Here is a 54,708-nt window from a genome sequence, read left to right on the forward strand (position 1 = left end):
CGCCGGTAGCGGCGTCGACGAACACGTGCAGCTTGCTCGGCGCCGTAGCGGTGCGCCCGGAGACGACGACCTCGTAGGCCAGCTTCGGGTTGGCTCCGGCCAGCACCACCTTTTCCGGCGTGCTCACGCTGTCCACAGTGGGCAGTTGGGCGCGCGCTGTCCCGACGGCTTTGGCGGCCTCGAGAACCGCTTGCGTCCCAACGGAAATCGGTGACGTCTCCGCCGCGCTCGTGTCGCGCACGTTCCCGGCCCCGTCCGCGACGACGACCGCGTCACCGCCGACGACCCGCAGGCCCTGGTAGGTGCGCTCGTAGGCACCGTAGTAGAGCCCGCCGCCGCCGGCGATCAGGCCGACGCGCCGGAACGCTTCGGCCGGACCGCGGTTGAGCGCGCCGAGCCCGGAGGCGACCGCCTGGTCGGCGGCGCGAGCGGCGGCCGCGTCCGGGGACGAGGGCTGCGCCTGCGAAGCCGCGCTCGCCGGAGCGGTCGGCAGCGTGAGGGTCATGGCGAGCCCGGCGGCAGCCGCCAGGCCGGTAGTGAATCCGCGATGGGGCATCGAGGTTTCCTTCCCTGAAGGCAGGACGATGGGGTGCGGAGAGAGCGGAACGTGCTCGGCCTGCTCACTGTGGGTATCCGTCCGAACGCGTCCGAGTAAACGATCACCGCATCCGGGCGTCAATGCGCCGAACGGCCTAACGGAACGTTTCGGATTGCCCGGACATCGGCCAGTTGTCCCGTTGTTGCAGGGGTTTTCGGTGGATTCCGGGCAGGAGCGACTTTCGTAGGGAATGTCCGGTAAGCAGTCCGAATGTCGGAAGAGTCCGATCGGGGATCGAGACGGCGCCTGGCGGGGACGGCGAGGCCGCCGATGCGGAGCGCGTCGAGCACCGCGGAGTCCGACGGCGGGTTTCGCAGTATGCGGCGGCGGTGACCGGGGGTGCCGCCGCGGGCTCGCCTGCTCGGTGCGCTGGGCCGCAGGTCGGTTTCGGCGCGGTCAGCCGGAAAGCGCGCTGGCGTGTCGGCGGCCGGGTGCGCTGACGTCGATCCGCGCGCGGTATTCCGGTGGAATCGCTCGGCCGGAACCGGCCGCTGCCAGGCTCGGCGCGAACCGTCCCGCCGGCTTACGACGCCAGTTCTACCTCCAGCCCCATGACGCTGATGGTGCGCCGGCGGCGAAACCAGCTGCGGACGGCCGTCGCGTCAGGGAGCTCGTCGCGGAATGCCTTGCGCTGAGCCGGGGTCGCGGAACGCCAGCGCAGTTGCAGCACGGGCCGGACCGGCGCGACGACCGCACGGAACTGTTCGTGGACGTCCGCGGCCCGGGCGCGGTAGTCCCGATCCGGCTCGTAAGCCAGTTCCAGGTCGATCAACGGCTCCGGGCCGCCGGCCCGGTACCGGCACCGCGACAGCATGCGCGCGATCTCGTCCACGGCGAGCTGCACCGTGGTCGCCATCCGGTCCTGCCACCGGCCCAGGTGCGGCGCGTTCACCGCGGCCGGGGTCAGGTCGCCCGGCTGCACGATCAGCGCGCCGACCGCGGTCCCGGTGAGCTCGACGCGGAGCCGGCGTCCGCCCGAGTCGACGGAAAAGCGCGGTACCCGGCCGGCCAGGCCGGCGACAGACCGCAGCCGGGCCCACTCCGAGCCGTCGCCGGCGAGCACGAACGTGAACTCCAGTTCGTTCCCGGCGAGGTTCATCCTCGCCGGGAACAGGGACCCGAGGTCGGTCATGAACGCCGAGCCGATGCCGAGCACGCCGCTGGAACCGCCTCCGGCCATCACCGCCTCCTCGCGTGTGGGGTCAGGGCTACAGCTGCAGGTCCGCTTCGATGCGCTTGAGGTAGTGCCGGGCCAGTGCCAGGTTCGCGCGTTCGCGGTCCAGCACCAGGTACAGGAACAGCGTGTTCCTCGAACCCGCCGAGTTCAGCAGGCGGATCAGGTGGTACTGGCGGTGCAGCGTGATCAGGATGTCCTCGATGTTGTCGTTGAGCGAGAGCGAGGACATCACCCTCAGCTTGGACCGCACGACCTCGGTGTTGCCGGCCGCGGCGACCTCCAGGTCCAGCCAGTCGCCGCCGCCGCTGGTGCCGAGCGACATCCCGCTGTCGTAGTCGACCAGCGCGACGCCGACGGCGCCGGCGATGGACATGGCTTCCTTCAACGCGGTGTCGATGCTCATCATTACGCAAACTCCTCCTGTGAAAAGGGTGGTGGGGCCGGCCGCCGTGATCGGCTAGACGGCCAGAATCGCGCCGATCCGCTCGATCACCGGCCGGGACTCGAACAGAAGGCGTCCGACGTTGAGTCCCTTGTCTCCCAGCACGACCAGCACAGCCACCCGGCCGATGGCATAGACGGCCATGTAGCCCTCGCTGCTGAAGACGACGGTCTGTTTCAGCGTGCCCTGGCCGCACACCTCGGACGCCTGGCGGGCGATGCCGAGGTCGGCGGCGGCGAGCGCGGAGAGCTTCAGGGGATCAAGACCTTCCGCCGCGTCGGCGACGATCGGTATCCCGTCGACCGCAGCGAGCACTGAGTCGGTGACCCCGGCGACGGTTTCCCGGAGTTTCCTCAGCTCAGCGGCCAGCGCGTCGAAATCCACGATTTTTTCTTTCTGCATCAAAAAGGGGTGAAAGGGTTCTGGTGGTATTTCCCGAACACCCGAAGTTATCCCCGCTCCGCGAGGTTGACGAGAGCTGCGCATGTCTAATTCGGAGACAGCGCGACGATCAGGTTCCAGCGGTGGCTCCGAGTTGACTCATAGGTAGGGACCCGGGCGGTGGAGTTGATCACCAGCCATTCGGGTTGCTCTCGCGCCGGAACGATACCTTCGCCGCCACTCAACGCATACCTGCGACACGAGATCATTGCGAGCATCACACGTTCGGACCAGTTGCCGTTGGCGGTCTTCGCAGTGGGGCAATGACCTGGTCCGCATCTTGTCAGTAGTTCACCCAACTAGTCCAAAAATAGTTTCAAGGCATCGATAAATGGGATGAACTGCGGTGATGCGGAATCCGGGTCCACCATTACTACTCCCGCGTAAAGTAATTGTACGACCATTTGGCCCAACACGGTTCCCGCTCGGCTTCGCGCGGCGCTCGGCTCACTGCTGGAGGGACTGCCGCGGTTACCGGCGATCCCCTGAACGCGACGACGTCGATGCGCTGTGCGGAAAGCTCAGTGCGACTGCCGGTGCGGGTCGGCCGAGGGCAGCCACACTGTCGCCGGGTCGAGCTTGGGCGCGGTGCCGTCCGCCAGCGCCTCCACCGCCGCGAGGACGCCCGGCCGGGTTTCGTCGGTGCGGCAGACGAGCGACCACGTCCAGTACGGCGCCGGCGAGTGCACCGGAAGCTGCGCCAGATCCGCTGGCACCGGCGAGGTCTGGCCCTTGGGCGAGTTCAGCACCGGACGACGAAGCCGCCGCACGTGGTCGAAGAAAGCGGCCCCGGTGATGCCGCCGTCTTCGATGGAGACGACGGTGGCGCCGGTATCGGCGGCGAACTCCTCGGCGAAGAGGTTCCAGGATTCCCAGCTCGCGGTGTCCGCGTCCACCAGCACGACGACGTCGCGGGCGCGTACCGGCCCGCTGCCGATCCCGACCGCGTACAACCGGTCCGCGCCGAGCAGTCGCGCGCGCAGGCCGTGTTCGGTCAGGTCTGTTTCGCGGACCCAGCAGATGGCCAGGTCGATGCTGTGGTCGGCGACCCGGCGCGCCTGGGCGTGCGAGGGCAGCACCCAGGTGTCCACGTGTACCTGTGCGACCGCGGAAACGCGGGGGACGAGGTCGGCCGGTCGCCAGTTCACGTAGCCCAGCCGCACGGGTTCGGCGGCGGTGAGGCCGGCCGCGGTGCGGCGCAGCTCGTCGGCTTGCGCGAGCAGCGCGCGGGCTTTCGGCAGGAGCGCGGTGCCGGGCTCGGTGAGCGCCACCGAGCGGCGGTCGCGGTCGAACAGCCGCACGCCGAGGTCCCGCTCCAGCGCCTTGATCTGCTGCGACAGAGACGGTCCGGCGATCCTCAGCCGAGTCGCGGCCCGGCCGAAGTTGAGTTCCTCGGCGACCGCCACGAAGTAGCTGAGCTGGCGCAACTCCATTCGCGGAGCTTAGTGCGGTGCGAGCCGCAGCCTCGCAGCAGAGAGGAAACCAGTCGTGGCGGGCGGGGCAGGCGCGGACGCAAGCTTCGAAGGCGCGGACCGTCCGGGTCCGCACCAGACACCAGGAGCAGCGTGATGAACAGCCGTCGAGTCGCGGTCGTCACCGGAGCGTCGCAGGGCATCGGCGCGGAACTCGTGACCGCGTACCGCAAGCTCGGCTACGCGGTCGTCGCGAATTCGCGTTCGATCGCCGCCTCGGCCGACGCGGAGATCCTGACCGTGGCGGGCGACCTCGCCGATCCCGCGGTCGGACCCCGGATCGTCGACCGGGCGCTCGCGGAGTTCGGCCGGGTCGACACGGTCGTCAACAACGCCGGCCTGTTCGTGGCCAAGCCGTTCACCGAGTACACCGCCGCCGACTACGCCGCGGTGATCGGCGTGAACCTGACCGGCTTCTTCACCCTCACCCAGCGTGCCGTCGCCGTGATGGCCGAGCAGGGCGGCGGCCACGTGGTCAACATTACGACCAGCCTGACCGACCACGCGCTCGCCGCGGTCCCGTCGGCGCTGGCCGCGTTGACCAAGGGCGGGCTGAACGCGGTCACGAAGTCGCTGGCCATCGAGTACGCGGGCCGGGGAGTCCGGGTCAACGCCGTGTCCCCGGGGGTGATCCGCACTCCGATGCACCCCGAGCCGACCCACGCCGCGCTCGCCGCGCTGCACCCGGTCGGGCGGATGGGGGAAGTCTCCGACGTCGTCGACGCGGTCGTCTACCTGGAGAACTCGGCCTTCGTCACCGGCGAGATCCTGCACGTCGACGGCGGCCAGAGCGCCGGGCACTGACCGCCGGCACCGGACAGCGGAGGAGAAAAGCCATGGAAGACAAAGAAATCCTCACCGGCGTGCTGGACCGGTGGAAGGACGCGGTGGACGCGCACGAGCCGGGCCGGGTCGCGACGTACTTCGCCGGGGACGCGGTGTTCCGCGGCCTGCACCCGTATTCGGTCGGCCGGGCGGGGGTGGCCGAGTACTACGCGGGGCAGCCGCTGGGACTCACCGCCGGCTACTCGCTGCTGGAAACCCGGCGGCTCGCCGACGATCTGCTGCTCGGCTACGCGCACGTCGACTTCGCGTTCCCCGACCGGCCGGGGATCCCGGTGTACCTCAGCGTTCTGCTGCGCCGGACTGGGGACGAATGGCTGATCACGCACTACCAAGTCACCCGGATCGAGGGCTGAACCATGGAGTACCTGGTGGACATGCGCACGACGGTGCCGGCCGGGACGCCGGACGAGACGGTGGCCGAGACGCGGCGGCGCGAGGCGATCCGGGCCGGAGAACTCGCCGGGCAAGGCGTGCTGCGGCGCCTCTGGAAACCTCCGGAGAAGCCCGGCGAATGGCGCACCTTCGGGTTGTTCGCCGCGGCCGGCGAGGCCGAACTGCGGCAGGCGCTCGAATCTCTGCCGCTGCACAAGTGGATGACCGTCGAGGTCACGCCGTTCGCCCCGCACCCGAGCGACCCGGGCCTCGGTCGATGACGACGAGCACCCTGGCCCGCCGCGACGCCTGGGCGCACACCGTCCAGGGCGCAGCGGCCCTCGCCGCCGCCATGGGGGCCGCCCGATTCGGGTTCACGCCGATTCTCCCGCTGATGACGGCGCACGCCGGGCTGAGCGTGTCGGCGGGCGCGACGCTGGCCACCGCGAACTATCTCGGCAACTTCGCCGGTGCCCTGCTCGGCACGGTCGCGCCCGCGTTGGGCCGCTCGGCCCGGCTGAACCGGTGGTTCCTCGTGATGATGACGGTCGCTTTGGCCGCGATGCCGCTGACCCATTCGGTTGCGGTCTGGTTCGTGCTGCGGCTGCTCGCCGGGATCGCCAGCGGCGCGGTTTTCGTGTTCGCGGTCGACTCGTTGCTCAGCCGGGTCGGCGCGCATCAGTCTGGCTGGGCCTTCAGCGGAATCGGGGCCGGAATCGCGTTGTCCGGTCTGACCGTGCTGCTCGTGCCGTCCGGCGACTGGCGGCTGGCCTGGTTGGCGACCGCCGCTCTCGCCGCCGTCCTCACCGCGGTGGCGTGGCAGTTGCCGCAGCCGGTAGCCGCGAGCGCCGAGACAGCCGCTGCGCGACCGCGGACCGGCCGGTGGTTCAGCGTGCTGTTCGCGAGCTACACGCTGGAAGGCGTCGGCTACATCATCGCGGGAACGTTCCTGGTGGCCGCGATCAGCCAGGCGTCGCCCGGCCGGCTGGGCAGCGTCGCCTGGCTGCTGGTCGGTCTCGCGGCCGCGCCGTCGGCGGTCGGGTGGGCATTGCTGAGCCGGCGATGGTCGCGGCCGAGCCTTCTGGGTGCGGCGCTGCTGACACAGGCCGTCGGCATCGCGTTGCCGGCATTGCTCGGCGGGGCCGGGATCGCCCTGATCGGCGCGGTCCTGTTCGGTGCCACCTTCCTGGGCATCGCGAACCTGGCGCTCTCGACCGGGGCGCATCTGGGTTTCCCGCGCGCGGTCGCGTTGCTGACCGCGGGGTATTCGCTGGGCCAGATCATCGGCCCGGTGGCGGCGGCGCCCTTGCTGCGCCACGGGTATCCGGCCGCGTTGCTGCTCAGTGCGGCGATCGTCGTGGGGGCAGCGGTCTTCGCCGCGGTGCTCCGGGCGGGGTTTCCGCATCGGGTCCACTGAGCGCCTCGCTCGGCCGGTCGCTCCTGATCCCGTTGCTTGGCGTGGTTGTCGACGAGTTCCTTGATGGTGGTCCGGACGAGTCGGACCTTGGCGAGGAACTCGTCGGGCGGCGGACCCCGCAAGAGGCGGAAAGACGACGAGGAAACCACGAGACGCTAGCCGAACAGGTTCTCGTACTGGGTCCGGAGTTTGTACTTGAGGATCTTGCCGCCGACTGTTTCGGGGAGTAAGTCGGTGAACACGATCGCCTTCGGGGTCTCGTAGCCGGCAAGGCGGTCGCGGCAGAACGCGATCAGCTCCTCCGGCGACCGTTCGGCGCCGGGGCGGGGAATGACCACCGCGGTCACCGCTTCGCCCCAGTGTTCGTGCGGCAGGCCGATCACGGCGGCGCGCAGGACGTCCGGGTGTTCGTGCAGCACCGCCTCGACCCGCATGCTCGAGACGTTCTCGCCGCCCGTTTTCACGATGTCTTTGTAACGGTCGACCATCGCGCGCAGGCCGTCCTCGTCGACGACGGCCGAGTCGCCGGAGTGGAACCAGCCGCCGCGGAAGGCTTCTCGTGTCGCCGCCGGGTCGCGGTAGTACCCGGCGGTCATCACCGGGGACCGGTAGATCGCCTCGCCGGGTGCGCCTCGGACCGGGGTGCCGAGTTCGTCGACGACGTCGGACGCGAGCAGCCCGCTGGGCACGCCGACGTAGTTCACCGCGGGAGCCGTGCGCGCGTGCACTTCCGGCCACGCCGTGGGCCAGAACCGGTGGCAGGCGATGGCTTCGGTCTGTCCGAAGATCCCGACGGTGACAAAGCCGGGCGCGGTCCGGGCTTCGAGGCGGCGCAGGAGTGCCGGGGAGAGGGCGCCCCAGCCGTAGACGAGGGTCGTCAACGTGGAGAGATCCAGGGCGGGGTCAGCGTCGATCTCGTCGGCGAGTGCGGCTACGAACTGGGGCGAGCCTGCCCACAGCGCGGTGGCCTTCGACTCGGCGATCGCGGCGGCGACCGGCCCCGGCGCCGGGCGGCGGCCGAGGGTGAGCGTGCCGCCGGCGAGGAAGGTCGAGTAGGTGAAGAGCGTGTCGCCGACGTGGTAGATCATCGGCAGGAACGTGCAGACCTTGAGGTCCGTCTCGTGGCGCAGGCCGCGGGACAACGACAGCGCGAAGTTCAGCCCGCCCAGATGCACGTAGCTGTGCGAGAGCAGCACGCCCTTCGGCATGGCCGTGGTGCCGGAGGTGAACAGCAGCTGGAAGATGTCGTCGCCGTGGATCTCGACGTCGGGTTCGGTGCCCGGTTGCCCGTCGAGCAGGTCCCCGAACGACGGTGAGTCCGCGATCGGTCCGCCGCCGACCGTGATCGTGGCGCCGACGTGCAGGTTCGTGGCCTTCGCGACGTCCGCCAGCCGCGGCCACAGCTCAGCGTCGACGATCGCGAAGCGTGGCTCGGTGAGCTCGACGAGATGGGTCAGGACGTCGGGGGCGAGGCCGGGGTTCACCGGGACGGCGACCATGCCCGCCTTGGCGATCCCGATCTTCGCGACGAACGCCTCGACGCTGTTCTCGCAGAACAGCAACACCCGGTCGCCGGGCCGGAGGCTCGCGTTCGCGAGCGCGTGCGCGAGCTGGTTGGCGGCCTCGTCGGCTTGCCGGTAGGTCACGGCGGCGAACCGCTCGTCACCGTACGCGCCGTCGACCCCGGCGATCGCGACCTGATCCGGGCGGCTCCAGGTGAGCCGTTCGAAAATATCGCCGACCGAGGTGCGCTCCCACCGCCGCACCGCCCGGCGGCCGCGCAGGGTTTCGACGTCGATCGTGGCCAGGTCGGGCAGGGCCGCGCCGTGGGGATGACGTGGGAGACCCGTCACGCTGGGATCCGTCGCGGTCATGCTGAGGCTCCTTCGCCGTCGCTGCCGCCGACCAGCATGCCGTGACCTGCGCCACTAAATCAAGGGGGAAGTTACTCCCCGTTCACTCGCGAGGTGGACGGTGCGGCGACGCCGAGGCAGCCGTGAGCCAGCTCCTCGAGCAGTTCGGCGAGTCGCTCTGACGCCAGGCCGCTGCGAAAGAACAGGGTGGACTGCACCGCGCCGATCGCCGCGTGCACGGCCAGCCTGAGCTCGCCGTCGGCGAGGTCGGGCCGCAGCGGGGCGAGCAGGTGGACCCAGTCCTCGACGTAGTGCCGCTGCAGCCGCCGCAGCCGCCGTCGCTCGTCTTCGGGGAGGTTGTGGATCTCGCGGTGATACACCGCCAGCACGGTGCGGTCCTCGATGGCGACCTGAACGTGATCCCTGATCAGGCCGGACAGTACGGTCCGGTCGTCCGGGCCGGCGGCGAGAATCGCCGCGGCCCCGTCCTGCAGGCGGGTCATCACGCGGTCGAGCAGCGCGACCAGGATGGCGTCCTTGTTCTCGAAGTGCCGGTAGACGCCGGAGCCCACGATGCCGGCCTCCGCGCCGATGTCGGCCATGCCGATCGCGTGGAAGCCGCGCCGCGCGGTGAGCTCGGCGGCGGCGGTCAGGATCCGCTCCCGGCGCTCCGGGTCGCGGCGGCGCCGGGTGGCCGGGGAAGTCGTCGTCATCTTGTCATCATCGCAGCAGCGCGCTACGGTTCGCCATTAGTGAATATGAAATCACTAAGGAGCGTCGGAGTGGACGTGCTCGAAAGCGATGAGACCCGTGATCTCCGGGCCGCGGTGGGTGCGATCGCCGCTCCGTTCGGCGGCCGCTACTACGTCGAGCACGCACGCGAAGGCCGGGAATGCACCGAGCTGTGGCACGCGCTGGGCGACGCGGGGTTCATCGGAGTCAACATCCCCGAGGAGTACGGCGGGGGCGGTCGCGGCCTGGCCGAGCTGACCGTCGTGATCGAGGAAACCGCGGCGAAGGGCGCGCCGATCCTGCTCCTGCTGGTCACCGAAGCGATTTCGGCCGAGGTGCTCACCGAGTTCGGCACCGCGGAGCAGCGCAAGGAGTGGCTGCCCGGTCTGGCGAGCGGCCGGCGGAAGGTCGTCTTCGCCATCACCGAGCCCGACGCCGGGTCCAACACCCACAAACTGACCACCACCGCCCGCCGCGACGGCGACGAATGGGTGGTCGACGGCGAGAAGTACTACATCTCCGGCGTCGACACCGCCGACGCGCTGCTGCTCGTCGCCCGCACTGGCCGCGCCCCCGACGGCACCGCCCAGCTCTCGCTGTTCCTGGTTCCGGTGGACGCGCCCGGTCTCACGGCTACGCCGCTGCCGGTCGACGTCATGCTCCCGGAGAAGCAGTTCACTCTGCGCTTCGACGGCGTGCGGCTGCCGGAGACCGCACTCGTCGGCGACGAAGGCGCGGGCTTCCGGCAGGTCTTTCACGGCCTCAACCCCGAACGCATCACCGGTGCCGCGCTCTGCGTCGGCATCGCGCGCTACGCCCTCGACGTCGCGAGCCGGTACGCGAGGGACCGCACGGTGTGGGACCGGCCGATCGGCGCACACCAGGGAGTCGCCCATGTCCTCGCCAAGGCCAAGATCGAAACCGAGCTGGCGGCGCTGATGACGCACCGCGCGGCCGCCCTGCACGACCGCGGGCTGCCCGCGGGCGAGGCGTCGAACATGGCCAAGTACGCCGCCGCCGAGGCCGCGCTGGCCGCCGTCGACGCCGCGATCCAGACCCACGGCGGCAACGGCGTCTCGGCGGACTTCGGGTTGCTGCCGTACTGGGGGCTCGCACGGCTGCTGCGGATCGCCCCGGTGAACCGCGAAATGATCCTCAACTTCGTCGCGCAGCACAGCCTCGGGCTGCCCCGGTCCTATTAGGAGGACTGATGACGGACCACAACCTCGTCCACCGGGTCAACGTCGGCGACGCGCTGACTCGCGTCGCGTTCGCCCGGCCCGAGACCCTCGCCGTCGTCGACGGCGATCGCCGCTGGACCTACGGCGAGTTCGACGCGTGGGTCAACCGGTTCGCCCACGGGCTCACCGCCCGCGGCTACACGACCGGTGACGTCCTCGCTCTCGCCTCGGCCAACAGCGCCGAGTTCCTCGCCGTCTACTACGCCTGCGCCAAGCTCGGTCTCGTCTGCGTCCCGATCAACCTCGGCTGGCGCGGCGACGAAGTCGCCTACGTGCTCGGGCATTCGCGGGCCCGCGGCATCGTCGTGGAGCGCCAGCTCGCCGGCGCCATCGCGCCCGCGGTGGCGCAGGCGCCCGGGGTGGCCGACGTGATCCTCGCGCCCGGCACCGGCGGCGACGCCGCGGGCGTGGAGTTCGACGACGTGCTCTCGGACGACACGACCGCACCCGAAGTCGTCGTCGAAGACCGCGCCCCACTGTCCTATCTGTACACGTCGGGCACCACGGCCGCGCCGAAAGGGGTGGTCGGCACGCACCTGGCGATCCACCTGGAGTCGATGTCGGCGGCGCTGGACTCCGGCTGGTCCGCCGGCGACCGGTTCATCGCGATGATGCCGATGTTCCATACCGCGCAGCTCAACGCTTTCTGCACGCCCGCGGTCGTCGTCGGCGCCACGATCTTCGTCCACCGCGGTTTCGACCCGGAACGGTTCCTCGCCACGATCGAACGCGAGCGGATCACCCAGGTCTTCGGCCTGCCGATGATGTACCGCGCGGCCCTCGAACACCCGTCGTTCGCCGGCCGCGATCTCTCCTCGTTGCGGCGTGCGGTCTACGCGATGGCACCGATGCCCGAAGCACAGATCAAGGCGTGCCTGGACGGCTTCCGCTGCGACTTCGCGCTCCTGTTCGGCCAGACCGAGATGAGCCCGATCACCACGCTGTTCCGGCCCGAGCACCAGCTCTCGCACGTCGGCGCGGTCGGCACCCCGCTCACCGGCGTCCAGGTCGGGATCATGGACCCGGACGGGAACCTGCTGCCGCGCGGCGAGCAGGGCGAGATCGTCTACCGCGCGCCGTCGACCATGCAGGAGTACCTGCGCAATCCCGGGGCCACGGCCGAGGCGTTCCGGCACGGCTGGTTCCACTCCGGCGACGTCGGGTGGTTCGGGCCGGACGGGGTGCTGTGGTTCGCCGACCGGTACAAGGACGTCATCAAGACCGGCGGCGAGAACGTCGCCTCGATCGAGGTCGAGCGCGCGGTCTACGACGCCGAGCCGAACGTCGCCGAGGTCGTGGTGGTCGGGCTCCCGCACGAGCGGTGGACCGAGGCCATCACGGCGGTGGTCGTGCCGAAGCCGGGGGAGCGGATCGACGCGGACGACCTGCGGCTGCGGCTCAAGGACCGGCTCGACGGCTACAAGGTCCCGAAGGCGGTGATCGTCGCCGACGAGCTGCCGCGCACCTCGACCGGGAAAATCCAGAAGAACGTGGTCCGGGAGCGGCACGCCGGGCACTACGGGGGAACCGCATGACCGTCCTCAAATCCCTGCTCGACGTCTCCGCCGAGAGCTACGCGACCAACCGCAAAGCGCAGCTGGAAGCCCTGGAACGGCTTCAGGAGCAGCTGGAGCTGGCCATCGGCGGCGGCGGTGAGCGCTACGTCCAGCGGCACCGCGACCGCGGGAAGCTCCCGGTCCGGGAACGGCTCGAACTGCTGCTCGACCCGGACAGCCCGTTCCTCGAACTCTCCGCGCTCGCCGCGTGGGGCACCGACTTCACGGTCGGCGCCTCGGTGCTCACCGGCATCGGCGTGGTGTCCGATGTGGAGTGTGTCGTGATCGGGCACGACCCGACCGTCCGCGGCGGGGCGATGAACCCGTACTCACTGCGGAAGACGTTGCGCGCACTGGAAATCGCCCGCGTCAACCGGCTCCCGGTGATCAACCTCGTCGAGTCCGGCGGGGCCGACCTGCCCACGCAGGCCGACCTGTTCGTGCCCGCCGGGCGGATCTTCCACGAGCTGACCGAGCTGTCCTCGATGGGCGTCCCGACCCTCGCGATCGTGTTCGGCAACTCGACGGCGGGCGGCGCTTACGTGCCCGGCATGTGCGACTACGCGGTGCTCGTCGACCGCCAGGCCAAGGTGTTCCTCGGCGGTCCGCCGCTGGTCAAGATGGCCACCGGGGAGGAAGCCGACGACGAGTCCCTCGGCGGCGCGGACATGCATTCCCGCGTCTCGGGCCTCTCGGACTATTTCGCGGTGGACGAGCTCGACGCGATCCGGCTGGGCCGGCGCGTCATCTCCCGGATCAACTGGCGCAAGCTCGGTCCAGCGCCCCGCCGGAATCCGGAACCGCCGCGCTACGACCCCGAGGAGATCCTCGGCATCGTGCCGCCGGACACCAAGGTGCCCTTCGACCCGCGCGAGATCCTCGCCCGCACCGTCGACGGCTCCGACTTCGACGAGTACAAGCCTCTCTACGGCACCTCGCTGGTCACCGGCTGGGCGAGCATCCACGGGTATCCGGTCGGCGTGCTCGCCAACCACCGGGGCGTGCTCTTCAGCGAGGAGGCGAAGAAGGCCAGCGAGTTCATCCTGCTCGCCAACCAGACCGACGTGCCGCTGGTGTTCTTGCAGAACACCACCGGCTACATGGTCGGCACGCAGTACGAGCAGGGCGGGATCATCAAGGACGGCGCCAAGATGATCAACGCCGTCACCAACAGCACGGTGCCGCATCTGACGGTCAACATGGCTTCTTCGTTCGGCGCCGGCAACTACGGCATGTCCGGCCGGGCCTACGACCCGCGGCTGATGTTCGCCTGGCCGGGCGCGAAGCTCGCGGTGATGGGCGCGACCCAGCTCGCCGGGGTGATGTCGATCGTCGGGCGCGCTTCCGCGGCCTCGCAGGGCCGCGAGTTCGACGAAGCGGCTGACCGGAAGCGCACGGCGGCGATCGAGAGCCAGATCGAAAGCGAGTCGCACGCGTTCGCCGTCACCGCGCGGCTCTACGACGACGGCATCGTCGACCCCCGCGACACCCGCGACGTGCTGGGGATGTCGTTGTCCGCTGTGCACTCCAACCGCGTCGAGGGCCGGCGTGGCTTCGGCGTCTTCCGGATGTGAGGCCGATGATCACGAAACTGCTGGTCGCCAACCGCGGGGAGATCGCCGCGCGGGTCATGCGCACCGCGCACGACCTCGGCATCGCCACCGTCGCCGTGTACTCCGACCCCGACGCGGGCGCGCCCTTCACCCGGCTCGCCGACGAGGCCGTGCGGCTGCCCGGCTCGGCACCTGGCGAGACCTACCTGCGCGGCGACCTGGTCATCGCCGCGGCGCGAGCCACCGGCGCCGACGCGATCCACCCCGGGTACGGGTTCCTGTCCGAGAACGCCGGGTTCGCCCGCGACTGCGCCGCGGCCGGGCTGACCTTCGTCGGCCCGTCCCCGGAGGCCATCGCCTCGATGGGATCGAAGATCGAAGCCAAGGCTCTGATGGACGCCGCCGGGGTCCCGGTGCTGCCGGGGGCGACCGTCACCGACGAGACCGACCTCGCCGCGGCGGCCGCGTCCATTGGCTTCCCAGTACTGGTCAAGGCCGCGTTCGGCGGCGGCGGCCGGGGCATGCGCGTCGTCCACGACGAGGCCGAGCTCGCCGACGCGGTGGCCGGCGCCCGCCGGGAAGCCGCGTCCGCCTTCGGCGACGGAACGGTGTTCCTCGAACGGTTCGTCGTCGACCCGCGGCACGTCGAGGTCCAAATCCTCGGGGATGCGCACGGCGAGGTGGTGCACCTGTTCGAGCGTGAATGCTCGATCCAGCGCCGCTACCAGAAGATCGTCGAAGAGTGCCCGTCCCCGGCCGTCGACGACGCCCTGCGCGCCGAGCTAGGCGCCGCCGCGGTCGCCGCCGGGAAGGCGCTTGGCTACACCGGCGCCGGCACCGTCGAGTTCGTCCTGGACGCGGCCGGTCGCTTCTACTTCTTGGAAGTCAACACCCGCCTGCAGGTCGAGCATCCGGTGACCGAGCTGGTCACCGGTCTGGACCTGGTCGAACTGCAGCTGCGCGTGGCTGAGGGGGAACCGCTGCCGCCCGAGGTCGCCGGCGCGCGGATCACCGGGCACGCGATCGAGGTCCGGCTCTACGCCGAGGACGTCCCGGCCGGCTTCCTGCCCGCCACCGGGACAATGCACCGCTTCCGCGTCCCCCCGTCGCGCGGCGTCCGTGTCGACTCCGGGGTCGTCGACGGCTCGGTGGTCGGCCCGCACTACGACCCGATGCTCGCCAAGGTGATCGCCCACGGCCGCACCCGGCGCGAAGCCGCCCGCACGCTGGCCCGCGCTCTGCGGCACGCGGAACTCCACGGCGTGACGACGAACCGGGATCTCCTCGTCGGCATCCTGGGCGAAGCGGAGTTCCTGGCCGGCCGAACCGACACCGGGTACCTGACCCGGCACGACCCCGTCGCACTGGGAGCTTCCGAAGGCGGCGGCGCCCGGCAGGCGGCCGCGGCGGCGTTGGCGCGGCAGGCCCGCCACCGCCGGGACGCGCGGGTGGTGCCCGAGATGCCCTCCGGCTGGCGCAACGTCGGCGGCGTGCCCCAGCGGGTCGACTACCGCCACGGCGGCGAAATCCTCGAAGTCGCCTACTCGGTACGGCGGTCCGGGCTTCTGCTGACCGTCAACGGCACGCCGCTCGGCGGCTCGGTGCGGCTGGTCTCCGCCGCACCCGACCTCGTGGAGCTGGAGATCGACGGCGTCCACCGCGCCTACCGCGTGCACCCGCGCGCCGGAACGTCCTATGTGGACGGACCGGACGGGTCGGCGGCACTGGCCGAGGTCCCGCGCTTCCCGGATCCGGACGCCGCCACCGCCGCCGGATCGCTGCTGGCCGCGATGCCCGGCGCGGTGGTGCGGGTCCTCGTCGCTGCCGGGGAGAGCGTCGTGGCCGGTCAGGCACTCGTCGTCTTGGAGGCGATGAAGATGGAGCACACCGTCACCGCGCCGATCGACGGTTCGGTGGCCGAACTGCGGGTGCGCCAAGGCGACCAGGTCGACTCCGGACAGGTGCTGGCGGTGGTGGAGTGATTTCCTACGAGGTCAGCGACGGGGTCGCTTGGCTGACGATCAACCGTCCGGAAGCGCGCAACGCACTGTCCAAAGAGGTCCGGGAGGGGCTGTGGGACGGCACCCGGCGGTTCGTCGCCGACGAGTCGGCCGCGGTGCTCGTGCTGACCGGAGCCGGCGACCGGGCGTTCTGCGCCGGCGGTGACCTCAAGGAGATGGCCGAGACGGCTCTCGAAATCCCGCCGCCGGACTTCCTGCCGCAGTTCGGCCGGAACATCGACGTGCCCAAGCCCACGATCGCGGCCGTCAACGGCGTCGCCTATGCCGGCGGGTTCCTGCTGGCCCAGCAATGCGACCTCGTCGTCGCGGCCGAGCACGCGCGGTTCGCGGTGACCGAGGTGAAGGTGGGCCGGGGCGCGCCGTGGGCGGCCCCGCTGTCCTGGCTGGTGCCGCCGCGGGTGGCCATGGAGATCCTGCTGACCGGCGACCCGATCGACGCTCGCCGGGCGAGGGAGGTCGGACTGGTCAACGACGTCGTGCCGCAAGCGGAGCTGCGCTCGCGGACTCAGGCGCTAGCTGAGCAGATCGCGGCCAACGCGCCGCTGTCGGTACGGGCGGCCAAGCGGACCGCTTACCTGTCCCGCGCCGACGTCTACGGGCGGGCAGAGGAGATCTGGGCACCGGTGTACCGCTCGCGGGACGCGCAGGAAGGCCCGGCGGCGTTTCGCGAGAAGCGCACGCCCGTGTGGGAAGGACGCTGACATGGCCGTCTCCTTGGACCGGCTCCTCGACGACCTGTCCGCCGAAGCCGCCGAAGTCGAGGCGATGATCGGCCCGCTGGACGACGCCGGGATAGCACGGCCCACGCCCGCCGCCGGGTGGACTATCCGCGACCAGGTCACGCATCTCGCCTTCTTCGACGAAGCCGCGACGCGGGCAGCGGTCGATCCCGACGGCTTCCGGCAGGAGGCGTCGGCGTTGATGGCCGACGGCATGGACTTCCCCGACCGCGTCGCCGCGCAGTACACGGGACTGAGCGCGGCCGAAACCCGGGCGTGGTTCGCGCAGGCCCGCGCTGTGTTCGTGACGGCGTTCCGCGGGCGCGACCCGCGGGCCCGGCTGCCCTGGTACGGGCCCGACATGAGCGTGGCTTCTTCAGTCACGGCGCGGATCATGGAAACGTGGGCGCACGGCCAGGACATCGCGGACGCGCTCCGGGTGGCGCGCCCGGCCACCGACCGGTTGCGGCACATCGCCCATCTCGGCGTCTCGACGACCGGGTTCAGCTTCCGGCTCAACGGCCGGGCGGCGCCGGCCGTCCCGATCCGGGTGGAGCTGCGCGCCCCGTCCGGTCCACTGTGGACCTGGGGGGCCGCGGACGCCGCCGACCGGGTCGAAGGCACCGCGCTCGACTTCTGCCTGACAGTCACCCAGCGCCGGCACGTCGACGACACCGGGCTCGTCGTGACCGGACCGGTGGCCCACGAGTGGATCGGCATCGCGCAGGCCTTCGCCGGAGCACCCGGGCCCGGCCGCGAACGGACGCACGCATGAGCCGCCCGGTCCGGATCGCGAACTGCTCCGGCTTCTACGGCGACCGCCTCGCCGCGGCGCGCGAGATGGTCGAGGGCGGCCCGATCGACGTCCTCACCGGCGACTACCTCGCCGAGCTGACCATGCTGATCCTCTGGAAAGCCCGCCGGAAGGACCCGTCCGCGGGCTACGCCAAGACGTTCCTCGGTCAGCTCGAAGAGGTCCTGGGCACCTGCCTGGACCGCGGCATCCGGATCGTCTCCAACGCCGGCGGCCTCAACCCGCCGGGGCTCGCCGCCGAGATCGCGGCGCTCGCCGGACGGCTGGGCCTGCACCCGAAGATCGCCTGCGTGGACGGCGACGACCTCGTCGACCGGCTTGGAGAACTGCAGGCTGCCGGACACGACCTGGCCCACCTCGACACCGGCCGCAAGCTCGCCGAGGCCGGCGTGACCCCGGTGACCGCCAACGCCTACCTCGGCGGCTGGGGTATCGCGCAAGCGCTTGCCGCCGACGCGGACGTCGTCGTCACCGGTCGCGTCACCGACGCCTCCCTGGTCGTCGGCCCGGCGGCCTGGTGGCACGGCTGGGCGCCCACCGATTTCGACGCGATCGCCGGTGCGATGGCCGCCGGGCACGTGATCGAGTGCGGCCCGCAGGCCACCGGCGGCAACTACGCCTTCTTCGAAGAGATTACCGACCGCCGCTACCCGGGCTTCCCGATCGCGGAGGTGGAAGCCGACGGCTCGAGCGTGATCACCAAGCACGACGACACCGGCGGCCTGGTCTCGGTCGGCACGGTCACCGCGCAGCTGCTCTACGAGATCGCCGAACCGGCCTACGCCGGCCCCGACGCGGTCGCGCACTTCGACACCGTGCGGCTCGACCAAGCCGGTCCCGACCGGGTGCGGATCAGCGGCACCCGCGGCAGCCCGCCGAGCGATCGGCTCAAGGTCGCCCTGAACCACGACGGCGGTTACCGGAACACGATGACCCTGGTGCTCACCGGCACCCGGATCGAGGAGAAGGCCGCGTGGGCCGAGCAGCAGCTGTTCGAGCTGCTGGGCGGCAAAGAGCAGTTCGCCGAGGTCGACGTGACCCTGCTGCGGTTCGACCATCCGGACGCGCCTGCGAACGCCGAAGCCACCGCGCATCTGCGGGTCACGGTCAAGGACCCCGACCGCGCCAAGGTGGGCAGGCGCTTCTCGAACACGACGATGGAGCTGGCGCTCGGCGGCTACCCGGGTTTCCACACGACGACCCCGCCGTCCGCGGAGAGCGGCTTCGGCGTCTACTGGCCGGCTCTCGTCCCGGCCGCCGAGGTCCGGCACCGCGTCACCCTGCCCGACGGCACCCGGCGCGTGATCCCGCATGCCCCGTCCGGCCCGGCACCGACTCCGCCGCCTTCGGCCGCAGCCGAAACGCGGGTGCCCGGCGGTCCCACCCGGCGGGTGCCGCTGGGCGAGGTGGCCGGTGCCCGCTCGGGGGACAAGGGCGGCAACGCCAACGTCGGGTTCTGGACCCGGACCGACGAAGAGTACGGCTGGCTCCGGCACTACCTCGACGAAGCCCGGTTCCGAGCACTGCTGCCGGAGGCGGCCGCTCTCGAGATCAGGCGTTTCGAACTGCCGAACCTGCGTGCGGTCAACTTCGTGGTGGTCGGGCTCCTCGGAGCGGGCGTCGCGGCGTCGGTCCGGCCCGATCCGCAGGCCAAGGGCCTCGGCGAATACCTGCGCAGTCGTGTTGTCGACGTGCCGGACGAGATCTGCCGCAGTGACCGGTCGAGGTCGTAACTCCACGGCGAGACTGCGCTGAGCCAAGCAGGTGTGGGCTGGACAGTTGTCACTCGCTACTGAAGTGATGCGGTTGTGCGCCAAGAAGTTGAGTGAAGAATTTGGCAAACCGCTCCCCAGTTCCCTTGAGCGGCATTGTCGAGTGCGGCCACCCCGCTCGCGAGCGCTCCAATCGGACCGGGAGCAGCGGAGGCAAATTCGGTGGCTTTGGTGACAACGTCGACCGCCCGCTAACCGCAGAAAAGATCGGGGATGCCTCGCGCGAAACCCCGTTGGGCAACTCGGGCCGCACAACACGCCGCGTCGTCGCGCTGAGTTCGGTGCCTTCGCCTTGGCGGACTTATTGGCCGCAGGCGTGGCGACCGCGGCCGTCGGGTTCTGCAACGGCGGTAAACTTTGCTCGCCGCGTTGGAAATATCCTCAGGACGGCCAAGCGCAAATCGCGAGGCAGAGTTCAAGGGAGTAAATGCAACATTCCGGCAGCCGAAGGTTGCTGGACGCATCTGGGTGGGCTTGTTCGGCGTAGCGGGATTGACCGCCGCGACGCCCGGAGTACCGGCGCGGCCAGGGTGGGTGCGTTGCACCCAGGCTCCGGAACCCGGCCCGCATTACTGTCGCCGTTGTGGACAGCGAGAACAAACTTGGTGACTATCTGCGAGCGCGACGGGCGCTGCTGCGGGCAGGCGACGTCGGTTTGCCCGACGACGGTCCCCGGCGGGTGCCGGGGCTCCGGCGCGACGAGGTGGCACTGCTCGCCGGGGTGAGCACCGACTATTACGTCCGGCTGGAACAGGGTCGCGAGCGGCATCCGTCCGACCAGGTACTGCGGTCGATCGCCGGCGCACTGCGGCTGGATGAAGCCGCCGCGGCGCACCTGTTCCGGCTTGCCCTGCCGGTTTTCGGGGCCAATGCGGCGACGTCGTTGACTGTCGCTCCGGAGTTGGTACGGCTGATGGACGGCATGTCGGACGTGCCCGCCTTCCTGGTCGGTGCGGCGCAGGACATCCTCGCCGCGAACGTGATGGCGCGCGAGCTCTACCGCGGGTTAGCCCGGTACGACAACCTGCTGCGCATGATCTTCCTGGACCCGCACGCGAGGTCCTTCTACGGTGACTGGGACGCCGCGTCGCGGCTTGCGGTGAGCAACCTGCGGGCATCGTCGTCTCAGTTCCCAGCGGACGAGCACATCGAGCGGGTCGTCGGCGAACTGACCGTGCGCAGTCCGGCGTTCGCGAACCTGTGGGCCCGCTACGAAGTGCGCCCGCGAACCACCGAGGTGAAGCACTTCGTGCACCCGCGGGTCGGGGAACTGCGGCTGCACTTCGAGACGCTGGCCGTCGCCAGCGCACCCGGACAGCACCTGTCCGTCTACAGCGCTGAGCCCGGTAGCGCCAGCCACGACGGCCTGACCCTCCTTCGCCGGCTGGCCGAGCAGGCAGCCCGCTCCGACAACGTGGACCAGGACGAGGCATGGGAGAAAGGCGACACCCGATCATGACTACCTCGCTCGCGGACAACGTCGGCACCTACGAGATCGCCGGGAAGAAGGTCGCTCGCCTGGGTTTCGGCGCCATGCGGCTGACCGGACTCGGCATCTGGGGCGAGCCGGAGGACCGCGCCGAGTGCGTGCGTGTCGTGCGGCGTGCCGTTGAACTCGGCGTACAGCTCATCGACACCGCCGACTCGTACGGGCCGCACATCAGTGAGGAGATCATCCGGGAAGCTATCCACCCTTACCCGGACGACGTCGTGATCGCGACGAAGGCGGGCCTCACGCGCAACGGCCCGGACACCGTCAGGCGAGGAGAAGAGCTGGTGCGGCTCGGTCCTCGAGCCTGGCCGCCGGTCGGGCGCCCCGAGTACCTCCGCCAGCAGGCACTGTTGAGCATGCGCCGGCTCGGTCTCGACCGGATCGACCTGTTCCAGCTCCATCGCGTCGACCCCGGCGTTCCGCTGGAGGACCAGGTCGGCGAATTGAAGAACCTCCAGGACGAGGGCAAGATCGTCGCGATCGGACTGTCGCAGGTCACCGTCGGCCAGATCGAGCGGGCGCGGCTGATCGCCGACATCGCCACGGTCCAGAACCGCTACAACATCGCTGACCGAAGCTCTGCCGATGTGCTGGACTACTGCACCCGGCACGGCATCGGGTTCATTCCCTGGGCGCCCGTCGCCGCCGGGCAGCTGGCGCGCCCCGCAGGACCGGTCGAGCACATCGCCGCGGCGCACGGCTCTACTCCGGCCAACGTGGCGCTGTCCTGGCTGCTGCACCGCTCCGAGGTCGTCCTGCCCATTCCTGGCACGTCCAAGGTCGCCCACCTGGAAGAGAACCTCGCCGCGTCCCGGCTCCGCCTCACCGACGCGGAGCTGGCCGAACTCGACGCGGCCGCATAACCGCGCTCGTCCTGGGCTCGGTCCGCATACCTCGGCCCGCCGCGGGCACGAGCACGCGCCTGGCGCTGCGGCAGGTGACCGCCTCAGCGTCTGCGGCGGCGCGAGGCGCCTCCGCCGACGCGATCCGCTGCCGGATTGCCCTTACTGCCACCGTTTTCGAGAGATCCGAGTTGCTGTGATACTTCCGTTCGACCAAGCCGGCCATGGCCGGCCGATCGTCCTGCTGCACGCCCGGCCCGTCGACCGCACGATGTGGCGGGGACATCTTCCCCTCCTCGCCGAGGCGGGCGTCCGTGCCATTGCCCTGGATCTGCCTGGCCATGGCGACGTCGCCGCCGCCCAGCGTGCCGAGGTCGCCCCCTGGGCCGACGTGCTGGACACACTGGACCACCTCGGCGCCGACCGTTTCACTTTGGCCGGGAACTCGCTCGGCGCCCTGGTAGCGCTCCAGATCGCCGTCACCGAGCCTCAGCGCGTGCAGGGTCTGGTGTCCTTCGGCTACCGGCCGCACGACCTGCCGCCCTCCGCCCGCCTACGGACCGCATGGGACAGGGAGCGGGCCGCGCTGGAGGCCGGTGACATCGAAGCCGCCGTGCAGGTCGGTGTGGCGGCCTGGACGTCACCCAAGGCATCCGACGCCGTACGCGCGCAGGCCGCCGTCATGATGCGCAACCAGCTGATCGCGCGCCTCACATACGGCGAACCCGAAGTAGCGGCGGACCCCCTGACCAAGGACGCCGGTGCCTTGCGCACCCTGGCCACGCCGGCGCTGATAGGCGTCGGTGAACTCGACATGCCCGATTTCTTCGAAGGCGGAGCAGTCCTGAGCAACGAGCTGGGGTCCGGAGAGGTCGCCGTTCTCGCGGACGCGGGACACCTCGCTCCGCTGGAACAACCCGAAGCTTTCTGCGCTCTGCTGCTCGACTTCGTGGGCCGCCTGCCCGCCTAGTCGCCCCGCGGCCGCGCGCGTTCCGCTCTCGGATGTCCGGGAAGGGCTCCTTGCGGGAAGCAGATTCCCGCAAGAGGCCCTTCACGGACGAGTCCGCCCGGAACGAGCGCTGCCGAGCTGGGACGGCGGCGGTGTCCGTCCGGAGGCCGATTCGGACACGGCGGCCGGAGCGTCTGGCGGGGTCTGCGAAGAGTGAAAGGATGGCTACGGAACGTGTTGCCGGGCGCGGAGTCGCCCTGCGGGGTTGCGCACGGAGGCATCCTCGATATCCTGCGGTAAGCGGGCGCTTAGCGAGCGCTGTCCAGCGTCGGACAAGGAGACGGTGTGGTGGAGTCGTTCAAGGATCGCGTTGCCCTGGTCACCGGGGCCAGCCGGGGGATCGGACTGGCGATCGCGAAGCGCCTGGTCGAGCGCGGGGCGCGGGTGTGCATCACGGCGCGCAAGCCGGAACCGCTCGCTGCCGCCGTCGACGAGCTCGGCGGGCCGGACGTGGCGATGGCGGTGGCGGGCAAGGCGGACGACGCCGGGCATCAGCAGGAGGCGGTAGCCGCCGCGGTGGAGCGGTTCGGCAGTTTGGACATGCTGGTCAACAACACCGGCATCAACCCGGTCTACGGGCCGATCCTGGACACCGACCCGGCGGCGGCGGCCAAGATCTTCGCCGTCAACGTGATCGCGCCGCTGTCCTGGATCAAGGTCGCGCGCGACGCGTGGATGGGCGAGCACGGCGGCTCGGTCGTCAACGTCGCCTCGATCGCCGGGATCCGTACCTCGCCCGGGATCGGCATGTACGGCGTGAGCAAGGCGGCGCTGATCCGGCTCACTCAGGAACTCGGCGAGGAACTCGGGCCGAAGATCCGGGTGAACGCGGTGGCGCCTGCGGTGGTCAAGACCCAGTTCGCGACCGCGCTTTACGAAGGGCGCGAAGAAGAAGTCGCGGCTGCCTATCCGATGAAACGGCTCGGTGTGCCCGACGACATCGCGGGCGCGGTGGCATTCCTGTTGTCCGGCGAAGCGGGCTGGGTGACCGGGCAGACGATGGTCCTCGACGGCGGCGTGACCCTCGGCGGCGGCCTGTGAGCGCCGGGGTCGTCGTCACCGGCGGCGGCGGCGGGATCGGTGCCGCGCTGGCCCGCCGGTTCGCGGCCGACGGCGCTCGCGTCGTCGTCGCGGACCTGGACGGCGACCGGGCGGCCGAAGTGGCCGAGGAGGTCGGCGGCACCGCGTTCGCCGGTGACGTGGCAAGCGAATCCGGTGCCGCGGCACTGATCGACGCGGCGCGCTCGACGCTCGGCGAGATCGACGTTTTCTGCGCGAACGCGGGAGTCGCGCCGTTCGGGGACGCGCACGCGGACGAGTCCGCGTGGGCGCTCGCGTGGGACGTGAACGTGATGGCGCACGTCCGCGCGGCGCGGCTGCTGCTGCCCGCGTGGCTGGAACGCGGCAAGGGGCATTTCGTCGCGACCGTGTCCGCGGCGGGGCTGCTGACCAGTCTCGGTTCCGCGCCGTATTCGGTGACCAAACACGGCGCACTCGCGTTCGCGGAATGGCTGTCGGCCACCTACCGGCACCGCGGGATCACCGTGCAGGCGATCTGCCCGCAGGGGGTGCGTACGGCGATGCTGGAGGAGACCGGCGAGCGCGGCAAGCTGCTGATGGGTGCGTCCGCGATCGACCCGCCGCAGGTCGCCGACGCGCTGTTCGACGCGATCGCGGAGAACCGGTTCCTGGTGCTGCCGCACGCCGAGGTCGCCGATTTTTACGCGTTGCGCGCCACCCAGACCGACCGCTGGCTGGGCGGGATGAACAAGCTGCAGCGCAAGATGGAGGAACTGCCCGGCGACGCGTGAGGCCGGGTTCCGACAAACCGTGGAAGCGGCACCCGCCGGAACCCACGTCCTGCGGTCGCGGACCTGTCCTGCCGGAGCCGATACTTCCGGCGGCGGTACGACGCCGTGCCGCCGCCGGAAGGATCTGGAGCCGGAATGACCACACCCGCTCGCGCCGACGTTTCGCGTTCGCGCATCGCCACCGCCAGCTTCATCGGCACCGCCATCGAGTTCTACGACTTCTACATCTACGGGACCGCGGCGGCGTTGGTGTTCGGGAAGGTCTTCTTCCCGACCTTCTCCTCGACGGCCGGAGTGCTGGCGTCGCTCGGCACGTTCGCGGTCGGGTTCATCGCGCGTCCGGTCGGCGCGATCCTGTTCGGGCACTGGGGCGACCGGATCGGCCGCAAATCGATGCTGGTCGCTTCCCTGCTGGTGATGGGACTGTCCACAGTGGGCGTCGGGCTGGTGCCGGAGTACGGCACGCTCGGCATCTGGTCGCCGGTCCTGCTGGTGGTGTTGCGGTTCGTGCAGGGGATCGGCCTCGGCGGTGAATGGGGCGGCGCGGTGCTGATGTCCACCGAGTACGCGCCGCCGGGCAAACGCGGGCTGTATTCGGCCTTCCCGCAACTCGGCCCGGCCATCGGGTTCGTGCTCGGCAACCTGCTGTTCCTGGTGCTGGACGCGGTGATGACGCCGGCCGCGTTCCTCGCCTGGGGCTGGCGGCTGCCGTTCCTGTTCTCCGCGGTGCTGCTGGCGGTCGGCTTCTACATCCGGATCAAGATCGCCGAAACCCCGGTGTTCCAGGCCGCGCTCGACAAGGCCGAGCAGGCGCGCGTGCCGTTGTTCGAGCTGCTCCGCAAACAGCCGCGGGTGCTGGTCCTGTCCACGTTGTCGTTCGTGCTGGCGCACGCGCTCTTCTACACCGTCACCACGTTCTGCCTTTCGATGGCCACTTCGACACTCGGCATTCCGCGCACGACGGTACTGATCAGCCTGCTCGTCGCCGCTTCGGTGATGGGGGTGGCGACCCTGGTGTTCGCGACGAAATCCGACCGGTGGGGAAGGCGACGGCTCAGCGCGGCGGCCGCGGTGTCCGTGGTGGCGTGGTCGTTCCCGCTGTTCGCCTTGCTGCAGACGCGAAATCCGCTGTTGCTGACGCTCGGGTTCATCGGAGCCCTGCTGTGCTTCGCGATGCTTTACGGGCCGATGGGAGCGTTCCTGCCGGAGCTGTTCCGGGTGCGCTACCGGTACTCCGGTGCGTCGATCGCTTACAGCGTGTCCGGCATCGTCGGAGGCGGGATCGTGCCGCTCGTGTCGACCGACCTGTGGGCATCGACCGGGTCGTCAGTGCCGGTTTCGCTGGTGCTGGTGGTGCTCGGCGTGCTCAGCCTGCTGTGCATCCTGGGCTTGCCAGAAACCCGCAACCACGATTTCTCCGACGGGCTCGGCGAGGAGGCCGCGGTCAGCCGCCGGTGACCAGGTCGGCGACGAGGAGCCCGGCGTGCAGCAGAAGCCGGGTGCGCCCGTCGTCGAGGTCCAGCCCGCTGATCGCGCGGATCTGGTCGAGCCGGTAGTACAGCGACGTGCGGTGCAGGTGCAGCGCCTCGGCGGTGCGCGGGATCGAGCCGCCGTGGTCGAGGAAAGTGCGCAGGGTTTCGACCAGCCGCGGGCCTTTCGGATCCGCGCGGAGCCGGGCGAGCGGCTCCGGGATCAAAGCGGGGGAGAGCGCGTCGTCGGGGATCTGCAGGAGGATCGCGTACGCGCCCAGATCGGCCCACTGCGCGACCGGGCCCGCGCCAGGAAGCAGCCGCGCGCCTTTCGCAGCGGCGGCCGCCTGCGCGTAGGACTGCCAAGCCGAGGCGAGACCGTCGGCGGGTTCGCCGATCCCGGCGACCGCGGTGCCCTGGCCGCCGAGCAGCTGACTCAGTTCTCCGGCCATGCGTTCGGCGTCGCGGGCGATTTCGTTCTGGTCAATGTGCGGAGCGGGATGCACGAGGACGCCACGGATGCCCGCGACCAGCGGAAGAAGACGGCGCGGCCGGCGTCGCGCGGCAGATTCGACCACGCTGCGCACGGCGACTTCCGTTTCCGCCGCGCTGAGTTCGCCCGGCCGGGCTTCAAGGACGGTCACCACGACCTGCGGGGCGTCGGAAAGCCAGTCGGCGGTCAGCGCGTCTCGCCGGGCATCCGGTTCCGGGCCGAGCAGCCGCGACAGGGTCCGCTCGCGCTCGCCGCGCACGCCGTCGGCCGCGATCCGGGCCTGGTGCAACAGGGCGGCAGCGGTCTTGGATACCTGCTCGATGCGCGCGGTCTCGGACTCGGTGAGGGAATGGTCGGCGTCGATCACCATCAGCAGGCCGAGCAGATCCCCGCGTTCGCGCAGCGGAACGCAGAACCGCGGGCTCATCCCGAGTTCGGCGTCGCCGTCGAGCATCCCGGGCCGCGGCCACTGGGCTACGCCCTGGCCGAGAATGAAGCTGCTGGCCGCCGCGCCCGCGTCGTGCTGCAGGACGGCGCGGATCCGGATCTCGTCCTCGTCGCCGAAATGCCGGCTCGTGCACAGCACGCGCACCACCGGATCGTTGACCGCGACCGAGCGCTGCAGTTCGTCGGCGAGGTCGTCGACGAGCGTTTGCAGCGCGTCGCCGTCCCGGTCCGCCATGTCCGAGCCTCCCTCCCGCCGTTCGACAGAGCGTGGAACGACGTGCCCGGAATCTACGACGAGCCGTCGTTCCGGCCGGGCGGCACCCCGGCCGAGGATGAGATGTCCCACCGGAGGAGGAGCGTCGTGACGGGTTTGGCCGGCCGGGTAGCCGTGGTGTTCGGCGCTGGTTCGAGCGGAGTCGAGCTGAGCAACGGCCGCGCGGCAGCGCTCGCGTACGCGCGGGCGGGGGCGACGGTCGCGGCGGTGGACGTGAATGCGGCCAGCGCGGAGGAGACCGCGCGGCAGATCGCGGCGGAGGGCGGCAGTGCGGTGGCGTTGACCGCGGACGTGACCGACGAGGACGCTGTGGCCGCCGCGATCGCCGCGGTGGTCTCCGAGGTCGGAGTGCCGTGGATTCTGCACAACAATGTCGGCGTGGCCGTGACCGGCGGGGTGAGCGAGCTGTCGCGCGCTGCCTGGGACGGCGCCCTCGCGCTGAACTTGACCGGAGTTTTCCTGGCCTGCAAGCAAGCCTTGCCGCACATGCGCGCTGCCGGGCGCGGGGCGATCGTGAACGTGTCGTCGATCGCGAGCATCCGGCATCTCGGCTACGACTACCCGGCGTACATGGCCTCGAAGGCGGCCGTCAACCAGCTCACGGTTTCGCTCGCACTCGCCCACGCGCGGCACGGGATCCGGGTCAACGCGGTGCTTCCCGGGCTCATCGACACGCCGCTGGTGAGCCAGCAGCTGCATCGCGATCCGGCCGCGCTGGCGGCCGCCCGCGCCGCGCGCGACGAGGCGAGCCCGACCGGCCGGATGGGCAGCCCGTGGGACGTGGCGAACGCGGCGGTGTTCCTGGCCTCCGACGAAGCCGCATACGTGAACGGCGTCTGCCTGCCGGTGGACGGCGGGTTGAGCGCCCGGTCGCGCTGATCGCGGCGCCGGCGGTGCGCAACCCCCGCACGGGGGATCTCCGGACCCGGCAATTCGGCCCGGTTACACGGTTTTCCCGTTCCGTGGGCCGTTCGGGCAGTGGCCCTTGACACACTTATTTGGTCTAGTCCAGTGTGTGACCGCACCCTCCGGGTGCGCTCCTCCCGGGTTGATCCCGCCGCCTCAAACCGGAGGTGTTCCGTGGTGCTCGCAGGAGGAACACAGATGAAGAGAATGCGTCGGCTGGCCGCGGTCGCGGCCGCGGCAGGGGCGGCACTGGCGACGGCGGCCGGGATGGCACCGCAGGCGACCGCCGGACCGGCACCGTATCTGGCGGCGGCGCCAGACCCGGTGCTCGCGTCGCCGTATCTGTACCAGTGGAGCGGGCAGACCAGCGCGTCCGAAGCGATGTCCGCGACCGGGATCAAGACCTTCACCCTGGCGTTCATGCTGTCCGACGGAGGCTGCAACCCGAAATGGGACGGCGACCGCTCGCTGACCGGCTCGGACAAGACGCTGATCAGCAGCATCCGAGCCGCGGGCGGTGACGTGATCCCGTCGTTCGGCGGCTGGTCCGGCACGAAGCTCGGCGCCAAGTGCTCGTCCGCGTCCGCGCTGGCCGGCGCGTATCAGAAGGTGATCGACGCCTACCAGCTCAAGGCGATCGACCTGGACATCGAGAACACCGACGAGTTCGAGAACGCGACCGTGCAGGACCGGATCCTGAACGCGGTCAAGATCACCAAGCAGAAGAACCCCGATCTGCGCGTGGTGATCACGATCGGCACCGACACCTCCGGCCCGAACGACTGGGGCAAGCGGCTGATCAAGCAGGCCAAGGCGATCGGCGCGAACGTCGACGTCTGGTCGGTGATGCCGTTCGACTTCTCCAGCGGCGGCGACATGGCCGGCAAGACGAAGTCCGCGGTGGACGGTCTCGCCAATCAGCTGAAGTCGACGTTCGGCTGGGACAGCGCCACCGCCTACAAGCACGCGGGTCTGTCGTCGATGAACGGCAAGACGGACAACGCGGGCGAGGTCGTCTCGGTCGCGGACTTCACCGCGATCCGCGACTACGCGACGAGCCACCACTTGGGCCGCTTCACGTTCTGGGCGACCAACCGCGACTGTTCGGGCAGCAGCAACGACTGCAGCGGCATTTCCCAGCCGAAGTACGCGTTCACGAAGATCGTGGCCGGGTACCACGGCTGATAGCCGGAAAGCCTCGGCTGTCCCGGTCCGGCTTGGCGGAGCCGGACCGGGACAGCCGACCTGGGCGAGCGGGGCCGGTCCGGCCAGTCGGCAGGGGTGATTGGCACGACCGGCACCGGTCCGAGTTCGGCGACGGGGCCGCCGTTTCGAGGGGTGCGGCCTCGTCGTCACCAGCAGGAGGGCTCGTGCGCGGCCGGTCCGGCCGCGCACGAGCGCTCAGGCGGGAAGGTCCACGAGATCCGCCAGCCGGGCCCGGTGCCGTCCGGGCGTGCCGAACGCGATCTGGTCGCTCTTGGCCCGCTTGAGGTACAGATGCGCCGGGTGTTCCCAGGTCATCCCGATTCCGCCGTGCAGCTGAATCGCTTCCTCGGCCGCGTGCACCGCGATCGGCGCGACCCGGGCCTGCGCGACCGCTACCGCGATCGGCACGTCGTACCCGCCGGCCAGCGCGTCCGCGGCATACCGCGCCGTCGCTCGCGCGTTGACCAGTTCGGTGTACAGATTCGCCAGCCGGTGCTTGAGCGACTGGAACCCGCCGACCGGGCGGCCGAACTGGTACCGGCCCTTCAGATACGCGACCGTCTCGGTCAACGCCCATTCGGCGATCCCGGTCTGTTCCGAAGCGAGCAGACCGGCGGCCACGGTCAGCGCGTGCTCCACCGCGTCCGCGGCCGCCGCACCGGAGCAGATCAGCTGCCCCGGAGCCGACTCCAGCACCACGTCCGCGACCCGGCGAGTCAGGTCGAGCGAAATCGCTTCCTGCACCGAAGCGGCCGAAGCCTCGACGGCGTACAGCTCCGGGCCGTTCGGGCCGGCTGCCGGGACGATCAGCACCGAAGCCGCCGACGCATCGACCACAGTGGACACTCGGCCGGTGAGCACCCCGTCCCGGGCTTCGACTGCCGAAGGGAACGCCGAACCCGGTGCGGTCGACAACGGCACCGCCAGCGCCCCGGTCACCGCCCCCGACGCGAGCTGGGGGAGCAGGTCGGAGTCCGTCCCCAGCAGCGCCGCGGTCGCCAGCACGGCACTGCCCAGGAACGGCACCGGCGCGACGCTCCGGCCCAGCTCTTCCAGCACGACGGCCACCTCGCGCGCCGAAGCGCCGTGTCCGCCACGGGATTCCGGCACCATCAGCCCGGCGGTGCCGAGGTCGGCGGCGAGTGTGTGCCACAGGTCCAGGTCGTACGGGGTGTCCGTCTCGACCCGGGCGAGCACCGCGGCCGGCCCGGCTTTGTCCGCCAGCAGCGCCCGCACCGAAGCCCGCAGGTCCTCTTCCACCTCGGAATACAGCAGGTCCGGCGAAGTCATCGCGGCAGGTCCTTCCAGGCGACGTCCTTGTCCACTCGCGGCTCGGACGGCAGCCCCAGCACGCGTTCGGAGATGATGTTCCGCAGCACCTCCGAGGTGCCGCCCTCGATCGAGTTCCCCTTGGCCCGCAAGTACCGGTAACCGGCGTCGCGGCCGAAGAAGTCGACCTGTTCCGGACGGCGCATCGTCCAGTCGCTGTACCGCAAGCCCTCTTCGCCCAGCAGTTCCAGCTCCAGGCCGGACAGCTGTTGGTTGAGCTCGGCGAACGCCACCTTCATCGCCGAACCTTCCGGCCCCGGCGCGCCTGCCGCGAGCTGCTGCCGCTGCCGGGTTCCGGCCAGCCGCAGCGACTCGGCCTCGACCCAGTGCTGCACGAGCCGGTCCCGCAGTTCCGGCGTGCGCAGCTCCGGCCGCTCCCGCCAGGTCTTCGCGACCAGCCCGATCATGCCGCCCTCGCGAGGCATGGCGGTGCCGCCGATCGCGACGCGTTCGTTCATCAGCGTGGTCTGCGCGACCTTCCAGCCCTCGCCGACCGCGCCGAGCCGCTGCGTGTCCGGGATCCGCACGTCGGTCAGGAAGACCTCGTTGAACTCCGCTTCGCCGGTGATCTGGCGCAGCGGCCGCACCTCGACCCCGGGCGCGGTCATGTCGCACAGGAAGTACGTCATGCCCTGGTGCTTCGGCACGTCCGGGTCGGTGCGGGTGACGAGGATGGCCCACTGCGCGAGGTGCGCGCTGGACGTCCACACCTTCTGCCCGGTGACCACCCAGTCGTCGCCGTCGCGCACGGCGCGGGTCGCCAGCGCGGCCAGATCCGAGCCGGCGCCCGGTTCGCTGAACAGCTGGCACCAAACCTCTTCGCCGGTCCACAGTGGACGCAGGTAGCGGTTTTTCTGTTCCTCGGTGCCGAACGCGAGAATGGTCGGCGCGGCCATGCCGAGCCCGATCAGAATCCGGCGCGGGTTGTTGTCCGGAGCTCCCGCGTCGGCGAACGCGGCTTCGACCTCGCCTTGCAGGTGCCGTGGCGCGTCCTGTCCGCCCAACCCGGCCGGGAAGTGCACCCAGGCCAGTCCGGCGTCGAAGCGCGCCCGCAAGAACTCCAACGGGGACAGCGACTTCGGGTCGTGCTCGGCGAGGAAAGCGGCGACCTGCGCGCGCAGCTGCTCGGCGGTCACTTGGCCGCCTCCGTCCGGTACTTCTTCAGCTCGCGCCGGGCCAGCGAACGCTTGTGCACCTCGTCCGGGCCGTCGGCCAGCCGCAGCGTGCGGATGCCCGCCCAGATTTCGGCCAGCGGGAAGTCCTGCGAAACGCCGCCCGCGCCGTGCGACTGGACCGCCTTGTCCAGGATCCACTCGACCGCCAGCGGGGTGGAGATCTTGATCGCCTGGATCTCGGTGTGCGCGCCCTGGTTGCCGACGGTGTCCATCAGCCACGCGGTCTTCAGCACCAGCAGCCGCTGCTGCTCGATCCGCACCCGCGATTCGGCGATCCAGTCCTGCACCACGCCCGAATCGGCGATCGGACGGCCGAACGTCTCGCGCGACAGCGTGCGCCGGCACATCGCTTCCAGTGCCCGCTCGGCCATGCCGATCGCGCGCATGCAGTGGTGAATGCGGCCCGGCCCGAGCCGGGCCTGCGCGATGGCGAACCCGGAACCCTCGCCGGCGATCAGGTTCTCGGCGGGCACCCGCACGTCCTCGAACAGCACCTCGGCGTGCCCGCCGTGATCGCCGTCGGTGTAGCCGAACACCTGCATGCCGCGCACCACGGTCACCCCGGGCGTGTCGCGCGGGACGAGAATCATGCTCTGCTGCTTGTGCGCGGGCGCGTCCGGGTCGGTCTTGCCCATCACGATGAAGATCTTGCAGTTCGGGTTCATCGCGCCGGTGATGTACCACTTGCGCCCGTTGATGACGTATTCGTCGCCGTCGCGGCGGATGCTGGTCGCGATGTTGCGCGCGTCCGAGGAGGCGACCTCCGGCTCGGTCATCGCGAACGCGGAGCGGATCTCCCCGGCCAGCAACGGTTCCAGCCACTGCTTCTGCTGCTGCTCGTTGCCGAACATGGTGAGCACTTCCATGTTCCCGGTGTCCGGCGCGGCGCAGTTGACCGCGGCCGGCGCCAGGTGCGGGCTGCGTCCGGTGATCTCGGCCAGCGGAGCGTACTGCAGGTTGGTCAGCCCCGCGCCGTGCTCGCCGGGAAGGAAGAAGTTCCACAGGCCGCGTTTGCGCGCCTCCGCCTTGAGGTCTTCGACGATCGGCGGCGGCGACCACGGGTCGCTGCGCTCGGCCAGCTGCTCGTGGAAGACGGCTTCGGCAGGGTAGACGTGTGAATCCATGAACTCGAGCAGCTGACCACGCAGCTCCTCGGTACGGGCGTCGAACGCGAAGTCCATCAGTTCTCCTCAGTGAGGGTCTTGGTGCCCTGGTCGATCAGCGGGGCGACGGCGGCACCGATCTGGTCGAAGCCTTCGCCGACGGTTTTGCCTTGCTGGAAACGGAAGTAGATGCCTTCGAGGATCACCGCGAGCTTGAAGTAGGCGAAGCTCACGTACCAGTTCAGCGCGGACAGATCGCGGCCCGAGCGCTGCGCGTAACGCGCGATCGTCTCGGCGGTGTCCGGGTAGCCGGCCGCGGAACTGGCATTGGACACCATCGGCAGCGAGAGCTGGTCGCGCTGCGCGTAGGTGACCATCAGGCCGAGGTCGGTGAGCGGGTCGCCGAGGGTGGACATTTCCCAGTCCAGCACCGCGGTGATCCGGTCGTCGCCGTCGACCAGCACGTTGTCCAGCCGATAGTCGCCGTGCACGATGGCCGGCGCTCCGGACGCCGGGATCGCCGCGGCGAGCCGGTCGTGCAGGGCGTCCGCGCCGGGCAGGTCGCGGCTGCGCGAGCCGTCGAGCTGCTTCTTCCACCGGCGCAGCTGGCGTTCCAGGAAGCCGTCCGGGCGGCCGAAATCGCCGAGCCCGACCGCGGCCGGGTCGACCGAGTGCAGGTCGACCAAGGTGTCCACCAGCGAGTCGGCGATCGCGCGGGTGCGCTCCGGGCCGAGCCGCTCCAGCTCTTCGGCGGTCCGGTACGGGGTGCCCTCGACGTACTCCATCACGTAGAACTTCGCGCCGAGCACGTCCGCGTCCTCGCAGAGCAGCACGGTCTCCGGCACCGGCACCGGGGTGCCGGCCAGGCCGCTCATCACGCGGAACTCGCGGCCCATGTCGTGCGCGGTCGGCAGCACGTGCCCGAGCGGCGGGCGGCGCACGACCCAGCGCCGCGTGCCGTCGGAGACGATGTAGGTGAGGTTGGACCGCCCGCCCTGCACCACGTCCGCGGTGAGGGGGCCGGACACCAGGCCGGGCCGCTCTCGGTCGAGATAGGCGCGCAGCCGTCCCAGATCGAGGCCGGGCGGGTCGGTGGGGGTCATCGGCGGGACTCCACTTCGTACGAGTTCAGATCGCCCCAATGCCACATTGGGTGCGTGGGATGCACCGAATGCCACATTGGGTGCGTCAGATGCACCCAATGTGGCATTGGGGCTCGGGCGGGACGGTCAGACGATCAGCCGGGACACCATCTCGGCGACGCAGGCGGGCTTGTCCTCGCCCTCGATCTCGACGACCCAGCGCACCACGGCCTGCTTGCCGCCGGGCACGTCGGTCAGCTCGACCAGCTCGGCGGCCCCGCGTACCCGCGCGCCGACCTTCACCGGTTGCGGGAACCGGACCTTGTTGAGCCCGTAGTTGATGCCCATCTTCAGCCCGTCGACCCGGTAGATCTCCGGCAGGAAGCTCGGGATCAGCGACAGGGTGAGGAACCCGTGCGCGATGGTTGTGCCGAACGGGCCGGCGGCGGCCTTCTCAGCGTCCAGGTGGATCCACTGGTGATCGCCGGTGGCGTCGGCGAACAGCTGCACCTGTTCCTGGCTGACGGTGTGCCATTCGCTCACGCCGAGCGGCCCGCCCACTGCTTCGGCGAGTTCGGCGACGTCGGAGAACACGCGCATCGCGATCAGTCCTTCGGTCCGCCGGCGACGTAAATGACCTGGCCGGACACGAAACCGGCCCCCTCGCTGACCAGGAACGACGCCACGTTCGCGATGTCCTCGGGCGTGCCGACGCGCTGCACCGGGATCTGCGAGGCGGCCGCGGCCTTGAAGTCCTCGAAGCTCATGCCGACCCGCTCGGCGGTCGCCGCGGTCATGTCGGTGGCGATGAACCCGGGCGCGATCGCGTTGGCGGTGACGCCGAACTTGCCCAGCTCGATGGCGAGCGTCTTGGTGAAGCCCTGCATGCCCGCCTTGGCGGCGGAGTAGTTCACCTGGCCGCGGTTGCCCAGCGCCGAGGTGCTGGACAGGTTGACGATCCGGCCCCACTTCTCCTTGGTCTGGTACTTCTGCACCGCGCGAGTCATCAGGAACGAGCCGCGCAGGTGCACGTTCAGGACCGAGTCCCAGTCCTGCTCGGTCATCTTGAACAGCAGGTTGTCGCGAGTGATGCCGGCGTTGTTGATCAGCACGGTGGGCGCGCCGAGCTCTTCGGCGACGCGGGTCACCGCGGCTTCGACCTGCTGGGCGTCGCTGACGTCCAATGCCACGCCGACCGCACGGCCGCCGTCGGCGACGATCGCCTCCGCGCCCTGCTTGACGCCGGCCTCGTCGAGGTCCAGCAGGCCGACGGCGAACCCGTCGGAAGCGAGCCGGCGGGCGACGGCGGCGCCGATGCCTCGGCCGGCACCGGTCACGATGGCCACACGGGAAGCGGTCACGGGGTCTCTCCTCATCGTCGGGGAAGGGTCGGCAGCGCCGGGGCAGGCTCGGACTGCCTGCGCAGAATGCCACGACGCGGCCCCCTGCGCTGGCGGCTAAGCGTACGCTTATTACGCGTCGACCGCGAGCCCCTTGCCGCGGCCCGGTGCGCTGAGCGCGGCGAGCGCGAGCAGTTCGGTCAGCGCCATGCCGCGTTCCACCAGGCCGAGCGGGATGAGCAGCCACCAGTGCTGTCCGGTCAGCGCGGCGACGGCTATCGCCCCGATAATCACCGCGAACCAGGCCAGCGCGGCGATCGCGAGCGCACGGACCAGCCACCGGCGACGCGGCTGGTCCGGAAACGCGGCGCGCGCCGCGACGAGCACGGCAACCGGAAGGCAGACGAACGCGACTACGCTGGCAGCCCGGTGCAGCGCTCCGCCCGGACCGGAACTCGCGGCGGCATTGGCCCAGTCCGTCTTCGGGAACGCGACGATCACCAGCAGCCCGGCCGTCCACAACGCCCCCAGCACCGCGGCGGCTCTCGGCAGCCGGCCCTGCAGTCGCAGCACCGCGAACGCGATCGCCGAGCCGGCCGCGACCAGCACAACAGCCAGGTCGAACATCCACTTGTGGTCGGACAGCCCGTACTCGCTGATCGTCCGCCACGTCGCGCTGATCTCGTTGGTCGGCAGCACCACCTGCAACAGCAGCATCAGCACGGCACCGAGCGCGAGTGCGCCGATCCCGGCCAGCGAAAGCAGAGCAGGACGGCGGTCCGCGCGCACGGTTGTCATGCACCCAGCGTGGCAGGGCACGGATGTGCCCACGGTGAATCAGGCGGCCCGGCCGGACCCGGTGACCTGCGCGCGCATCGTGCGCAGCGCCTGGTGATCCACAGTGGACGGTTCAGCGGACAGCCAGCCGCCGACCTCGTGCAGGAACTGCTCGGGCGTCATCGGCGGGGCGGGTTCGCCGTCCGGCTCCGCGGTGGTGATCTCGCCGTCGCGGCTGGGGTACACGATCATCGCGCCGCGCAGGACGACGCCGGGCAGCAGTTCGCGATAGCGCTCCAGGCTTTCCTCGAGCCGGCTGCCGCCGCCGCGGAACAGCCGGCCGTTGCGCAGCACCCGGCCGTCCTCGGCGGTTTCGTAGTGTCCCGGAAGCCACAGCTTCGACTCGATGAGCACCAGGCGTTTTCCGCACAGCACCGCATGATCGACATCCGCGAACACCGAACCTGGCCAGGCGAGACCGTGGAAGACGCGCGCGCCCGGAAGCCGCGTCAGATAACGCTCCAGCAGTTCGGCGGTGAGCCTTTCGGCCAGCTCGTCCGCCTCGGTGCCGGGGGAGCCGAACACCGGACTGCCGCCGAACTCCTCCGCGAACGCGTCCCCGGCGCGGCGCGCGGCCAGGTAACCCCGGGCCAGCTTCGCGACGAGCAGCGCCGTCCCCGCGGTGAGCGCGAGCCAGACGAAGAGCACCGGCGGGGTGAAGTCGGCCCCGACGACCAACGGAAGCAGCACAAGAGCCATCCCGGCGACCGCCGCGACCACCGGAGTGTGCCCTGGCCCGCGCCGCCGCCCGTGCCGCATCCGCGGGTCCTCCGCGGCGAACTCCCACCACTCCAGGTCTTCGGGATCGATGTCCGGCGCGGCAGGCGCGAACCCCGGCTGCTCGCCGAACCGCCGCCGCGGCCGGGGCCTCGGCACGGAAACCGCCGGAACGCCCGCGTCGTACCGGGCGCGCAGATCGGGGTCGGCGAGGGTGTCGTACGCCTCGCGCAGCAGGTGGAACGTGCCGACCGTCCCGCCCGCGTCCGGATGCAACGTCTTGGCCAGCCGACGATAGGCGGCCTTGATCTCCGTGGGGGACGCGGTCTTCCCCACGCCGAGTACCGCGTAGTAGTCGGGCACGGTCGGGTTCCACCTCCGGACGGTTGCCGCGCAACGATATTCGGTCGGCGGTGCGGGGTGTCATCCGCCTCCGCGGCGCGCCCGAGTGAACGTCCGGGTGCGGGATGCGGCTGCGGTCGCCCGCCTCGGTTGACGGGGTGTTCGACCAGGCACGGGCGGCGGCGAATCGCGAACGGTCGTCGCGGGGCTGCGGGCGGACTGCGGTGAGGAGGGCGAGAACGGGCGAGGAGGTCTGAGGGCGTCTTCTTCTGTCGTGTCCTTTGCGGCGGCGGTGGGCGAGTACCGGGGTTCCCGGGGCGGAGGAAAGTACCGGCCGCCCCAGCCGCCCGGTTGCGCGGTGCCGACACCCATCGCGGACGCCCCGGTTCCGCGGTGCCGACGCCCATTGCTAGCACCCCGCCGCCGCCCGTCGGCCTCCCCGGCTCGCAGCTGCCGGAAATGCCGGTTCCGCCCACCGGCACCCCGACGGCTCTCCCGGCCTGCCCGTCCCACCGTCCCCTTCCCCAACTCCCGCACCGGTTTCGGCAACTTTCCGGGCGCAGACCTTTCGGCCCAGTTCATCTTATGTTAAGAACCTTTACTAACTATTGCGATGGAGGACACGACGTGAGCTCACCCACCCGCCCGGGGGAAGCCGCGGCTCTTCCGCGGACCGGTCTCGAACGCCGAATCGGGCCCCTGCAGGCGACCGCGATCAACATGACGCAGATGTGCGGGATCGGCCCGTTCGTCACCATCCCCGCGATGGTCGTGACGATGGGCGGCCCGCAGGCGATGTTCGGCTGGATCATCGGCGCGATCATCGCCCTCGCCGACGGGCTTGTCTGGGCCGAACTCGGCGCCGCACTGCCCGGGGCCGGCGGCACCTACATCTATCTGCGCGAGGCGTTCCAGTACCGGTCCGGCCGGCTGATGCCGTTCCTGTTCGCGTGGAGCGCGGTGCTCTTCATCCCGCTGATCATGTCCACCGGCATCATCGGCCTCGTCCAGTACCTGGGCTATCTGGTCCCGGGCGTGACCGACGCCGGCGGCGTCACCCCGCTCGGCAAGGTCATCGGCATCGGCATCGTCGTGGTGATCGTGCTGTTGCTGTTCCGCAAGATCGGGCAGATCAGCAAACTCACCACCGCGTTGTTCCTGATCATGCTGTTCGCCGTCTTCGCGGTGATCATCGCGGCGTTCACGCACTTCGACGCGCACCAGGCGTTCAACTTCACCCCGGGCGCCTTCTCCGGCGGCGGCGCGTTCTGGTCCGGCCTCGGTGCCGGCCTCGTCATCGCTGTCTACGACTACCTCGGCTACAACACCACCGCCTACCTGGGCGGCGAGGTTCGCGAGCCGGGCCGCACCATCCCGCGGTCGATCATCTTCTCCATCCTCGGCATCATGGCGCTCTACTTCCTGCTGCAGGTCGGCGTGCTCGGCTCGACCCCGCTGGAGCAGGTCAAGACCGCGACGTCGGTCGCCTCCTCGGTGCTGGAGCAGGCGTGGGGGACCGTCGCCGCCAAGATCATCACCGTCTTCATCGTCATCGCCGCGGTCGGCTCGGTGTTCGCCGGGCTGCTCGGCGGTTCGCGGGTGCCGTTCGAAGCCGCCCGCGACAAGGTGTTCCTGCCGGTCTTCGGCAAGCTGCACCCGAAGCTGCACATGCCGACCGCGGGCGTGCTCGCGATGGGGGCGATCACCGCGATCGGCTCGCTGTTCGACCTGACCGACGTCATCAACGCCGCGGTCACCGTGCTGGTGCTGATCCAATCGCTCGCGCAGGTCGCCGCGATCATCGTGTTGCGGCGTCGGCAGCCGAACCTCAAGCGGCCGTACCGGCAGGTGCTGTACCCGGTGCCGACGATCATCGCGCTCGCCGGATGGGTCTACCTGTTCTACTCCGCCACCACCTTGTCGAAGCTGCTCTCAGTCGGCTGGGTCGTGCTGGGCGTTCTCGCGTTCCTGGTCTACGCGCGCAAGGAAAAGGTGTGGCCGTTCGGCCCGAAGGAAATCCGCGAGGCGTTCGCGGGCCAGCCGGAAGGAGCGCAGGCATGAGGAAACCGCTGATCGCGGGGATCACCGCGCTGATCCTGGTTCCCGGGGTGGCGACGGCGGTGTCGACGGCCGGTGCCGCGCCCGTGCAGCAGCCGGAAACGGCGACCGGCCGGCCGCACGGCCAGTCGGCCATCGGTCTCGGCGGCTGGCAGGTGCTGACCACCGCGCAGGTGAAGGACGACGGCGCGGCGGTTTCGAAGCCGGGCTACGCCACCGGCAGCTGGTTGAAGGTGAAGCCGGACGACGCGGGCGCACCGGGCACCGAGATCAACGCGCTGGTGCAGAACAGCAAGTGCGCCAACGTTTACTACTCCGACAACATGCGCAAGTGCTTCGGTTACGTCACGCAGCTCGGCCCGGTCGCCACGAAGCCGTTCTCCGACCCGTGGTGGTTCCGCACCGATTTCGACCCGGGTTTCCGGCAAGGCAAGAACGCGAAGCTGACCATCCCGGGCATCGTCGGCGAAGGCGACGTGTGGGTGAACGGCACGCTCGTCGCGGGCAAGGACGTGGTGAGCGGCGCCTACGCGGGCCACGTCTTCGACGTCACGAAGCTGCTGCGCCCGGGCAAGAACACGCTCGCGGTCAAGGTGTACCCGAACAACCCGAACACGATGTACACACTCGACCAGGCCGACTGGGCGCAGATCGCGCCGGACAACAACACCGGCCTGCAGTACCCGCCGACCCTGCAGCTGTCCGACGCGCTGAGCGGCGACAACGCGCACGTCGTCCAGGACAACGCTGCGGATCTGTCGACGTCTTCGCTGACCGCGAAGCTCGACGTCACCAACGACGCGGACAGTGCGCAGACCGGTGACGTCACCGCGACCGTCACGCCGCCGGGCCAGGGAACGCCGATCATTGTCAAGCAGAGCGTCACGGTTCCCGCGCACAGCAAGCAGACCGTGACGTTCACGCCAGCGAAGTTCCCGCAGCTGAAAATCGCCAAGCCGCAGGTCTGGTGGCCGTACTCGATGGGGGCGCAGCCGCTCTACACACTCGGCACCGAGGTCGCGCAAGGCGGTGTGGTGTCGACCTCGTCGTCGGAGACGTTCGGGATCCGGACCGTGTCGTCGAAGCTGGTCGGCAAGTCGGCGGCGCTGCCGGACGGCGCGCGGCTGTTCTCGGTCAACGGCAAGGACTTCGTCTTCCGCGGCGGGGGATTCGCGCCGGATCTGCTGCTGCGCTACGACAAGGCGGACATCGCGCACCAGCTCGCGCTGATCAAGAACATGGGGCTGTCCGGCGTCCGGCTCGAAGGCCACGACATGCCCGCGGACTTCTACGACCAGGCCGACCGGGCCGGGCTGCTGGTGCTCGGCGGTTTCCTCTGCTGTGACGCGTGGCAGCCGGAGAAACCGGAGAAGCTGACCGATCGCGACTACCGGATCATGCACGACTCGGCGTACTCGATCGCGCAGCGCGAACGCAGCCACCCGAGCGTGATCGTGTACGGCTGGAGCGACAACGCGCCCATCCCGCGGCAGGAGACCGAGACGCTGAGCGCGTTCAAAGCCGCGGACTGGAACGTGCCGCTGATCGCGTCTGCTGAGTACAAGAGCACCAAGACGCTCGGCCCGTCGGGGGAGAAGGAGGGACCCTACGACTGGGTCCCGCCGTCCTATTGGTACGACTCCTCGACCTTCGACAAGACCGACCCGAGCCGCACGAACGCGGGCGGCGCCTGGGGCTTCGCGAGCGAGCAGAGCGCCGGGCACACCGTGCCGACGCTGGACTCGATCCGGCGGTTCATGTCGCCGGCGGAACAGGCCAAGCTGTGGCAGGACCCGGCATACAACCAGTACCACGCGAATTTCGAGTCCGGGCACGGCGGCTACAAGTTCGGCACGCTGTACACCCTGGACGATTCGATCTCGCACCGCTACGGCAAGTGGGACTCGCTGGAGTCCTATGTGGAGTCCGCGCAGATCGCGAACTACGAGAACACCCGCTCCCAGTTCGAAGCGTTCCTGGCGCACTCCAAGGACAAGCAGAACCCGTCCACCGGAGTGGTGTACTGGCAGCTCAACAAGGGCTGGCCGACGCTGCTGTGGTCGCTGTACAACAACGACGGCGACCAGCCCGGCGCGTACTTCGGCGCGCAGAAGGCGAACAAGCCGCTGCACGCGCTTTACGCCTACGACACCGGCACGGTCGCGCTGGACAACCTCGGCGCTTCCCGGCTGGACGGAATTTCCGTGCAGGCCAAGGTGTACGACCCCGCGGGCAAGGTGCTCGACGACCAGTCCACCGGCGCGGTTTCGCTGGACAGCCAGGGCGTCGCGACCGGGCTGCTGAAGCCGAAGGTCCCGGCCGAGACGAAGGCCCCGGCCAAGGCCCAGGTGTACTTCGTGGAGCTGCAGGTGCGCCGAGGCGGAAAGGTCGTGGACCGGAACGTCTACTGGATGTCGACGCAGAAGGACGTCGTGAACTGGGCGAAGACGCTGCAGCAGCCCCAGGCCACGATGAGCCAGTACGCCGACCTGACCGCGTTGCGCGACCTGCCGAAGGCGCAGGTGGGCGTAACCGCGTCGACCAGCCCGGCCAACGGCCCGGACGGCGCGGACACCCAGACGACGGTCACCGTCACCAACACCTCGCCGACGCCGGCCGCCGCGTTCTTCCTGCGCGCCGACCTGCGCCGCGGCGGTGCCGCCGACGCGGATTCGCAGCTCGCGGCGGCGACCTGGGACGACAACGACATCACGTTGTGGCCGGGCGAATCGCAAACGTTGACCGTCCGCTACCGGGCCGCCGACCTGCGCGGCGCGTCCCCGGTGATCAGCGTGGACGGGTTCAACACCGGCCGGGTCGTGGTGCCGGCCGGTCCGCACCGGGGCGGTCACGGGACCGTCCCGCCGGTCATCGAGGGGACCCGCGAGTGACATCGGACGATCTGATCCTGGGCATCGACTTCGGCGGCACGAAAGTGGCGCTGGGGCTGTCCGACCGGACCGGGAGCCTGCGGGCGACCCGCCGGCTCGACACCGACGCGGAAGCCGGTGCCGAGCAGGTGGTCACCCGCGCGCTCGCCGCCGCGGCCGATCTCGCCGAGGGCTCCCGGATCAGCGCGATCGGGGTGGTCAGCCCGGGCATCGTGCTGCCGGACCGGATCCTGCTGGCCCCGAACGTGCCCGGCTGGGAGGAGCTGCACCTGGCCGAGCTGGTGTCGGCGGCGTTCCCGGACGTGCCGGTGACCGTCGGCACGGATGCGAAGGCGGCCGCGCTGGCGGAGTGGAAATGGGGCACGCTGGCCGGTGCCGACCCGGCCGTGTTCCTGTCGCTGGGCACCGGCATCGCGGCCGCGGTGCTGGTTCGCGGCCGCCTGCTGACCGGCGCGAACGGCGCGGCCGGGGAGCTGGGATACAACCTGCGCACCCCCCAAGACACCGAGGGCTTCAAGAGCGGAGCGGCGCCGCTCGAAGAAGCCGTCGGGGGCCGGGGGCTGGGCACGCGGGCGACCGCGTTGCTCGGCCGCCCGGTGACTGCCGGCGAACTGTTCGCGCTGGCCCGCGAGCACGCCGAGGCGAAGGAGCTGGTCATCGCGGCGCTGGACGAGCTGTCCATGCACGTGGCCAACCTGGCGATCGCCTTCGACCCGACCCGCATCGCCGTCGGCGGCGGCCTGGTCCGCTCGGCGGACGTGCTGCTGCCGGCCCTGCGCGAACGTCTCGCAGCGGCTGTCCCGTTCCCGCCGGAGCTGGTGCCGGCCCGGTTCGACCAGGACGGCGCGCTGCTGGGCGCGGTCGCCCTCGCGCTGGGCGAGGGCTGAGTTCTCCGTGGCCGGCAGGGCTGCCCCGACGCCCTGCCGGCCACGGCTTCCACCTCGGAGCCGGTGTCTCCCGGTTTCCTCCCGCCACCCGCGAGCCGCTCGCGGGTGGCGTGCTCGTTCCGCGCTCGGCCGGTGAGGCGGGCCGACGACGGCCATTGTGGCGAGGGGCCCGACAGCTCCGGGCCAGGCAAGCTGGCCGGGTGATCGGCGTACACAGTGGACCGGTGCTGGTCACAGCGTGACGGGCGTCTCCGCCCCGGACCGCTGCGGGGGTGGGGTGCGGTACTGTCGCGACCATGGGGAGTCTCCGTTCGCGTGTCCTCGCCTGGGCCGGCCGCCGCTACCTCGCGCGCCAGCAAAAGCGGGGTTTCGATCTCGAGAAGATGGCGCTGCTGCCGGATTCGGCGCTGGAGCCGTTGCGCAGGCACGGACTCGACCCGGTGCCGGATCTCGGCCGCCTGCGTGCCGAGGCTCCGATCAGCAAGCTCGACCTGCCGTTCGGGATGAACGCCTGGCTGGTGACCGGCTACGAGGAGGCGAAGGCTGTCCTCGGCAAGGGCAGCGAGTTCAGCAACGATTTCACGAACCTGGTCGGCAACGCGGGCGTCACCGAGGACCAGAACCCGGGCGGGCTCGGGTTCGCCGACCCGCCGGTGCACACCCGGCTGCGGAAGCTGCTCACGCCCGAGTTCACGATGCGCAGGCTGTCCCGGCTCACGCCGCGGATCGACGAGATCGTGGCCGACCGGCTGGACGCGATGGCCGCCGCCGACGGTCCGGTGGACCTGTGGGAAGAGTTCGCGCTGCCGATCCCGTCGCTGACCATCTGCGAACTGCTCGGAGTGTCCTACGAGGACCGCGCTGACTTCCAGCGGCTGAGCACGGCCCGGTTCGACCTGTTCAGCGGCGCGGGCGCGTCGCTGGGGGCGATCTCGGAATCGCTCGGCTACCTGCTGGAGATCGTGCGCAAGCAGCGCGAACAGCCCGGCGACGGCCTGCTCGGGATGCTGATCAAGGAGCATGGCGACGAGATCGACGACCGGGAGCTCGCCGGCCTGGCGGACGGAATCCTGACCGGCGGCCTCGAGACGACGGCGAGCATGCTGGCCCTCGGCGCACTGGTGGTGCTGCGCGACCCGGCCGCGTTCGAAGCGGTCCGCGGCGACGACGACTCGGTGCACCGGTTCGTGGAGGAGTTGCTGCGCTACCTGACCGTGGTGCAGATGGCGTTCCCGCGCTTCGCGAAGCAGGATCTGGACGTCGCCGGCGTGCACATCAGCGAGGGCGACATCGTGCTGGTTTCGCTGTCGGTCGCCGACCGCGACCCAGTGCTCGGCAAAGGCGATTTGGACCGGTTCGACCCGACCCGCGAGCCGTCGTCGCACTTGGCGTTCGGCTACGGGATCCACCGGTGCATCGGTGCGGAGCTGGGGCGCATGGAGCTGCGCGCGGCCTACCCGGCCTTGGTGCGGCGGTTCCCGAAGCTGCGGCTGGCAGTGGAGCCGGAGGAGCTGGCGTTCCGGAAGGTGTCGATCGTGTACGGGCTGGATTCGCTGCCGGTGCTGGTGGACTGACCTCAAAGCCAGGAACTTGAGGCGACGCTGCGGGTGTCTTGAGCCGCGTCTGCCCAGGTCGACGGAGCTGGCCGGGGCCAGCGGGTGGCGGGAGGTCCGTGAAGGGCCCCTTGAGGGAATCAGATTCCCTCAAGGGGCCCTTCACGGACCTGATGAAACGGCTATATCGTCGTCAATCGGTTATTTCGGTGGCGCTGGCGGCCTTTATGGATGGCCCGCCGGCGGACGCGTCGCAGCTCAAATTCCTCGCTTGGACTCTGAGCCCGTGAAGGTAACCTTCGCGGACGTCCCACGCCGTGCCCGCGGTCCGTCGGCTCCGCCAAGCCGCTGTCGCTCCCACGGCCGGGCTGCCCCCGAGCGCCGTGTCACGCGCCGCTCATCGGACCCCGCGCGGCCGGAACTGGATGCTGATCCGAGGCCCCACTGCCCTCGCCGTCTTCGGAATGGCGTGTTCCCACGTCCGCTGGCAGGACCCGCCCATCACGATCAGGTCGCCGTGCCCCAGCGGATACCGCACCGATTCCCCGCCTCCGCGCGGGCGCAGCGCGAGCTGCCGTGCCGCGCCGACGGACAAGATGGCGACCATCGTGTCTTCGATCCGGCCGCGGCCCAGGTCGTCGCCGTGCCAGGCCACGCTGTCTTGGCCGTCCCGGTAGTAGCACAGCCCGGCCGTGCGGAACGGTTCGCCCAGTTCAGCCGCATAGTGCGCGGTCAGCGCCTCCCTCGCCTCGGCGAGGACCGGGTGCGGAAGCGGCCGCTGCTCCCGGTAGAAGCACAGCAGCCGGGGGACGGCGACCACCCGGTCGTACATCTGCCGCCGCTCCTCTTGCCACGGGACCTCGGCCGCCAGGTGCTCGAACAGCTCGTCCGAGCCGTCCAGCCATCCCGGCAGCACGTCGATCCACGCGCCCTGCCCGAGCTCGGTGCGGCGCAGGCCGGACAGCGGTCCCAGTGCGGTCGGTTCGCCCGCGCCGAACAGCGAACCCTGAAGTGCCTGACTCATGAACCCACCGTACCTGAAGTTCGAACACCTGTTCGAGCTAATCTGCCGGTTTGGGGTGCGCGGTCACGACGAGCCGGTGCATCCTGGCATCGGGAGCGGATTCGTGGTGATAGCGGGAGACGAGGTCGGCGACGAGGGCGGTCAGTTCTTCGGTGAAGGCGGAGCGGTCGCGGGCGGAGGCGAAGGCGATCTCCGCGTCCAGGGTCAGCGTTGAGAGCGGTTTGCCGGCCCGGGCGGCGCGGCGGACGAGCCCGGCGACCTCGCGCAGGGTCCGGCCGGCGACGGCCAGCAGGTAGCTCGCCGAGAGGCGGTCGGCCTTCACCCGGACGGTGCCGGCTGGGCCCAGCGCGGCGGGGGAGAGCAGGTAGGAGCCGGCGGTGGCGACGAAAAGGCGTTCGGTGAGGCCGCCCCATTGCCGGGTGCCCGCGGGCTCGACCAGGCCGTGCGACTCGAGCGCGCGCAGGTGGTAGTTGACCTTTTGCCTGGTCAGCTCGACGCGGGTGGCCAGCGCGGCGGCCGAGGCCGGTTCGGTCAACGCGGCCAGCAGCCGGGCGCGCACCGGGTCCAGTGCGATCGCCGCGACGGCGGGGTCCTCGATCACTACGACGTCCTGCATCCGCTGAGCCAAGCAGTGACAAACAAAGTCGTCAAGGCGGCCGCCCTTGTCCGCAATCGTCCGCGGACTTAGAGTGATCCACCAGTGGTCTGGACCTGTACCACCACCGCCGCCGCCCTGAGTTCCACGGAGGTTGGCACGTGCGCACGAGAACCCGGATCGGCGGAGCGCTGGCAGCGGCGGCTTGCGGGCTCGCGATCCTCGCCCCGGCAGCGTCCGCGCAGGTCGGCGGCGGCACCTGGACGCCATGGTCGCCGAGCTACAAAGAGCAGCAGAAAGGCTGCGGCCAAGTCAGCGGGCTCACCTTCAAGCTGACCTGCTCGGACAGCAGCGGCGAGCAACGCGCCGAACGCCGCTACGAGACCTACACCGGCGGCACCCACCAGTTCGAAGGCTCATTCAAGATCACCAGCATGGCCGGTTCGCGGATCAGCCTGAAGCAGACCTTCCGCGACGGTTCGAACGCCGGCCCGTATTTCCTGCTGGCCGTCGAGAAGGGCGGCCGGCTCTACACGGTCGAGAACGGCCAGACCGTCGCCACCGGCGCGACTGTCGGCACCTCGGTGCGCGTCAACACGATCAACCAGCCTGGCAGCTCGCATCAGGTGTACATCAACGGTTCGCTGAAACAGACCGACGACAGCCCGTCCGGCAGCTACTACGACAAATTCGGTTCGTACCGGACGGCCAGCGGCGCTGGTCCGATCACTGTGGAGTGGAGCGGCATCAAATTCTGGACCAAGTGAGCGGGCACTAAGAGCATGCCTCACCTGGTGCTGACGTGATGGCTGCTCGACCGTCCGTGAAGGGACCCTTGAGGGAATCCAAGTCCCTGAAAGGGCCCTTCACGGACAGACCGGCGGACCGTTCGGCGCGCACCACCTGAGACAAGCTCTAAGTGTGTTTCTGGCAAAGGAAAACCCAGCTTTCGCCGCCAGGCTCTGCTCAACTCCGGCGCGCATTTCCTTCTGGCGAAGGAAAAGTAGCTACGAAAGCCATTCCGCAGGAGAATCCCAGGCCGTCAGCGCTCGACGGCTCACGAACCGCCGGTGCTCCCCGGTCATCGGGTCGTCGAACTCCAGCACCTTCGCCAGCAGCTGCAGCGGCCGGGTGAAGTCGTCGAGCGGTTTCTCCCGCAGGTCCGGGTAGAAATCGTCGCCCAGGATCGGGATTCCCAGCGAAGACATGTGCACTCTCAGCTGATGCGTCCGCCCGGTCGCGGGCAGCAGGCGGTACCGGCCCAGTCCGGCCCGGTGTTCCAGGAGCTCCACAGTGGACTCGGCGTTCGGCGGGCCGGGCACCTCCTGTGCCGCCAGCACCCCGCGTTCCTTGATGATCCGGCTCTGTACCGTCCGGGGCAGCGGCAAGGCCGGATCGTATGCCGCGATCGCCTCGTATTCCTTGCGCACCAACCGATCGCGGAACATCGTCTGATACGCGCCGCGCGCGGAAGGGGTGATCACGAACATCACCACCCCGGCGGTGACCCGGTCGAGCCGGTGCGCGGGGGAGAGCGTGGGCAGGTCGAGCGAGCGGCGCAGCCGGACCAGTGCGGTCTCCAGCACGTGCCGTCCGCGCGGGATGGTGGCCAGGAAGTGCGGCTTGTCGACCACCAGCAGGTGCTCGTCGCGGTGCAGGACGGCGACGTCGAACGGCACCGGGACCTCGTCCGGCAGGTCGCGGTGGAACCAGATGAACGAACCGGGCGCGTACGCCGAGTCGATGCCCAGCGGCCCGTCCTCGCCGTGGATGCGCTCCTCGCGCAGCATTTCCGCGATCCGTTCCGGGGCGACGCGCGGCAGCCGCTCCACAAGGTGCTCCAGCAGCGTCGCCCACGGGCCTTCGTCCGGCAGCCGCAGCCGGGCCGGGTCGAGGCCGTGCCGTTGCGGGATCGGGGCCGGGCGCTTGCGTCTCATCGGAGACCGAGTCTAGTCGCCGCTGTTCTGCCGGTAGATCGCGATGTACCGGGCGGTCGCTTCGGCGTTGGCCTCGGCGGCCTTCTCGCGCCGGATCCGCTTGCCGGTGCCGGGCGGGAAACCGTGCCGGGACAGCCGGTGGTCGATGCTCTCCTCCATGTAGGCGCACGAGTAGAAGTACGCGACCAGCGCGGCCATCAGCACGATCGCCAGCCGCAACCCGAGGGGGGCCGGCAGCAGCAGCCAGACCAGGCACAGCGGGGCGATGCCGACCGTCGAGCGCAGGACGTGCCGCGCCTTCCAGTGCTTGGACGTCGCGTCGTGCAGCAGCCAGTCGCGGTAGCGCTCGGGCAGCCGTCCGCCGGCCGCGTGCCAGAACCAGCGGAGAACGCCGGGCCGTTCGGTCATCGTTCCTCCTCGTCGCCACTCGGTACAGTACACTAATTATTAGCATACTAATCATTAGTGCGACGGAGATCGCGCTAGAGTGGGCTGGACCAGAAGGAGGTACGGGTGGCCAAGATCGATCTGGGCGAGGACCCGCTGAAACTGGACCGGCAGGTGTGCTTCGCGCTGTCGGTCGCCTCGCGCAGCGTGATCGCGATCTACCGGCCGCTGCTGGAGCCGCACCAGCTGACGCATCCGCAGTACCTGGTGATGCTGGCGCTGTGGGAGCAGTCGCCGCGGTCGGTCAAGGACCTCAGCACCGCGTTGCGCCACGAGCCGGCCACCTTGTCGCCGTTGCTGAAGCGGCTGGAGGCGGTCGGCTACGTCACCCGGGGCCGCAGCCGCGCCGACGAGCGGCAGCTGACCGTGGAACTGACCGAAAAGGGCCGGAATCTGCGGGCGGAGGCGGAGAAGATTCCGTACCGGGTGGTGGAACGGCTCGGCATGGAGGTCTCCGAACTCGAGGCGCTGCACGCCGCGCTGGGCCGGGTGATCCAGGCGACCGCCTGACCGCGGATTTCCGGCATAGTGGGAAGCGCCGACGCGGAAGAGGGGGGCATGTGCTGAAGATCCGGCTGGGGGTGGCGCCGGGAGTCGGGACCGGGCCGGCGGAATTCGCCGGACTGGCCGAGCAGGTCGAGGCGGCCGGCGTCGATTCGCTGTGGCTGTCCGAGATCGTCTACTCCTCCGACGTCGACCCGATGATCGGCATGGCGCACGCGCTCGCCCGCTCCAGCACCCTGAAAGTGGGCACTGGCGTGGCGATCCTGCCCGGGCGGAATCCGGTGCTGGTGGCGAAACAGCTGGTCACGCTGGCCGGGCTGGCTCCGAAACGCGTGCTGCCGGTGTTCGGGCTGCTGCCCGCGCGGCCCGAGGAGCGTGCGCTGTTCCCAGTGCCCGACGGCCGGCGCGCGGCGGTGTTCGACGAGTCGCTGACTGTGCTGCGGCTGCTTCTGCAACAGGACGACGTGCACTTTGACGGCGAGTTCTTTCAGCTCGACGGGGTCACCATCGGCCCGCGTCCGGCGAAACGGCTCGACGTGTGGCTCGGCGGAGCGGCCCCGGCCGCTTTGCGCCGCGCCGGCCGGTTGTCCGACGGCTGGCTCGGCAGCTTCCACACGCCGGACCAGGCCCGGGCGGCCCGCCTCCAGATCCAGGACGCCGCGGCCGAGGCCGGGCGCGAGATCGAACCGGACCACTTCGGGCTGAGCCTGGTCCTGGCGCCGCACGGCATTCCGGCGAGCCTGCGGGCGACGGCCGAACGGCGCAATCCCGGCCGCCCGGTCACCGAGCTCATCCCCACCAGCTGGGCGGAAGCCCGCCGGATGATCGAGCGGCACATCGACGCCGGGCTCACGAAATTCGTGATCCGGCCTGGCTACTCCGGCGACTACCGGAAGTTCCTCGACGAATTCGTCCGCGAGCTGGGCCCGCTGCAGAACTGACGGTCAGGCGAAGGTCAGCTGCTCTGTCTTGCGCGGCATGAGCAGCAGCGCGACGACGGCGAGCACGGACACCGCGACGATCGCGACGAACACGTTGTGCGCTGCGGCCGCGAGCGACTGGCGCACGTACTCCGTCGCCGGCGAGTTGTCGCGCGCGCCGTCCAAGACGCGGCTGGTCGCGTCGACGCTCGCTGGCAGGTGCCCGGCGACGTTCGCGGGCGGATTCGAGAACCGGGACGCCAGCGTCGCGTTGGCGATCGCGCCGAAGATCGCGGTGCCGACCGCGCTGCCCAGCGAACGGCTGATTATCTAGGTTCCCAGTAAGCGGCTACCTGGGCCGTGACCAGCGGTTTTGCGGGTCAACGCTGACTATGTTGCATCGGACGCCGCTACGAGTCAAGATAACGCCCGTGCCCGACATCGACCTGAGACCCCTTCTCTCCTCCTGGCAACTGCACCTCCGATCCGAACGGAAATCCCCCCGCACCCTCGACGCGTACACCATGGGCGTCACCCAGTTCTTCGCCTACTGCGACCGCGAGGACGTGCCGCTGGTCCTCGACCACCTGACCGTCAAAGCGTTCGTCGCGGACCTCCTCGAGCGCGGCGCCGAGGCCTCCACCGCCGTGAATCGGCTCTCCGCCCTCCGCCGCTTCTCCGCATGGCTTACCGACGAGGGCGAGCTCGACCGGGACGACCTCATCGGCGTCAAACGCCCCAAGGTCGACAACAAGGTCGTGCCCCGCCTCACCGACGACGAATGCACTGCCCTCGTCAACGCCTGCAAGGGAAAGACATTCCGCGACCGCCGCGACGAAGCGATCGTCCGGATCATGCTCGAAACCACCGTCCGCGCCGGCGAGGTGTGCGGCATGAACGTCGACGACGTCAACCTGCAACGCGGGCTCCTGATCGTGCGCGGGAAAGGCGGGAAGGAACGGTTCGTGCCGTTCGGGCCTCAGACGGCGTTGTCGATCGACCGGTACCTGCGGATGCGGCGCTCGCATCGCGATGCGGCGTCTCCTGCACTGTGGCTCGGTGGGCGCGGCGACGGCCGCTTTCGATACCACGGCCTGTACTGCGCGCTGGAGAAGCGTGCCGAGGCGGCGGGGATCGAGCACTTCCATCCGCACCTCACGCGGCACACTGCGTCGCAGCGGTGGCTGGCAGCCGGGGGCAGTGAGGGCGGTTTGATGGCGATCGCGGGATGGACGCGCCGCGACATGCTGGACCGTTATACGCAGGCGACGGCGTCGGACCGCGCCGCCCAGGAGTCGCGGGGCCTGAATCTCGGCGACCTGTAAGCGTTGGGGGAGAAGGGGAAAAGAGGCTGAAGACGCCCCCCCCCCCCGCAGTTTTACGGGAACCGTGCGGGGGCCGGGGGAAGCGGCCGCACCGGTTCGGGGTCAGAGCACACACAGATCTGCGATCGGGCGCAGGTTGACGTCGATGCCGCCGCACGGGGTCGGCGTCGGCGGTTTCGGCGCGGGGGTCGTTCCCGGCGGTTCCGGAGTCGACGTGCCAGGCGAGGCCGGGTGCGGCGGCTGCGCGGTGGTGGTCCGCGTCGCGACAAGATACGGCGGCGCGCCGGGGACAGGATGCTCGTGCGGTGCGGGCGCCCGTGCGGCGACTGTCGCCGCGGACTCCGACGACGACGTGGCCGTAGGCGGTGTCGTCGGCGCAGGGTCCGGCGTTGCCGGCGGGGCCGGCGGCGGGGGCACGGGCAGCGGAGTGACGGTGACCGGCGGCGGGGGTCCGCCGGCGATGGGGTTGCCGATGTCCGGCACAGCCATGGGGGTCGACGCGGCGACAACCGCGGTTGTCGCGACCGCGCCGACGAGCCCGACGACCGCGGCGGCGGGGTGTTCCTTGGTCCACGCGATGGTGGCCCCGGCCGCGCCGATCATGGCCATCGCGCCGCCTTTGATGATGCGCAGGACCGGTTCGGCGGTGCCTCGGCTGCCGCCGTCGTCGTCGGGGGCGCGGCTCAATGCGTCGAGCCGGGCCCGCGCGTCGAGCCGCCGGTGGAGTCTCCGCAGCGCAATCGCGTTGTGGATCATGACGCCCGCGATCACCGCGAGCAGTGCCAGTGCAGCCAGTAGAAGGAATATCACTAGACCACGAATATCGCCGTGGCCAGCGGTTTTCCACCCATTAATCGTTTCGCAATCCTACAAATAACCGGACGGAGCAGTGTTTAGCCTCGCCTAACGTCGCGGCGCTTCTCGTCGAACAGGCGTTTGCGTCGGTCGATGATGTAGGACCACTTCACGTCGTCCGTCTCGCCGCGGATCGCGAGCATCTCGTGCTCGACCTCGCCGCGCGGTTCGCGTTCGTAGACCTCGGCGGGGTAGAGATCGGAGCCGGCCGATTTCGGGACGAGTTTGTCGATCGCGTAGTCCATGAAGTCGTCGGTCGCGCCTTCGGGCAGATTCAGCGCTGCCTCGATCTTCCGCATGGTGGTCACGCGCGGGATCTTCTTGCCGGTTTCGATGTCGGAGATGGTGCGGACGCCGACGCCGGATGCAGTCGCGAGCTGGTCCTGTCGCGGCATGTTCTGGTCGGTGCGGAGCTTCGCCAGTTGCGCGCCGAGTGCCTCCATGCGGCGCTTCTTTTGCGTGTTTTGCGTGTCCACGTATGCAGGATGGGGGGTCGGGCGGCAGGGCGCCAAGGCACGGCGCTGTCCGGGTCGTCCCAAGATGCGCAGACTGCTCATGCATTCAAAGTAATTCATGCGACTACACGCAGTCAACCGGCCCGCTATACGCACTTCATGCTTGACTCTGTGCGCAAACTGCGTAATCTGCATACATGGCCATCCTCACTGGAGTCCGAGCCCGCAGGCAGCGCACCGGCGTCAAGTCCGGCGCGTTCGCCAAGCTGGCCGGCTACAGCCGGGCCGCGATGATCAGCATCGAGAACGGCACCCGGCCCGCCTCCCCCGAAGGCACTGTGCGCATCGCCGCCGCACTCACCGACCTCGGCGTCCCTACCGAGCCGGGCGAACTCGACGGCACCGTCCCCGACGACCCGCCGAAGCAGCCCAAGCGGGAACCGACTGCCCCGCCGAAACGACAGGACCGCGAACCGTCCAAGGGCCCGCGGCGAATCCCGAACGGCGCGGCGGCATGAGCACCCCGGAGCAGCGGCAGCTGGCGGCGCGCATCGCGTCGCACACGAGCTGGGCCCTCACTGAGGACCGCACCGCGCGCACTGCGCCCGGGACCCGCGCGTTCCTCGACCGGTTCGAGAAGCAGGTCGACCCGGACGGGGTCCTCGCCCCGGCCGAGCGCGCGAAGCGCGCCGAGAGCGCGAAGAAGGCGTACTTCCTCGGGCTCGCCGCGAAGTCTGCCGAATCCCGGCGCAAGCGCAAGGCCGCTTGACCCACAACAAAAAGGTGCCCGCCCCGGGCCGGGGGCGGGCGTGACCAAGAGGAGATAGCCCTCATGATCGACAGCAAGTATCTCACGGATCTTCCCGCGCCTCAGCGTGCGGCGCTGGAGACGCTGCTCGCGCTGGACTGCGACACCCCCGAGCGCGCGTCGGAGCAGATCTACGACACGCAGGCGTTGCGGGACCTGGAGCGGGTCGGGCTTTTGAGCTGGGACCCGCAGCACGGCGAGAGCCTGACCGCTGCGGGCCGGGCGCTCGTCGTCGAGCTGGCGCACGTCGACGCGACGCGGGAGGACTTGCAGCGCCGGGTGCTCGCGGCCACGCCGTCGGGTCGTCACCGCGCGGCCGAAGAGTTCGTCGACTCGTTCGCGGAGGCAGCGGTCGAGCACACGGCAGAACTGGAGGCGATCGCCGCGCCGGTGTCCCTGCGCGGGTGGGTGCACCGGAACCTCACCAGGGCCCGTGTGTCGGCGCTGCTGCTGTCGGTCGCGGTCGTCCTGGTCGTGGGCGGCGTGTGGGCGGTGGCCCGATGAGCCAGATCAAGAACCCGCTGACGGTGATCGAGCTGGTGCACGCGCACCTGGAGACGGCGTTCTCCCGCGAGCTGGAGCACATCCGCAGTTTCGGCGACGACCGTTACACGGCGGCACGCGCGTTGGGCTTCGAGCTGGCCTACCTGTTCGGGGTGACCGAGGGCTCCTACGGCCTCGACTCCGACGTGATCAACGAGCGTTTCGAGAAGACGCTGGGGGCGCTGTCATGACCGCCGCCCGTGAGCACGTCGTGATGGGTGGGCCGCCGGTCATCACTCCGTTGATCGAGACCCCGTCGGGTCGCCGCGAGTACGAGCAGGCGCACGAGATCGGCCTGGAGCCGTGCCACCAGTGCGAGGAAGAGGGCCACTGGGTTCGGTGGCGCGTCTACCCGCATCCCGGCCCGTTCCCGGCCGACGGCGTCCTCACGGAGGACGTGGAGGGCTGCCAGCACTGCACGTTCGGTCGGGATGGCCGTGAGGGTCTGATCGCCCGGGCTGAGCGCGAGTCGGTGGACGACCGGGACATCACGGTCGAGCACCTGGAGCGCGACGGCTCGTGGAAGCCCTGGAATCGGTGGTTCTGATGCCGAAGCAGGCGAAGAACAACCCGGTGCCGAGGAACAAGGCGCAGAACAAGGAAAGCGCTGACCGCGACCGTGCGTTCGCGCGCGAAGCGAAGGCGATCTTCGCGCGCGCCAACGACCCGAAACCGACCGCGGACGACCCGCGCCTGTCCGGGGGTGCGTGATGGGGATCGTCCGCAAGCTGCGCGACGGCGCGCGCTGGATCGAGAACGTCGTCGAGGTCGAGGCCCCGCGGCCGACGCCTGCCGAGCAGGTCGACGACAACGAGCAGAAACCCGCTCCCGCCAACAATTCTTCCGCCCCGGAGGCGACCCGATGAACGACACCACTGCCCGCCTGTGCGCGGTCGCGTACTACATCGAGAAGTTCGACGTGCCCGAGTTGCTGGCGGTGGAGTTCCGCACGGACGGCGTGGACTTCCATGGCCACAGCGAAGAGCACGAGATCGCGACGTTCCTG

General features: G+C 70.1%; 58 protein-coding genes (2 of these 58 cut by a window edge). 36 read left to right on the forward strand and 22 right to left on the reverse strand.

Features of this window, described 5'->3' with window-relative positions:
* The 5 genes from AMYBE_RS0105270 to AMYBE_RS0105290 all read right to left on the reverse strand — a co-directional run.
* Positions 1-556, reverse strand: the start of a protein-coding gene (locus AMYBE_RS0105270) for a M4 family metallopeptidase (protein WP_020658299.1). The gene continues 1,055 nt to the left of window position 1, outside the view; only the first 556 of its 1,611 coding nucleotides appear in the window; its start codon is at positions 554-556; its stop codon lies beyond the left edge, outside the window.
* Positions 557-1,121: 565 nt separating this feature from the next.
* Entirely contained in the window at positions 1,122-1,778 is a 657-nt protein-coding gene (locus tag AMYBE_RS0105275) for a hypothetical protein (protein ID WP_020658300.1), read from the reverse strand.
* Between the two features lie 28 nt (positions 1,779-1,806).
* The gene (locus AMYBE_RS0105280; RefSeq protein ID WP_027927391.1) at positions 1,807-2,178 is read right to left on the reverse strand and encodes a hypothetical protein; all 372 of its coding nucleotides are present in this window, start codon (positions 2,176-2,178) and stop codon (positions 1,807-1,809) included.
* Between the two features lie 54 nt (positions 2,179-2,232).
* Positions 2,233-2,619, reverse strand: coding sequence for a roadblock/LC7 domain-containing protein (locus AMYBE_RS0105285; RefSeq protein WP_020658302.1), 387 nt, complete (start codon positions 2,617-2,619; stop codon positions 2,233-2,235).
* A 560-nt stretch (positions 2,620-3,179) separates the two neighbouring features.
* Positions 3,180-4,091, reverse strand: coding sequence for a LysR family transcriptional regulator (locus AMYBE_RS0105290; RefSeq protein ID WP_020658303.1), 912 nt, complete (start codon positions 4,089-4,091; stop codon positions 3,180-3,182).
* A gap of 135 nt (positions 4,092-4,226) precedes the next feature.
* On the opposite strand from AMYBE_RS0105290, the gene AMYBE_RS0105295 reads away from it, so the two are divergent.
* From AMYBE_RS0105295 to AMYBE_RS0105310, 4 genes are read left to right on the forward strand one after another with little or no spacing between them, the layout of a single operon-like run.
* Positions 4,227-4,934, forward strand: coding sequence for an SDR family NAD(P)-dependent oxidoreductase (locus AMYBE_RS0105295; protein ID WP_020658304.1), 708 nt, complete (start codon positions 4,227-4,229; stop codon positions 4,932-4,934).
* A 32-nt stretch (positions 4,935-4,966) separates the two neighbouring features.
* Positions 4,967-5,329, forward strand: coding sequence for a YybH family protein (locus tag AMYBE_RS0105300; protein ID WP_020658305.1), 363 nt, complete (start codon positions 4,967-4,969; stop codon positions 5,327-5,329).
* Between the two features lie 3 nt (positions 5,330-5,332).
* Positions 5,333-5,629: a muconolactone Delta-isomerase family protein gene (locus AMYBE_RS40885; protein WP_020658306.1), complete on the forward strand. Its 297-nt coding sequence runs from the start codon at positions 5,333-5,335 to the stop codon at positions 5,627-5,629.
* The gene (locus tag AMYBE_RS0105310) at positions 5,626-6,765 is read left to right on the forward strand and encodes a YbfB/YjiJ family MFS transporter (protein ID WP_020658307.1); all 1,140 of its coding nucleotides are present in this window, start codon (positions 5,626-5,628) and stop codon (positions 6,763-6,765) included. The genes AMYBE_RS40885 and AMYBE_RS0105310 overlap by 4 nt, the downstream gene beginning before the upstream one ends.
* A 155-nt stretch (positions 6,766-6,920) precedes the next feature.
* Here the strand turns inward: AMYBE_RS0105310 and AMYBE_RS0105315 are convergent, their stop codons facing one another.
* The gene (locus tag AMYBE_RS0105315) at positions 6,921-8,639 is read right to left on the reverse strand and encodes an AMP-binding protein (protein ID WP_020658308.1); all 1,719 of its coding nucleotides are present in this window, start codon (positions 8,637-8,639) and stop codon (positions 6,921-6,923) included.
* A 71-nt stretch (positions 8,640-8,710) separates the two neighbouring features.
* On the reverse strand, positions 8,711-9,331 hold the full coding sequence (locus AMYBE_RS0105320; RefSeq protein ID WP_020658309.1) for a TetR/AcrR family transcriptional regulator: 621 nt from the start codon (positions 9,329-9,331) through the stop codon (positions 8,711-8,713).
* Between the two features lie 69 nt (positions 9,332-9,400).
* Between AMYBE_RS0105320 and AMYBE_RS0105325 the strand changes: the two genes are divergently transcribed.
* From AMYBE_RS0105325 to AMYBE_RS0105385, 13 genes are all read left to right on the forward strand, one after another.
* Positions 9,401-10,552 (forward strand): acyl-CoA dehydrogenase family protein, encoded by a 1,152-nt coding sequence (locus tag AMYBE_RS0105325; protein ID WP_020658310.1) that lies wholly within the window; start codon positions 9,401-9,403, stop codon positions 10,550-10,552.
* A gap of 8 nt (positions 10,553-10,560) precedes the next feature.
* Positions 10,561-12,126 carry an AMP-binding protein gene (locus AMYBE_RS0105330; protein ID WP_020658311.1) on the forward strand — a complete coding sequence of 522 codons (1,566 nt, stop codon included), beginning with the start codon at positions 10,561-10,563 and terminating at the stop codon, positions 12,124-12,126.
* Entirely contained in the window at positions 12,123-13,721 is a 1,599-nt protein-coding gene (locus AMYBE_RS0105335) for an acyl-CoA carboxylase subunit beta (RefSeq protein WP_020658312.1), read from the forward strand. Before AMYBE_RS0105330 ends, AMYBE_RS0105335 begins: the two co-directional genes overlap by 4 nt.
* Positions 13,722-13,726: 5 nt before the next feature.
* Positions 13,727-15,682 (forward strand): acetyl/propionyl/methylcrotonyl-CoA carboxylase subunit alpha, encoded by a 1,956-nt coding sequence (locus AMYBE_RS0105340; protein WP_020658313.1) that lies wholly within the window; start codon positions 13,727-13,729, stop codon positions 15,680-15,682.
* Positions 15,679-16,422 (forward strand): enoyl-CoA hydratase/isomerase family protein, encoded by a 744-nt coding sequence (locus AMYBE_RS0105345; RefSeq protein ID WP_020658314.1) that lies wholly within the window; start codon positions 15,679-15,681, stop codon positions 16,420-16,422. The genes AMYBE_RS0105340 and AMYBE_RS0105345 overlap by 4 nt, the downstream gene beginning before the upstream one ends.
* Position 16,423: 1 nt before the next feature.
* Positions 16,424-17,215, forward strand: coding sequence for a TIGR03084 family metal-binding protein (locus AMYBE_RS0105350; RefSeq protein WP_020658315.1), 792 nt, complete (start codon positions 16,424-16,426; stop codon positions 17,213-17,215).
* Positions 17,212-18,987 (forward strand): acyclic terpene utilization AtuA family protein, encoded by a 1,776-nt coding sequence (locus tag AMYBE_RS0105355; RefSeq protein WP_020658316.1) that lies wholly within the window; start codon positions 17,212-17,214, stop codon positions 18,985-18,987. Before AMYBE_RS0105350 ends, AMYBE_RS0105355 begins: the two co-directional genes overlap by 4 nt.
* A gap of 622 nt (positions 18,988-19,609) precedes the next feature.
* A complete protein-coding gene (locus AMYBE_RS0105360; protein ID WP_020658317.1) occupies positions 19,610-20,485 on the forward strand; it encodes a helix-turn-helix domain-containing protein in 876 nt (291 codons plus the stop codon).
* On the forward strand, positions 20,482-21,381 hold the full coding sequence (locus AMYBE_RS0105365; RefSeq protein ID WP_020658318.1) for an aldo/keto reductase: 900 nt from the start codon (positions 20,482-20,484) through the stop codon (positions 21,379-21,381). Before AMYBE_RS0105360 ends, AMYBE_RS0105365 begins: the two co-directional genes overlap by 4 nt.
* 175 nt (positions 21,382-21,556) lie before the next feature.
* Entirely contained in the window at positions 21,557-22,330 is a 774-nt protein-coding gene (locus tag AMYBE_RS0105370) for an alpha/beta fold hydrolase (RefSeq protein WP_020658319.1), read from the forward strand.
* A 327-nt stretch (positions 22,331-22,657) separates the two neighbouring features.
* The gene (locus tag AMYBE_RS0105375) at positions 22,658-23,410 is read left to right on the forward strand and encodes an SDR family oxidoreductase (protein WP_027927395.1); all 753 of its coding nucleotides are present in this window, start codon (positions 22,658-22,660) and stop codon (positions 23,408-23,410) included.
* Positions 23,407-24,180, forward strand: coding sequence for an SDR family oxidoreductase (locus AMYBE_RS0105380; protein ID WP_020658321.1), 774 nt, complete (start codon positions 23,407-23,409; stop codon positions 24,178-24,180). Before AMYBE_RS0105375 ends, AMYBE_RS0105380 begins: the two co-directional genes overlap by 4 nt.
* Before the next feature lie 135 nt (positions 24,181-24,315).
* Positions 24,316-25,638, forward strand: a complete 1,323-nt coding sequence (locus tag AMYBE_RS0105385; RefSeq protein ID WP_020658322.1) for an MFS transporter — start codon at positions 24,316-24,318, stop codon at positions 25,636-25,638.
* Here the strand turns inward: AMYBE_RS0105385 and AMYBE_RS0105390 are convergent.
* The gene (locus AMYBE_RS0105390; RefSeq protein ID WP_020658323.1) at positions 25,625-26,824 is read right to left on the reverse strand and encodes a PucR family transcriptional regulator; all 1,200 of its coding nucleotides are present in this window, start codon (positions 26,822-26,824) and stop codon (positions 25,625-25,627) included. The two genes, AMYBE_RS0105385 and AMYBE_RS0105390, sit on opposite strands and share 14 nt — an antisense overlap.
* Before the next feature lie 126 nt (positions 26,825-26,950).
* On the opposite strand from AMYBE_RS0105390, the gene AMYBE_RS0105395 reads away from it, so the two are divergent.
* Positions 26,951-27,742, forward strand: a complete 792-nt coding sequence (locus tag AMYBE_RS0105395) for an SDR family NAD(P)-dependent oxidoreductase (protein WP_027927396.1) — start codon at positions 26,951-26,953, stop codon at positions 27,740-27,742.
* A gap of 225 nt (positions 27,743-27,967) precedes the next feature.
* Positions 27,968-28,954: a chitinase gene (locus tag AMYBE_RS0105400; RefSeq protein ID WP_020658325.1), complete on the forward strand. Its 987-nt coding sequence runs from the start codon at positions 27,968-27,970 to the stop codon at positions 28,952-28,954.
* Positions 28,955-29,170: 216 nt separating this feature from the next.
* Here AMYBE_RS0105400 and AMYBE_RS0105405 read toward each other — a convergent pair whose 3' ends face one another.
* The 8 genes from AMYBE_RS0105405 to AMYBE_RS0105440 form a co-directional block, all read right to left on the reverse strand.
* Positions 29,171-30,265 (reverse strand): acyl-CoA dehydrogenase family protein, encoded by a 1,095-nt coding sequence (locus AMYBE_RS0105405; protein WP_020658326.1) that lies wholly within the window; start codon positions 30,263-30,265, stop codon positions 29,171-29,173.
* A complete protein-coding gene (locus AMYBE_RS0105410) occupies positions 30,262-31,440 on the reverse strand; it encodes an acyl-CoA dehydrogenase family protein (protein WP_020658327.1) in 1,179 nt (392 codons plus the stop codon). Before AMYBE_RS0105410 ends, AMYBE_RS0105405 begins: the two co-directional genes overlap by 4 nt.
* Positions 31,437-32,660, reverse strand: coding sequence for an acyl-CoA dehydrogenase family protein (locus tag AMYBE_RS0105415; RefSeq protein WP_020658328.1), 1,224 nt, complete (start codon positions 32,658-32,660; stop codon positions 31,437-31,439). The genes AMYBE_RS0105410 and AMYBE_RS0105415 overlap by 4 nt, the downstream gene beginning before the upstream one ends.
* On the reverse strand, positions 32,660-33,685 hold the full coding sequence (locus tag AMYBE_RS0105420; protein ID WP_020658329.1) for a phosphotransferase family protein: 1,026 nt from the start codon (positions 33,683-33,685) through the stop codon (positions 32,660-32,662). Before AMYBE_RS0105420 ends, AMYBE_RS0105415 begins: the two co-directional genes overlap by 1 nt.
* A gap of 126 nt (positions 33,686-33,811) precedes the next feature.
* Positions 33,812-34,264 (reverse strand): MaoC family dehydratase, encoded by a 453-nt coding sequence (locus tag AMYBE_RS0105425; RefSeq protein WP_020658330.1) that lies wholly within the window; start codon positions 34,262-34,264, stop codon positions 33,812-33,814.
* Between the two features lie 5 nt (positions 34,265-34,269).
* A complete protein-coding gene (fabG, locus tag AMYBE_RS0105430; protein ID WP_027927397.1) occupies positions 34,270-35,040 on the reverse strand; it encodes a 3-oxoacyl-ACP reductase FabG in 771 nt (256 codons plus the stop codon).
* A 96-nt stretch (positions 35,041-35,136) separates the two neighbouring features.
* Entirely contained in the window at positions 35,137-35,802 is a 666-nt protein-coding gene (locus AMYBE_RS0105435) for a DUF998 domain-containing protein (RefSeq protein WP_027927398.1), read from the reverse strand.
* 39 nt (positions 35,803-35,841) lie between these two features.
* Complete coding sequence (locus tag AMYBE_RS0105440; protein ID WP_020658333.1) at positions 35,842-36,921, reverse strand: J domain-containing protein; 1,080 nt, start codon at positions 36,919-36,921, stop codon at positions 35,842-35,844.
* Between the two features lie 606 nt (positions 36,922-37,527).
* Between AMYBE_RS0105440 and AMYBE_RS0105445 the strand changes: the two genes are divergently transcribed.
* The 4 genes from AMYBE_RS0105445 to AMYBE_RS0105460 all read left to right on the forward strand — a co-directional run bounded on the left by AMYBE_RS0105445 (position 37,528) and on the right by AMYBE_RS0105460 (position 44,310).
* The gene (locus AMYBE_RS0105445) at positions 37,528-38,961 is read left to right on the forward strand and encodes an APC family permease (protein ID WP_020658334.1); all 1,434 of its coding nucleotides are present in this window, start codon (positions 37,528-37,530) and stop codon (positions 38,959-38,961) included.
* The gene (locus AMYBE_RS40890; protein ID WP_020658335.1) at positions 38,958-41,849 is read left to right on the forward strand and encodes a glycosyl hydrolase 2 galactose-binding domain-containing protein; all 2,892 of its coding nucleotides are present in this window, start codon (positions 38,958-38,960) and stop codon (positions 41,847-41,849) included. The genes AMYBE_RS0105445 and AMYBE_RS40890 overlap by 4 nt, the downstream gene beginning before the upstream one ends.
* On the forward strand, positions 41,846-42,736 hold the full coding sequence (locus AMYBE_RS0105455; RefSeq protein WP_020658336.1) for an ROK family protein: 891 nt from the start codon (positions 41,846-41,848) through the stop codon (positions 42,734-42,736). Before AMYBE_RS40890 ends, AMYBE_RS0105455 begins: the two co-directional genes overlap by 4 nt.
* 296 nt (positions 42,737-43,032) lie before the next feature.
* Positions 43,033-44,310 (forward strand): cytochrome P450, encoded by a 1,278-nt coding sequence (locus AMYBE_RS0105460; RefSeq protein WP_020658337.1) that lies wholly within the window; start codon positions 43,033-43,035, stop codon positions 44,308-44,310.
* A 376-nt stretch (positions 44,311-44,686) separates the two neighbouring features.
* Here AMYBE_RS0105460 and AMYBE_RS0105465 read toward each other — a convergent pair whose 3' ends face one another.
* Together AMYBE_RS0105465 and AMYBE_RS0105470 are read right to left on the reverse strand one after the other, a co-directional pair.
* On the reverse strand, positions 44,687-45,313 hold the full coding sequence (locus tag AMYBE_RS0105465; RefSeq protein WP_020658338.1) for an alpha-ketoglutarate-dependent dioxygenase AlkB family protein: 627 nt from the start codon (positions 45,311-45,313) through the stop codon (positions 44,687-44,689).
* Between the two features lie 37 nt (positions 45,314-45,350).
* A complete protein-coding gene (locus AMYBE_RS0105470; protein ID WP_020658339.1) occupies positions 45,351-45,929 on the reverse strand; it encodes an ArsR/SmtB family transcription factor in 579 nt (192 codons plus the stop codon).
* Between the two features lie 140 nt (positions 45,930-46,069).
* Between AMYBE_RS0105470 and AMYBE_RS0105475 the strand changes: the two genes are divergently transcribed.
* Positions 46,070-46,675 (forward strand): hypothetical protein, encoded by a 606-nt coding sequence (locus AMYBE_RS0105475; protein WP_020658340.1) that lies wholly within the window; start codon positions 46,070-46,072, stop codon positions 46,673-46,675.
* A gap of 240 nt (positions 46,676-46,915) precedes the next feature.
* Here the strand turns inward: AMYBE_RS0105475 and AMYBE_RS0105480 are convergent, their stop codons facing one another.
* Together AMYBE_RS0105480 and AMYBE_RS0105485 are read right to left on the reverse strand one after the other, a co-directional pair.
* Entirely contained in the window at positions 46,916-47,845 is a 930-nt protein-coding gene (locus tag AMYBE_RS0105480; RefSeq protein WP_020658341.1) for an RluA family pseudouridine synthase, read from the reverse strand.
* Positions 47,846-47,857: 12 nt separating this feature from the next.
* A complete protein-coding gene (locus AMYBE_RS0105485) occupies positions 47,858-48,253 on the reverse strand; it encodes a DUF5313 domain-containing protein (protein WP_020658342.1) in 396 nt (131 codons plus the stop codon).
* A gap of 105 nt (positions 48,254-48,358) precedes the next feature.
* On the opposite strand from AMYBE_RS0105485, the gene AMYBE_RS0105490 reads away from it, so the two are divergent.
* The 4 genes from AMYBE_RS0105490 to AMYBE_RS0105515 all read left to right on the forward strand — a co-directional run bounded on the left by AMYBE_RS0105490 (position 48,359) and on the right by AMYBE_RS0105515 (position 51,041).
* Positions 48,359-48,802 (forward strand): MarR family winged helix-turn-helix transcriptional regulator, encoded by a 444-nt coding sequence (locus AMYBE_RS0105490; RefSeq protein WP_020658343.1) that lies wholly within the window; start codon positions 48,359-48,361, stop codon positions 48,800-48,802.
* Positions 48,803-48,852: 50 nt separating this feature from the next.
* Positions 48,853-49,737, forward strand: coding sequence for a TIGR03854 family LLM class F420-dependent oxidoreductase (locus tag AMYBE_RS0105495; RefSeq protein ID WP_020658344.1), 885 nt, complete (start codon positions 48,853-48,855; stop codon positions 49,735-49,737).
* A 37-nt stretch (positions 49,738-49,774) separates the two neighbouring features.
* Complete coding sequence (locus tag AMYBE_RS0105510) at positions 49,775-50,050, forward strand: hypothetical protein (RefSeq protein ID WP_154676121.1); 276 nt, start codon at positions 49,775-49,777, stop codon at positions 50,048-50,050.
* A 97-nt stretch (positions 50,051-50,147) separates the two neighbouring features.
* A complete protein-coding gene (locus AMYBE_RS0105515) occupies positions 50,148-51,041 on the forward strand; it encodes a tyrosine-type recombinase/integrase (RefSeq protein WP_211226799.1) in 894 nt (297 codons plus the stop codon).
* A 102-nt stretch (positions 51,042-51,143) separates the two neighbouring features.
* Here the strand turns inward: AMYBE_RS0105515 and AMYBE_RS0105520 are convergent, their stop codons facing one another.
* On the reverse strand, positions 51,144-51,851 hold the full coding sequence (locus AMYBE_RS0105520; protein WP_027927401.1) for a hypothetical protein: 708 nt from the start codon (positions 51,849-51,851) through the stop codon (positions 51,144-51,146).
* An 83-nt stretch (positions 51,852-51,934) separates the two neighbouring features.
* The gene (locus AMYBE_RS40895; RefSeq protein ID WP_020658348.1) at positions 51,935-52,339 is read right to left on the reverse strand and encodes a helix-turn-helix domain-containing protein; all 405 of its coding nucleotides are present in this window, start codon (positions 52,337-52,339) and stop codon (positions 51,935-51,937) included.
* A 209-nt stretch (positions 52,340-52,548) separates the two neighbouring features.
* Between AMYBE_RS40895 and AMYBE_RS0105530 the strand changes: the two genes are divergently transcribed.
* The 8 genes from AMYBE_RS0105530 to AMYBE_RS0105565 form a co-directional block, all read left to right on the forward strand.
* On the forward strand, positions 52,549-52,869 hold the full coding sequence (locus AMYBE_RS0105530) for a helix-turn-helix domain-containing protein (protein ID WP_020658349.1): 321 nt from the start codon (positions 52,549-52,551) through the stop codon (positions 52,867-52,869).
* The gene (locus AMYBE_RS0105535; protein ID WP_020658350.1) at positions 52,866-53,120 is read left to right on the forward strand and encodes a hypothetical protein; all 255 of its coding nucleotides are present in this window, start codon (positions 52,866-52,868) and stop codon (positions 53,118-53,120) included. Before AMYBE_RS0105530 ends, AMYBE_RS0105535 begins: the two co-directional genes overlap by 4 nt.
* 63 nt (positions 53,121-53,183) lie before the next feature.
* Entirely contained in the window at positions 53,184-53,663 is a 480-nt protein-coding gene (locus tag AMYBE_RS0105540; protein WP_020658351.1) for a hypothetical protein, read from the forward strand.
* Positions 53,660-53,893, forward strand: a complete 234-nt coding sequence (locus AMYBE_RS0105545; protein WP_020658352.1) for a hypothetical protein — start codon at positions 53,660-53,662, stop codon at positions 53,891-53,893. Before AMYBE_RS0105540 ends, AMYBE_RS0105545 begins: the two co-directional genes overlap by 4 nt.
* Complete coding sequence (locus AMYBE_RS0105550; protein ID WP_020658353.1) at positions 53,890-54,249, forward strand: hypothetical protein; 360 nt, start codon at positions 53,890-53,892, stop codon at positions 54,247-54,249. The genes AMYBE_RS0105545 and AMYBE_RS0105550 overlap by 4 nt, the downstream gene beginning before the upstream one ends.
* On the forward strand, positions 54,249-54,413 hold the full coding sequence (locus AMYBE_RS44605) for a hypothetical protein (RefSeq protein WP_020658354.1): 165 nt from the start codon (positions 54,249-54,251) through the stop codon (positions 54,411-54,413). Before AMYBE_RS0105550 ends, AMYBE_RS44605 begins: the two co-directional genes overlap by 1 nt.
* Positions 54,413-54,568, forward strand: coding sequence for a hypothetical protein (locus AMYBE_RS44610; RefSeq protein ID WP_020658355.1), 156 nt, complete (start codon positions 54,413-54,415; stop codon positions 54,566-54,568). The genes AMYBE_RS44605 and AMYBE_RS44610 overlap by 1 nt, the downstream gene beginning before the upstream one ends.
* A protein-coding gene (locus tag AMYBE_RS0105565) for a hypothetical protein (RefSeq protein WP_020658356.1) crosses the window boundary here: on the forward strand, positions 54,565-54,708 show its 5' end (the start). The gene runs 318 nt beyond the window's last position; 144 of the gene's 462 nt are visible here — the first part of the coding sequence; its start codon is at positions 54,565-54,567; the stop codon falls past the right edge of the window. The genes AMYBE_RS44610 and AMYBE_RS0105565 overlap by 4 nt, the downstream gene beginning before the upstream one ends.

The organism is Amycolatopsis benzoatilytica AK 16/65, from assembly GCF_000383915.1.
GTDB classification, from domain to species: domain Bacteria; phylum Actinomycetota; class Actinomycetes; order Mycobacteriales; family Pseudonocardiaceae; genus Amycolatopsis; species Amycolatopsis benzoatilytica.

Excerpts from the sequence above, each read along its gene's own strand:
- AMYBE_RS0105310 (WP_020658307.1), top strand. The coding sequence starts at position 5,626 with ATGACGACGAGCACCCTGGCCCGCCGCGACGCCTGGGCGCACACCGTC.
- AMYBE_RS0105465 (WP_020658338.1), bottom strand. The coding sequence starts at position 45,313 with ATGAGTCAGGCACTTCAGGGTTCGCTGTTCGGCGCGGGCGAACCGACC.
- AMYBE_RS0105470 (WP_020658339.1), bottom strand. The coding sequence starts at position 45,929 with ATGCAGGACGTCGTAGTGATCGAGGACCCCGCCGTCGCGGCGATCGCA.
- AMYBE_RS0105550 (WP_020658353.1), top strand. The coding sequence starts at position 53,890 with ATGACCGCCGCCCGTGAGCACGTCGTGATGGGTGGGCCGCCGGTCATC.
- AMYBE_RS0105425 (WP_020658330.1), bottom strand. The coding sequence starts at position 34,264 with ATGCGCGTGTTCTCCGACGTCGCCGAACTCGCCGAAGCAGTGGGCGGG.
- AMYBE_RS0105280 (WP_027927391.1), bottom strand. The coding sequence starts at position 2,178 with ATGAGCATCGACACCGCGTTGAAGGAAGCCATGTCCATCGCCGGCGCC.
- AMYBE_RS0105460 (WP_020658337.1), top strand. The coding sequence starts at position 43,033 with ATGGGGAGTCTCCGTTCGCGTGTCCTCGCCTGGGCCGGCCGCCGCTAC.
- AMYBE_RS0105300 (WP_020658305.1), top strand. The coding sequence starts at position 4,967 with ATGGAAGACAAAGAAATCCTCACCGGCGTGCTGGACCGGTGGAAGGAC.
- AMYBE_RS0105355 (WP_020658316.1), top strand. The coding sequence starts at position 17,212 with ATGAGCCGCCCGGTCCGGATCGCGAACTGCTCCGGCTTCTACGGCGAC.
- AMYBE_RS0105330 (WP_020658311.1), top strand. The coding sequence starts at position 10,561 with ATGACGGACCACAACCTCGTCCACCGGGTCAACGTCGGCGACGCGCTG.
- AMYBE_RS0105320 (WP_020658309.1), bottom strand. The coding sequence starts at position 9,331 with ATGACGACGACTTCCCCGGCCACCCGGCGCCGCCGCGACCCGGAGCGC.
- AMYBE_RS0105365 (WP_020658318.1), top strand. The coding sequence starts at position 20,482 with ATGACTACCTCGCTCGCGGACAACGTCGGCACCTACGAGATCGCCGGG.
- AMYBE_RS0105315 (WP_020658308.1), bottom strand. The coding sequence starts at position 8,639 with ATGACCGCGACGGATCCCAGCGTGACGGGTCTCCCACGTCATCCCCAC.
- AMYBE_RS0105535 (WP_020658350.1), top strand. The coding sequence starts at position 52,866 with ATGAGCACCCCGGAGCAGCGGCAGCTGGCGGCGCGCATCGCGTCGCAC.
- AMYBE_RS40890 (WP_020658335.1), top strand. The coding sequence starts at position 38,958 with ATGAGGAAACCGCTGATCGCGGGGATCACCGCGCTGATCCTGGTTCCC.
- AMYBE_RS40885 (WP_020658306.1), top strand. The coding sequence starts at position 5,333 with ATGGAGTACCTGGTGGACATGCGCACGACGGTGCCGGCCGGGACGCCG.
- AMYBE_RS0105545 (WP_020658352.1), top strand. The coding sequence starts at position 53,660 with ATGAGCCAGATCAAGAACCCGCTGACGGTGATCGAGCTGGTGCACGCG.
- AMYBE_RS0105350 (WP_020658315.1), top strand. The coding sequence starts at position 16,424 with ATGGCCGTCTCCTTGGACCGGCTCCTCGACGACCTGTCCGCCGAAGCC.
- AMYBE_RS0105295 (WP_020658304.1), top strand. The coding sequence starts at position 4,227 with ATGAACAGCCGTCGAGTCGCGGTCGTCACCGGAGCGTCGCAGGGCATC.
- AMYBE_RS0105510 (WP_154676121.1), top strand. The coding sequence starts at position 49,775 with ATGAGCAGCAGCGCGACGACGGCGAGCACGGACACCGCGACGATCGCG.
- AMYBE_RS44605 (WP_020658354.1), top strand. The coding sequence starts at position 54,249 with ATGCCGAAGCAGGCGAAGAACAACCCGGTGCCGAGGAACAAGGCGCAG.
- AMYBE_RS0105435 (WP_027927398.1), bottom strand. The coding sequence starts at position 35,802 with ATGACAACCGTGCGCGCGGACCGCCGTCCTGCTCTGCTTTCGCTGGCC.
- AMYBE_RS0105530 (WP_020658349.1), top strand. The coding sequence starts at position 52,549 with ATGGCCATCCTCACTGGAGTCCGAGCCCGCAGGCAGCGCACCGGCGTC.
- AMYBE_RS0105275 (WP_020658300.1), bottom strand. The coding sequence starts at position 1,778 with ATGGCCGGAGGCGGTTCCAGCGGCGTGCTCGGCATCGGCTCGGCGTTC.
- AMYBE_RS0105390 (WP_020658323.1), bottom strand. The coding sequence starts at position 26,824 with ATGGCGGACCGGGACGGCGACGCGCTGCAAACGCTCGTCGACGACCTC.
- AMYBE_RS0105385 (WP_020658322.1), top strand. The coding sequence starts at position 24,316 with ATGACCACACCCGCTCGCGCCGACGTTTCGCGTTCGCGCATCGCCACC.
- AMYBE_RS0105415 (WP_020658328.1), bottom strand. The coding sequence starts at position 32,660 with ATGGACTTCGCGTTCGACGCCCGTACCGAGGAGCTGCGTGGTCAGCTG.
- AMYBE_RS40895 (WP_020658348.1), bottom strand. The coding sequence starts at position 52,339 with ATGGAGGCACTCGGCGCGCAACTGGCGAAGCTCCGCACCGACCAGAAC.
- AMYBE_RS0105400 (WP_020658325.1), top strand. The coding sequence starts at position 27,968 with ATGAAGAGAATGCGTCGGCTGGCCGCGGTCGCGGCCGCGGCAGGGGCG.
- AMYBE_RS0105540 (WP_020658351.1), top strand. The coding sequence starts at position 53,184 with ATGATCGACAGCAAGTATCTCACGGATCTTCCCGCGCCTCAGCGTGCG.
- fabG (WP_027927397.1), bottom strand. The coding sequence starts at position 35,040 with ATGAGGAGAGACCCCGTGACCGCTTCCCGTGTGGCCATCGTGACCGGT.
- AMYBE_RS0105420 (WP_020658329.1), bottom strand. The coding sequence starts at position 33,685 with ATGACCCCCACCGACCCGCCCGGCCTCGATCTGGGACGGCTGCGCGCC.
- AMYBE_RS0105340 (WP_020658313.1), top strand. The coding sequence starts at position 13,727 with ATGATCACGAAACTGCTGGTCGCCAACCGCGGGGAGATCGCCGCGCGG.
- AMYBE_RS0105290 (WP_020658303.1), bottom strand. The coding sequence starts at position 4,091 with ATGGAGTTGCGCCAGCTCAGCTACTTCGTGGCGGTCGCCGAGGAACTC.
- AMYBE_RS0105480 (WP_020658341.1), bottom strand. The coding sequence starts at position 47,845 with ATGAGACGCAAGCGCCCGGCCCCGATCCCGCAACGGCACGGCCTCGAC.
- AMYBE_RS44610 (WP_020658355.1), top strand. The coding sequence starts at position 54,413 with ATGGGGATCGTCCGCAAGCTGCGCGACGGCGCGCGCTGGATCGAGAAC.
- AMYBE_RS0105485 (WP_020658342.1), bottom strand. The coding sequence starts at position 48,253 with ATGACCGAACGGCCCGGCGTTCTCCGCTGGTTCTGGCACGCGGCCGGC.
- AMYBE_RS0105405 (WP_020658326.1), bottom strand. The coding sequence starts at position 30,265 with ATGACTTCGCCGGACCTGCTGTATTCCGAGGTGGAAGAGGACCTGCGG.
- AMYBE_RS0105285 (WP_020658302.1), bottom strand. The coding sequence starts at position 2,619 with ATGCAGAAAGAAAAAATCGTGGATTTCGACGCGCTGGCCGCTGAGCTG.
- AMYBE_RS0105335 (WP_020658312.1), top strand. The coding sequence starts at position 12,123 with ATGACCGTCCTCAAATCCCTGCTCGACGTCTCCGCCGAGAGCTACGCG.